Annotated in this window: 42 protein-coding genes; 12 read left to right on the top strand and 30 right to left on the bottom strand. The window is 32.5% G+C overall.

All coding sequences use genetic code 11. The features are described from left to right. Positions 1-41: 41 nt before the first annotated feature. The 6 genes from OF897_RS06060 to OF897_RS06035 all read right to left on the bottom strand — a co-directional run bounded on the left by OF897_RS06060 (position 42) and on the right by OF897_RS06035 (position 7561). Entirely contained in the window at positions 42-473 is a 432-nt protein-coding gene (locus tag OF897_RS06060; RefSeq protein WP_267264794.1) for a hypothetical protein, read from the bottom strand. Positions 474-535: 62 nt separating this feature from the next. Further along, positions 536-2938, bottom strand: coding sequence for an alpha/beta hydrolase family protein (locus tag OF897_RS06055; protein WP_267264793.1), 2403 nt, complete (start codon positions 2936-2938; stop codon positions 536-538). A gap of 207 nt (positions 2939-3145) precedes the next feature. Then, positions 3146-4324, bottom strand: a complete 1179-nt coding sequence (locus OF897_RS06050) for an aminotransferase class V-fold PLP-dependent enzyme (protein WP_267264792.1) — start codon at positions 4322-4324, stop codon at positions 3146-3148. A gap of 171 nt (positions 4325-4495) precedes the next feature. After that, positions 4496-5641 carry a hypothetical protein gene (locus tag OF897_RS06045; RefSeq protein WP_267264791.1) on the bottom strand — a complete coding sequence of 382 codons (1146 nt, stop codon included), beginning with the start codon at positions 5639-5641 and terminating at the stop codon, positions 4496-4498. A gap of 30 nt (positions 5642-5671) precedes the next feature. Then, positions 5672-6565: a TssN family type VI secretion system protein gene (locus OF897_RS06040; protein ID WP_267264790.1), complete on the bottom strand. Its 894-nt coding sequence runs from the start codon at positions 6563-6565 to the stop codon at positions 5672-5674. Positions 6566-6619: 54 nt separating this feature from the next. Further along, positions 6620-7561, bottom strand: a complete 942-nt coding sequence (locus tag OF897_RS06035) for a type VI secretion system baseplate subunit TssG (RefSeq protein ID WP_267264789.1) — start codon at positions 7559-7561, stop codon at positions 6620-6622. A 279-nt stretch (positions 7562-7840) separates the two neighbouring features. Here OF897_RS06035 and OF897_RS06030 point away from each other — a divergent pair, with 279 nt between their 5' ends. The 3 genes from OF897_RS06030 to OF897_RS06020 all read left to right on the top strand — a co-directional run bounded on the left by OF897_RS06030 (position 7841) and on the right by OF897_RS06020 (position 11424). Continuing rightward, complete coding sequence (locus OF897_RS06030) at positions 7841-8632, top strand: S1/P1 nuclease (RefSeq protein WP_267264788.1); 792 nt, start codon at positions 7841-7843, stop codon at positions 8630-8632. Between the two features lie 502 nt (positions 8633-9134). Beyond that, positions 9135-10001, top strand: a complete 867-nt coding sequence (locus OF897_RS06025; protein ID WP_034757900.1) for a sigma-70 family RNA polymerase sigma factor — start codon at positions 9135-9137, stop codon at positions 9999-10001. A 304-nt stretch (positions 10002-10305) separates the two neighbouring features. Further along, the gene (locus tag OF897_RS06020) at positions 10306-11424 is read left to right on the top strand and encodes an FAD-dependent monooxygenase (protein ID WP_267264787.1); all 1119 of its coding nucleotides are present in this window, start codon (positions 10306-10308) and stop codon (positions 11422-11424) included. 31 nt (positions 11425-11455) lie between these two features. On the opposite strand, the gene OF897_RS06015 is transcribed toward OF897_RS06020, so the two are convergent. The 6 genes from OF897_RS06015 to OF897_RS05990 all read right to left on the bottom strand — a co-directional run bounded on the left by OF897_RS06015 (position 11456) and on the right by OF897_RS05990 (position 20969). Further along, positions 11456-11929, bottom strand: a complete 474-nt coding sequence (locus tag OF897_RS06015; RefSeq protein WP_267264786.1) for a DUF3347 domain-containing protein — start codon at positions 11927-11929, stop codon at positions 11456-11458. A gap of 98 nt (positions 11930-12027) precedes the next feature. Then, positions 12028-14253, bottom strand: a complete 2226-nt coding sequence (locus OF897_RS06010) for a TonB-dependent receptor plug domain-containing protein (RefSeq protein ID WP_267264785.1) — start codon at positions 14251-14253, stop codon at positions 12028-12030. A 43-nt stretch (positions 14254-14296) separates the two neighbouring features. Beyond that, entirely contained in the window at positions 14297-15106 is an 810-nt protein-coding gene (kdsA, locus tag OF897_RS06005) for a 3-deoxy-8-phosphooctulonate synthase (RefSeq protein ID WP_267264784.1), read from the bottom strand. A gap of 157 nt (positions 15107-15263) precedes the next feature. Continuing rightward, positions 15264-15788: a DUF1697 domain-containing protein gene (locus OF897_RS06000; RefSeq protein ID WP_267264783.1), complete on the bottom strand. Its 525-nt coding sequence runs from the start codon at positions 15786-15788 to the stop codon at positions 15264-15266. Between the two features lie 115 nt (positions 15789-15903). Next, on the bottom strand, positions 15904-17394 hold the full coding sequence (locus tag OF897_RS05995) for a hypothetical protein (protein ID WP_267264782.1): 1491 nt from the start codon (positions 17392-17394) through the stop codon (positions 15904-15906). An 89-nt stretch (positions 17395-17483) separates the two neighbouring features. Continuing rightward, positions 17484-20969, bottom strand: a complete 3486-nt coding sequence (locus OF897_RS05990; RefSeq protein WP_267264781.1) for a glycosyltransferase family 117 protein — start codon at positions 20967-20969, stop codon at positions 17484-17486. Between the two features lie 222 nt (positions 20970-21191). On the opposite strand from OF897_RS05990, the gene OF897_RS05985 reads away from it, so the two are divergent. From OF897_RS05985 to OF897_RS05975, 3 genes are all read left to right on the top strand, one after another. Further along, positions 21192-22229 carry a PLP-dependent cysteine synthase family protein gene (locus OF897_RS05985; RefSeq protein ID WP_267264780.1) on the top strand — a complete coding sequence of 346 codons (1038 nt, stop codon included), beginning with the start codon at positions 21192-21194 and terminating at the stop codon, positions 22227-22229. 75 nt (positions 22230-22304) lie between these two features. Continuing rightward, positions 22305-23567, top strand: a complete 1263-nt coding sequence (locus tag OF897_RS05980; RefSeq protein WP_267264779.1) for an aminotransferase class I/II-fold pyridoxal phosphate-dependent enzyme — start codon at positions 22305-22307, stop codon at positions 23565-23567. 162 nt (positions 23568-23729) lie between these two features. Then, positions 23730-25916: a B12-binding domain-containing radical SAM protein gene (locus OF897_RS05975; protein ID WP_267264778.1), complete on the top strand. Its 2187-nt coding sequence runs from the start codon at positions 23730-23732 to the stop codon at positions 25914-25916. Between the two features lie 228 nt (positions 25917-26144). On the opposite strand, the gene OF897_RS05970 is transcribed toward OF897_RS05975, so the two are convergent. From OF897_RS05970 to atpD, 3 genes are all read right to left on the bottom strand, one after another. Continuing rightward, positions 26145-26975 carry a hypothetical protein gene (locus tag OF897_RS05970; RefSeq protein WP_267264777.1) on the bottom strand — a complete coding sequence of 277 codons (831 nt, stop codon included), beginning with the start codon at positions 26973-26975 and terminating at the stop codon, positions 26145-26147. Positions 26976-27056: 81 nt separating this feature from the next. Beyond that, a complete protein-coding gene (locus OF897_RS05965; RefSeq protein WP_267264776.1) occupies positions 27057-27341 on the bottom strand; it encodes a FoF1 ATP synthase subunit delta/epsilon in 285 nt (94 codons plus the stop codon). A gap of 47 nt (positions 27342-27388) precedes the next feature. After that, complete coding sequence (gene atpD / locus OF897_RS05960) at positions 27389-28897, bottom strand: F0F1 ATP synthase subunit beta (protein ID WP_123885006.1); 1509 nt, start codon at positions 28895-28897, stop codon at positions 27389-27391. Between the two features lie 197 nt (positions 28898-29094). Here atpD and OF897_RS05955 point away from each other — a divergent pair, with 197 nt between their 5' ends. Beyond that, positions 29095-30015, top strand: coding sequence for a bifunctional riboflavin kinase/FAD synthetase (locus tag OF897_RS05955; protein ID WP_267264775.1), 921 nt, complete (start codon positions 29095-29097; stop codon positions 30013-30015). Here the strand turns inward: OF897_RS05955 and OF897_RS05950 are convergent. The 4 genes from OF897_RS05950 to OF897_RS05935 form a co-directional block, all read right to left on the bottom strand. After that, positions 30012-32627, bottom strand: a complete 2616-nt coding sequence (locus OF897_RS05950) for a carboxypeptidase-like regulatory domain-containing protein (RefSeq protein WP_267264774.1) — start codon at positions 32625-32627, stop codon at positions 30012-30014. The two genes, OF897_RS05955 and OF897_RS05950, sit on opposite strands and share 4 nt — an antisense overlap. 35 nt (positions 32628-32662) lie before the next feature. Next, complete coding sequence (locus tag OF897_RS05945) at positions 32663-33427, bottom strand: GLPGLI family protein (RefSeq protein ID WP_267264773.1); 765 nt, start codon at positions 33425-33427, stop codon at positions 32663-32665. 6 nt (positions 33428-33433) lie between these two features. After that, positions 33434-33805 (bottom strand): hypothetical protein, encoded by a 372-nt coding sequence (locus OF897_RS05940; RefSeq protein ID WP_267264772.1) that lies wholly within the window; start codon positions 33803-33805, stop codon positions 33434-33436. A 254-nt stretch (positions 33806-34059) separates the two neighbouring features. Next, on the bottom strand, positions 34060-34413 hold the full coding sequence (locus OF897_RS05935; RefSeq protein WP_267264771.1) for an MmcQ/YjbR family DNA-binding protein: 354 nt from the start codon (positions 34411-34413) through the stop codon (positions 34060-34062). A gap of 254 nt (positions 34414-34667) precedes the next feature. On the opposite strand from OF897_RS05935, the gene OF897_RS05930 reads away from it, so the two are divergent. After that, the gene (locus tag OF897_RS05930; RefSeq protein ID WP_267264770.1) at positions 34668-35324 is read left to right on the top strand and encodes an NAD(P)H-binding protein; all 657 of its coding nucleotides are present in this window, start codon (positions 34668-34670) and stop codon (positions 35322-35324) included. Positions 35325-35395: 71 nt separating this feature from the next. Here the strand turns inward: OF897_RS05930 and OF897_RS05925 are convergent, their stop codons facing one another. Both OF897_RS05925 and gyrA read right to left on the bottom strand, forming a co-directional pair. Further along, entirely contained in the window at positions 35396-36451 is a 1056-nt protein-coding gene (locus OF897_RS05925; RefSeq protein WP_267264769.1) for a tetratricopeptide repeat protein, read from the bottom strand. A gap of 25 nt (positions 36452-36476) precedes the next feature. Then, entirely contained in the window at positions 36477-39068 is a 2592-nt protein-coding gene (gene gyrA, locus OF897_RS05920; protein WP_267264768.1) for a DNA gyrase subunit A, read from the bottom strand. A 148-nt stretch (positions 39069-39216) separates the two neighbouring features. Between gyrA and OF897_RS05915 the strand changes: the two genes are divergently transcribed. Next, positions 39217-39531, top strand: a complete 315-nt coding sequence (locus tag OF897_RS05915; protein ID WP_267264767.1) for a DUF4286 family protein — start codon at positions 39217-39219, stop codon at positions 39529-39531. 64 nt (positions 39532-39595) lie between these two features. Here OF897_RS05915 and OF897_RS05910 read toward each other — a convergent pair whose 3' ends face one another. The 6 genes from OF897_RS05910 to uvrA all read right to left on the bottom strand — a co-directional run bounded on the left by OF897_RS05910 (position 39596) and on the right by uvrA (position 45258). Then, positions 39596-39874 (bottom strand): hypothetical protein, encoded by a 279-nt coding sequence (locus OF897_RS05910; protein WP_267264766.1) that lies wholly within the window; start codon positions 39872-39874, stop codon positions 39596-39598. A 146-nt stretch (positions 39875-40020) separates the two neighbouring features. Beyond that, positions 40021-40173, bottom strand: a complete 153-nt coding sequence (locus OF897_RS05905) for a hypothetical protein (RefSeq protein WP_267264765.1) — start codon at positions 40171-40173, stop codon at positions 40021-40023. Between the two features lie 63 nt (positions 40174-40236). Further along, on the bottom strand, positions 40237-40731 hold the full coding sequence (locus tag OF897_RS05900) for a GNAT family N-acetyltransferase (protein WP_267264764.1): 495 nt from the start codon (positions 40729-40731) through the stop codon (positions 40237-40239). Position 40732: 1 nt separating this feature from the next. After that, the gene (locus OF897_RS05895) at positions 40733-41245 is read right to left on the bottom strand and encodes a DUF421 domain-containing protein (RefSeq protein WP_267264763.1); all 513 of its coding nucleotides are present in this window, start codon (positions 41243-41245) and stop codon (positions 40733-40735) included. A 99-nt stretch (positions 41246-41344) separates the two neighbouring features. Beyond that, entirely contained in the window at positions 41345-41749 is a 405-nt protein-coding gene (locus OF897_RS05890) for a hypothetical protein (protein WP_267264762.1), read from the bottom strand. 680 nt (positions 41750-42429) lie between these two features. Further along, entirely contained in the window at positions 42430-45258 is a 2829-nt protein-coding gene (uvrA, locus tag OF897_RS05885) for an excinuclease ABC subunit UvrA (RefSeq protein WP_267264761.1), read from the bottom strand. Between the two features lie 197 nt (positions 45259-45455). Here uvrA and OF897_RS05880 point away from each other — a divergent pair, with 197 nt between their 5' ends. From OF897_RS05880 to OF897_RS05870, 3 genes are all read left to right on the top strand, one after another. Then, positions 45456-46025 carry a Crp/Fnr family transcriptional regulator gene (locus OF897_RS05880; RefSeq protein ID WP_267264760.1) on the top strand — a complete coding sequence of 190 codons (570 nt, stop codon included), beginning with the start codon at positions 45456-45458 and terminating at the stop codon, positions 46023-46025. A gap of 418 nt (positions 46026-46443) precedes the next feature. Next, positions 46444-47124 carry a type 1 glutamine amidotransferase domain-containing protein gene (locus tag OF897_RS05875; protein ID WP_267264759.1) on the top strand — a complete coding sequence of 227 codons (681 nt, stop codon included), beginning with the start codon at positions 46444-46446 and terminating at the stop codon, positions 47122-47124. 21 nt (positions 47125-47145) lie between these two features. Next, entirely contained in the window at positions 47146-47445 is a 300-nt protein-coding gene (locus OF897_RS05870) for a putative quinol monooxygenase (RefSeq protein ID WP_267264758.1), read from the top strand. Between the two features lie 85 nt (positions 47446-47530). Here the strand turns inward: OF897_RS05870 and OF897_RS05865 are convergent, their stop codons facing one another. The 3 genes from OF897_RS05865 to OF897_RS05855 are packed head-to-tail and all read right to left on the bottom strand — an operon-like array spanning position 47531 to position 50819. Further along, on the bottom strand, positions 47531-48457 hold the full coding sequence (locus tag OF897_RS05865) for a DUF3829 domain-containing protein (protein WP_267264757.1): 927 nt from the start codon (positions 48455-48457) through the stop codon (positions 47531-47533). A gap of 21 nt (positions 48458-48478) precedes the next feature. Further along, the gene (locus OF897_RS05860) at positions 48479-50356 is read right to left on the bottom strand and encodes a type VI secretion system baseplate subunit TssF (RefSeq protein ID WP_267264756.1); all 1878 of its coding nucleotides are present in this window, start codon (positions 50354-50356) and stop codon (positions 48479-48481) included. A gap of 22 nt (positions 50357-50378) precedes the next feature. Further along, a complete protein-coding gene (locus OF897_RS05855; RefSeq protein ID WP_267264755.1) occupies positions 50379-50819 on the bottom strand; it encodes a GPW/gp25 family protein in 441 nt (146 codons plus the stop codon). Positions 50820-51375 lie beyond the last annotated feature (556 nt).

Raw genomic sequence — 51375 nt, 5'->3', positions numbered from 1 at the left:
TCTCAATTTTATTCCTTAGAAAAATAAAAGTTTAAACAGGTTTATTTATAATTTTTTACATACTCTTCTAATTCGGGATTATTTTTCCACCCACCAGATTCAGTCATAGAAATAATAATCATCTTTTTGAAATCTTCCCATTCAGCTGTCCCTCCTCTCACTACAGCACCTTCCCATGGACTTTTGTCACTAGGAAGTACATATTCGATAATAAACTCATTATAGTATTTAGATTTATAACCAACAATTGAAACATAATAGTCATCGCTTTTATCACTATTAAATAAAAGCAAGTGATCATGTGACGTTAATCCATAAACAATAGTATTTTCAAAACTTAGATTTAAAAAATCAAGTACTTCTAACATTGGTGTTCCAACATCTCCGAACGCATCTTCAGGTTTAGGTATAAATTCTTTATAAAAATCTTCAAGTGTTTGTCTTTTTTGTTCTGAACGTCTTATGATTGGCATGTTATCAATTTTAATACAAATTAAATAAAAAACTCGCTCCAAAGAACGAGTTTTAAGTATAATTATTTTTTCAAACATTTCTCCAAAAACTGATCTTGTTCCCAAAGCAAATGAAGAATATTTTCTTTTGCGGCATAACCGTGAGATTCTTTGGGAAGAAGCACCATTCTCACCGGAGCACCAAGATTTTTCAAAGCCTGGAAATATCTTTCGGTCTGTAAAGTAAATGTTCCCGGATTGTTGTCTGCATCACCATGAACAAGCAACATCGGCGTTTTCATTTTATCTGCATTCATAAAAGGAGACATCGTATTATAAATTTCCGGAACATCCCAATAATTTCTTTGTTCACTTTGGAAACCAAAAGGTGTCAAAGTTCTGTTATACGCTCCACTTCTCGCAATTCCACAAGCATAATCTTTGGAGTGTGTCAAAAGGTTTGCCGTCATAAATGCACCATAAGAATGTCCTCCAACTGCAACTTTTTTTCGGTCGATATATCCTAATTGGTCTACTGCATCAATGGCTGCTTTTCCATTGTCAACCAATTGTGGAATGAAAGTGTCATTTGGTTCTGTTTTTCCTTCACCGATAATCGGGAACGCTGCATCATCCAATACGGCATAACCTTTCGTAGTCCAATATACAAACGAACCGTAATATGGGAACGTAAAATCGTTCGGATTCTGAGTATTCTGTCCTGCTGTGTTTTTGTCTTTATATTCTGTAGGATATGCCCAAATTAACAACGGAAGTTTTTCTTTTTTTGCTTTTCTGTCATAATTTGCAGGTAAATAAAGAGTTCCCGTTAAAGTTACTCCGTCATTTCTTTTGTAGGTAATTACTTCTTTATAAACATCTTTGATACTTTCAAACGGATTGGCAAAATTCGTAACAGGCTCAGATTTATTAGATTTAATATTTTTCTTATAGTAATTTGGATACTGACTTGCCGACTGCTGAATTGTTAACACCTCTCCTTTTTTAGCATCAAGAATATCGATGATTTCTTCTTTTGCTCCTTTAAGATTTGATGTGTAGAGTCTTTTCTTTTTTAAAGATTTCATATCCATTTCATCTATGAAAGGATGTTGTCCTTCTTTTGTAAATCCGGCTCCGATTAGATATGATTTTTCACCTTTCATGTCGATAACATATCTTCCGAACTCATTTTTAGTTGTGTTGAAATTTCCCGGATCATTGTAAACATCCTGATAATTTCTGTCTTCAATTACCTGAGATTTACCATCATTTAAATCAACCAGATAAGATTTTGTATTTCTGGTATCGTACCAACCTTCAGAAACAATTGCGTAGTGATTATTTGTCCAACTTGTTCCTTCATATCTCTGTTTTGTTTTAAAGAAAGATTTTGGCTGTTCATTAAACGGAGCATTCCATGTGAAAATTTCATCTCTGAAATCAACGGTTTTAGACTGATCTCCACCATCCAAAGCTTCAGCAAAAACCAAAGTTGCTGGTTGATCTGCTCTCCACGTCATATCTCTTTTTCCGATTCTAACCGATGAAAAACCTTTCGGCATAATCTCGGTAAGCGGAACTTCATTTACCACCTTTACTTCTACTCCTTTGGCATCATACACTTTTGCAGTCGAAGGAAATCTGCTCAAAGGAACGATGTAAGAAAACGGTTTTTTAATTGTCGTTGCCATTAAGTAATTTCCATCGGGAGAATAACTCAGACCTGCATAAATATCTTTATCCTTGAATTTTTTAAGATTACCATTCAAATCTACATGAAACAATTCTGAGTTGGTAAGCGTTTCAAAATTCTTCTCATCCTGCGGATTTTTAAGCAAATCCTGATACGTTCTGTTTTGCGAAACTTTTCCGTCTGCCGTAGAAACAATCGGACCAGTTGGAAGATCTTTTGAAGAATCGATGAGCTGCCCTCTATTTTCGGGCAAAACTTTAATTAAAAAGCTCTGAGAATCTTTCATCCAAGTATATGGATTTCCCAAATTGGCATTCAGATTATCTTTAGTAATTTTTTTAGCCGTTGCTGTTTCTAAATCAATTACCCAAAGTTCAACACCTTTATCGGTTGTATTGGTGAAAGCTAATTTCTTTTCGTCCGGTGAAAATGATGTATTAGTAATTTTAGGGTTTACAGGTAAATTTTTAACCTGAATTTCCGTTTTATCATTCATCTTACGAACTTTCAAATTGTTGGAATACGTAATTGAACTCGAAATATTCGTCACCGGATTGATTCTTAAGCCTCCCAACTTCATTTCCTGCTGATTGAGATCATCCAAAGTTTTGTAAGTCGGACGGTAAGTAAAAATTACCCAATCTTTTTTCGAATTGGTCAAAACACTTGGTGGTCTGTCATAATCTGCCAATTTAAGAATTTCAGCAGATGGTTTTTGATACGTAATATTTTCCTGAGCTTCATAAAAATTGAGAAACGCAAGGAGACAGATGGTTAACTTGATCTTCATTTTCTTTTTGATTTTTCACGAATTTAATGAAAAGTAATTAATTCGATGCTTTATCTTAACTCTTAATTTTAACGCAAAGAGCGCAAAAATTTTTTAAATATTGTTATTCATATTTTTTCGTTCGCAAAGGCGTTTGACTACGTCGAATCTTCGATTTCACTCAGCAAAGACCAAAAATATATTTTTAAATAATACATGATAAATAATTTATTTTAAACTCTTACTCAGGATTTCAGAAACTCTTTCGATTTCCTCTGAGGTGTTGAAATAATGGGGTGAAAGTCGTACTGCTCCGTCAACTTTTTTATCGGTAAAATCAATCAATGCAGAATGTTTGTAGCTTGCCGAAAAGAAAACATTATTTTCTCTCAAAACGTTTTGAATATTTTCCAAATCATTATCCGGTCCGCAAAAAGTGACGATAGCGCTTAAATTTTGCCCAATATCTAAAACTTTGAAACCACTTTCTGCAAGATTTGTTCTAAGTATTTCAGCTAAATTTCTGTTGTAATTTTCAATTTGACTTAAACCAATATTGTTGGCATATTTTACAGCTTCCATCATTCCTAAAACGGCAGCATAAGAAACTTCCCAATGTTCAAATCTTTTGGCTGTTTTAAATAATTCATAATTATCAAATTCAGACCAATGCGCTCCTCTCATATCCAATAAAACCGGAGCATAATCCTGTTCCAAAACTCGGTCTGAAACATATAAGAATCCGCTTCCTCTTGGTCCTCTCATAAATTTTCTCCCGGTTGCAGTAAGGAAGTCACAGCCTATTTTTTCGACATCAACAACCATTTGTCCGACCGATTGGCAACAATCTGCCAAATACAAAACATCATATTGACGGCAGATTTTTCCGACACTTTCAACATCCTGAATCAAGCCTGAATTGGTCGGAATATGAGTAACAGCAACTAATTTAGGTTGATGAACTTTAATTAAATTTTCCAGTTCTTCTAAATCAAGTCCGTTATCTTCAAGCTTTTTAATCCTGATAATTTTTACATTTAACCTTTTTTGAAGTGAAATAAAGGTAATCTGATTGGAAATATAGTCATCAACTGTGGTAATAATTATATCTCCTTCTTTAAAAATAATGCTTGAAAGTGCCTTTGCAAAGGCTTCTGTAGCACTTGTCATAAAAGCAATATTCGATGGTTTACAATTGATAAGTTTGGCAGTTTCTGTATAAAAATTTTCAAGTAAATCTGCATTTCTATTAGCAACTTCATATCCTCCAAACTGTTCCTCTTGTTGAAGATAATCAATCATAGAATCTACCACAATATTGGGCATTAATGATGAACCTGCATTGTTGAAAAATAATTTTCCGTCTGATAATCCTCTTATTTCCTGTCTTATTTTATCTGTATTCATTTTTTATTTTTTAAACTCAAAAATCTGCTAAATCTGTAAAATCTGCGATAGATAAAATTCAAAATATAGTTCACGCAGATAGCGCAGATTTATTTGAGATTTTAATTGACAATTTTATACAAAAAATCCCGAATTTGAAGTATCGGGATTTATCTATTTTGAAATTTATTTTTAGTCTAAAACACTCCAACCTCTCTTCGGATTGGTATTTGAAGAAACCTCCTGTTCGTTGACAATAATGTTTTCTTTTCTCTGTCCGATGTAATCAAGCTCACTCAGTTTTGAGAAAATATTTTCAAGACTTTTCAGCATCAGACTGATGTGTAAAAGTGGTTCACCCGAATTGTGATGGTCATAATTCGTTTCTGCAACTGTTGAAAGCTGATTCAGTAAAGTATGAGGTGCAATTTCGCTCCATTCTAAACTATAATTCAGCATTTCTTCCAATTCTCCTGGAACTAAAATCTGAGTTGAATTGTACATTCTTAAGGCTAATTTTGCAAAAGTTTCAATTAAAAAAACCGGCGGTTGATACGGAATAATATTTCTGAACTGAAAATACATATCTCCAAAAGTATTCACCAAAACATTACACAACGCTTTTACATTTAACGCTAAAGAAGTGTTTTGATTTTTATGGGAAGCTTTCTGAATGATTTTGAATGCATATTGTTGTAAATTTCCAATCGATTTTGCAAATCCGTTGTAGTAATCAATCAATACAGGATGACTCTGAATCGATGTACAAGGCGGAATAAAGTTGGTATTCACCTGCGCAATATTTCCTTTAAAATCAACTTTCCCGACAACTAAGTAATTTCCTCCAGAATAATTGCTGTTCAACGAACTTACCGGAAGCAATTCGATATGATAGTTAGAATGCGCATTTGGATGTCTCGGCGGAATTTCTTCAGGATCAATATCTCCGAAAGGCACTTTATCAAAAGGATTTACAGATATTAGAATGTAATATTCTCCATCCATTTGATTTTCATCGATATTTAAAGATTTAGCCAAAGTTTTAACGCTGACTCTTCTATCTTTTAGTTCCAATCTGTATCCAGCCAAAGTTACAGCGCTGCAGTTTTTGATAAACAGTTGAACATCGTTGGTCGCTGTATTATGAACATCAAAGATCGTTTTATCTGTAAATTCATTCGATAATGGTAGCAAACCATAGTTATAATTGGTAATCGCAAGAGAATTTGCATCTCTTATTGTATCTATTAAAAAATTATCCTGATCATTAAGATGTCTTTGTGAGACCTTCATTCCATCAACCCAGTTGATAGCAAAATGTTTTATGGGCTGTATCATATTGTAATATTTTTATTGGTGTGATTTGATTTATTTTTTTCCTTCTTCTTCGTGCTGAATTACTCTCTTACAGACAACAACTTCGTTCTCAGAAATTGTATTTGTAGTAATATCTTGATCGAAATCAATGTATTTTCTAAAGCTGAAAAACGATTTTTTCGTGTAAAATATCCAGTAATAAGATTCTTTTTGTTCGTTAGTCAAATGAATAATCGATTTTGGATTTTTATGGTTATAATCGTCTACAACTCTGAAAAACCAGTCTCCAAATGTTACTCCGGTCGGTAGAGTTTTAGCCTTAATTCTAAAACGGTTTGCGTCTTCCAGATTTTTACTCAATTCAACATTTAAAACCATTAAACGGCCAAAATCTGCTCCGTCAAAATCTGGTGGTTTTTGGTCTGGAGAATATCTCCAAGTTTTATAGATATCAACCGGAATACTGATAAACATAATGTAACAATAATAGAAAACGATCGGCACAAAAAATATCAGAACGCTGGTTGCAGACATTACAGGATATCCCGCTCCTTTACTGATCCATCCGAAAATCAAAACGAAAAGATAAGCTCCTACAAGAGCGCATGTCACTGATAAAACCGATTCAAATAAAATACTTGTTGTCTGTGATTTAAAATGTTTTCTGAAGAAATTATGCATTAAATTCACATGGATAATCCCGAAAACGAGATAAATAATCTGTGAAATTAAATACCAATAAGGATTAAATGAATTTCCTGCAAAACCGAAAAAACCAGGCAATGCAAGACACAAACTGCATAAAAGTACATACACAATAATGACTCTTATCTTTACAGCAGGTTGATTTTTTCTGATTACACCCAAAATCACCATCATTATGACAGCAATAAGCGGCACCAAAATATACCTTAAAAATATACCTTTTACTGAAGAAATTTCCATTTATTTCTTTTAATATTTAGTTGATTGATGAAATGTAAATATAATTAAAATATTTTACAGAAACGTAGAATAACCGAGCCTGTTTGCATTTCTTTGATCGTCTTCCAGCACAAAAGAATAGTCTTTTTTTTCTGTAATAAAATTTTCTTCAATATCTACAGAAACAGGAAGGCAATAATCGTACAAAGCTCGCAGAACTTTCCTGAAAGGATTTCCGGGAATGTAATTTTTCATCTCGTCATAGGGAATCGGACCAATATTTACAATCCAATTTCTTTCGCCATCCATGTGTTTTCCGCTTGCAATGTAAGTTACTCCCAATCTCGAATTTCCTAAAAGAATTGAAGAATCATCTTCTTTCATCCTATCGATTTCGTTGGGTGTAAAAGTAATTTCCACAGGAACTTTCAAGAAAGCGGTCATACAACGTTCAAACCATTTTTTATCACCTCTGATATTGTGAAAAAAAGGCAAAATATGAAGAAAAATATAGGCATTCTGCTTATCAAGCATCTTGATGATCGGCCAGAGTTCGCTGAAAATATGAAGAAGAGAATCTGTATCACTTGCTAAATCAAAATCATATTCTTTCAGCAAAGCACTGATTTCTGTAAAGAAAACTTCCAGCTCAAAAGGTCTGAAAAATTTTCTGGCATCATCTTCTACTCTCTTCTGTTTACGGATTTCTTTTACAACACTTTCTACATTTTTTCTTGAAGTATTGAGTGAAGGTGGATGGAAAAGACCTTCCGGAAGATAATCGTAGATTCCTTCACGGTATGTTTTTATATTCAAAACTTCCTCGTCAAAGCCTAAATAATGGCTAGAAATACTTTTTATATCTTTAAGATAAGCTCTGTCATTTATTCCTATTCTTTCAATAAAAATATTGCTTACAGACCTATGATATTTTAGGAGATTTACAGCAACTGCTTCAGCTCTAAAGTCTGTCTGCAGCTTGTTGTAATGCATATCTATCGTGCTATTATCGTACATATTTATATTCTGTGATCATGATTGGTATCGTAAAGATAAAATATCTCTTTATATTGAAAAAGTATTTGTACTAAATTTTTATGCTTGAAGCTAAAATTACATCTAAATCATTGATTTTCTAATGTATTAATCTTTCTTAAATTATAACTAAAATTAAACCCAAAATTTAAATATGAGTTTTACATAAAATTAACAGTGCAACAACCAACAAATAATCATTTTAAACCTAAATTTCCATAAGGCTGACTTATCTTTGCAACTCGAAAATTAATTAAAGAAATGAAAAGTATTTATTCTAAAATTTTGCTTTTAGCATTCATTGCAAGCTCGGTTTATTCGTATGCATGGGGATTAACGGGGCACAGAGTGATTGCAGAAATTGCAGAAAATCATCTTTCCGGAAAGGCAAAGCGAGAAATCAGAAAAATGTTGGGGCAGGAAAGAATGGCATATTGGGCAAACTGGCCGGATTTTATTAAATCTGATACAACAGGAGCTTGGAAACAGGCTTCAGCTTGGCATTATGTAAACATTGATCCAAAAACAGATTTTACAGCTTTCGAAAAAGACCTGAAAGCTCAGGCAGGAGCAAATCTTTATTCGCAGATTAAAGTTTTGTCTAGCCAGATTAAGGATGAAAAAACTTCTGAAAAAGACAGAAAAATTGCTTTGATTTTCCTTATTCATATGATGGGAGATTTAGCACAACCAATGCATACTGGAAGATCTGAAGATTTGGGAGGAAACAAAATCAACGTTACTTATTTTGGAGAAAAAACAAATTTACATTCAGTTTGGGATGGAAAATTGGTTGATTCACAAAAATACAGCTACACAGAATATGCAAAGCTTTTAGATATTAAAACGAAAGACGAAGTAAAGCAAATTCAATCCGGAACATTAGAAAACTGGTTATACGATTCTCATCAGATTGCTAATAAAATCTATGCGCAAACTCCGGATGACTCAAGATTGTCTTACGATTATCAATATAAATTTAATGATGTGATGGAAAGACAGCTTCTTTACGGAGGTTTGAGATTGGCGAAGTTGTTGAACGATTTGTTCTAAAAAAATGAATGGTCAATGGTGAATTTTAAAAGTTAGTTTTTAATTATCACTTAAAATACTAAAGCGGAACTTCGGTTTCGCTTTTTCTGTTTTTAAAATAATATTTTTTCACATACTTTGTCATGCTGAAAGCATCTCAATATATTATTAAAACGGAGAATGAAAAGATTCAATTTAAATTCTTTCAGGATGAAAAACTATTTGGGTATTTTTTCGAATGTTGAATTTATGGCTGAACCATAGCCCCGATAGAAACGACATCCTTTTTGGTTGCGGGCGGAACGAAGAGGAGACTGCTACCAAAAAGATACAGTGGATAGCGGGAAATAGCTTGTAAAAATTAAAATCTTACAAAAAAGATTTCAGAAGGGCTAAGCGGAATAATTTACAACTAATTTTCCTCTTTCAAAAGAACTCAAGAAAAAATATTGTGATGTGTGTAACCTTTTTATTGTTTCAAACGTATAATATAATAGCAACTCTATTTTTGAGAACAGAATAAATGAGACAATTAAAAATAACCAAGCAGGTTACCAACAGGGAAACCGCTTCATTAGACAAGTATTTGCAGGAAATTGGTAAAGTAGAACTGATTACAGCAGACGAAGAAGTAGATTTGGCACAAAAAATCCGTGCAGGCGATAGAGTCGCATTGGAGAAATTAATTAAAGCCAACCTTCGTTTCGTAGTTTCAGTATCTAAACAATACCAAAACCAAGGACTTTCTCTTCCCGATTTGATCAATGAAGGGAATTTAGGATTAATGAAAGCTGCAAAAAGATATGACGAAACCAGAGGTTTCAAATTTATCTCTTATGCAGTTTGGTGGATTCGTCAGTCAATTTTACAGGCTTTGGCAGAACAGTCGAGAATTGTAAGATTGCCATTGAACAAAATTGGTTCAATCAACAAAATCAACAAAGCGTACGCACACCTTGAGCAAGAAAACGAAAGACCACCTTCTCCTGAAGAATTGGCTGAAGTTCTTGACATGAGTGAAGAAGACATCAAAGAATCAATGAAAAACTCCGGAAGACACTTGTCTATGGATGCACCATTGGTTGAAGGTGAAGATTCTAACTTATATGATGTACTTCGTTCTGGAGAATCTCCAAGTCCGGATAAAGATTTGATGCTTGAATCTCTTCAGATTGAAATTGAAAGAGCACTAAATACTTTGACACCAAGAGAGGCTGATTTGGTAAGATTGTATTTCGGATTAAACGGAAAACATCCAATGACTTTGGAAGAAATCGGAGAAACTTTTGACCTTACAAGAGAAAGAGTTCGTCAGATCAAAGAAAAAGCGATCAAAAGACTGAAACACAATACCAGAAGTAAGATTTTGAAGTCTTATTTAGGTAAATAATTTTTAGTTTAAATAATTATTGGCGGAGCTTGAATTTTTCAGGCTCCGTTTTTTTTTGTTACAAATTTGAAAGTTTCTTCAACTAATTTGAAAAATTAAAATCTCACGCAAATTTGTAGGATTTTGCAGATTTTTATTAGAACATTTCATAATTTGCAAGAATTGTCCAATGAACTCTACAACTTAATTTTTTTTCTGCCACTAATGCACTAATTTTTATCGAAAATTATTTAAATTATTCGTACATCCGTGGCTTATGAATTTTAGAATCAGAATTAAAATTATAATAATTAAGAACCAATAAATGAATGAAATCTCAATCATCGGAGCCGGAATTGGCGGTTTAACTTTAGGAAATATTCTGAAGCAACACCATTTAGATTTTACCATTTATGAATCTGCACCAGAAATAAAACCTGTCGGAGCCGGAATTATGATGGCGGTGAATGCAATGCAGATTTTTGAGAAATTAGGTTTAAAAGAAAAAATTGAAAGCAGAGGAAATAAAATTCATGGAATATTTATTACCGATGAAAAGCTGAAAACCATTTCTACAACTGATGTTCTAGCTTTAGAAAAGAAATTCAATTCATGCAATGTGGCGATTCACCGTGCCGAACTTCAAAATATTTTGGCTGAAAATTTAGGTTTTGAAAATATTAAATTAGAACACTCCTTACAGCAAATTCAAAAGAAAGAAAATTATTTTTTGGAATTTGAAAATGGAAATGTGATTGAAAGTGAAATCGTTTTCGGAACAGATGGAATTCATTCTAAAATCAGAAATCAGATTTTTAAAATAGGAAACATTAGAAATGCTGGACAAAAATGTTGGCGTGGATTAACCAATTTTAATCTTCCTGAAAAATATCTTCATCACGCTTTAGAAATCTGGGGAAAAGGAAAACGTTTTGGTTTTGTGAAAATTTCAGATACAAAAGTATATTGGTACGCTTTAGTGAATGAAAATAAATTCGAAGAAAATCTTGATTTACTTAATACATTCATTGATTTTGATCCATTAGTTTTAGAAATTTTAGAATCAACAAAAAAAGAAAACATTATTCTCAACGATATTATCGACCTCACTCCTATTCCAAAATGGTATGCCGAAAATCTTTGTTTAATTGGCGATGCAGCTCATGCAACAACTCCGAATATGGGACAAGGCGCTTGTCAGTCGATTGAAGATGCGTATGTACTTGGAAAGTTTTTAGAAAAGAATAAAAACTTCAATTCAGTTTTTGAGGAATTTCAGAAAATAAGGCGAAAAAAAGTAGATTATATCGTTAAAAACAGCTGGACGATTGGCAAAATATCGCAATGGGAAAAGGGAAATCAACTGAGGAATTTTCTCATGCGTTCGATTCCTGAAAGTATGAATCAGAAAATGATTGAAAAGATTTTAAAACTGGAGCTATAAAAAAAGAAACTCGCTTTGAGTTTCTTCTAATTTATTTTATTTCAGATTTTACAGAGCCACATTTCAGCATCGAACTTCCATAATAAGGATTGATAATCTGTTTTTCATTACTCAGCCAGCTTCCTTCCGCCATCGGACAATATTGTACATAAATGGTTTTTTCAGAGATTTTATTTTCATTGGCAACAGAAATCATCACTTCAGATAATTTATAAAAAGGTTTTCTTTGTGCCTCAATATTTTTCGCCACAGAAATTGTTTTTGCATCAGATTTTAAAGCATTCAACTTTTTCTCATCCAAAGTTTTTGAATTCAGTGAAGAAGCTGTTTTCAAAAATTCTCCGGCTGCAACCGAAGTTTTCTTAAAATCATCAGACGCTAAAGCAGATTTTACAGAAATGTAATTCTGATATAGTTTTGATAATTGAGGGTTAGTTTTCGATTGTGCAGTAACAGATAGAACGGCAAATACTGAAAACAAAAAAGTGACAATATATTTTTTCATTTTTAATTTAGCAAATTATTATTTTTTAAAAATGCCACGAATGCACGAATATTTGATACTCTATCTCAAAATCATTCGTGAATTCGTGGCATTAAATATTATTTTATTTTAAATTCTAATTTTACATTAAAGAATCTTCCCGTCAAACGAACCGGAACCGGATACATTAAACTTGTATTAGCATCCGTAATCCATTGGTTAGCAACGGTATTATTAATATTAAAAGCATTAAAAACCTGAACTCCTAAAGTCAATTCATCAAAATTACTCAAGAAACCATACGTTTGTTTTTTCTCTTTAGCATCTACAAACGCATAAGAAAGACCTAAATCTACTCGCTTATAAGAAGGCAGAGTTTTCTGATATTGGTAAGGATCTGTGAAAACCGGCGCTCCGTTTGGTAATCCCATTGCGTAGGTTAAGGTAAGATTTACACGCATTTGTGGGAATTTAGGCATATAATCCTGATAAAACATGGCAAATCTAAAACGTTGATCTGTCGGTCTTGGAATATTTCCTCTTCCATCAATATTTTCAAAAACTCTTGCATAACTTGCAGAAAGCCAAGAATCTACTCCCGGAACAAATTCACCGAATAATCTTGTATCCACTCCGTAAGCATAACCAGAAGCATTATTTTTACCAGAATAACGGATTCTCACATTATCCATATAATACGGAATCACATTATCCATTTTCTTGTAATACAATTCTGTTGTTAACTTAAACGGTCTGTTATCGTATTCAAACTCTAATTCATTGGCTAAAATTGCCTGAATTGATCGTTGAGATTTAATATTTGGATTAAAATTACCGTTCAAATCTTTAATTTCCTTATAAAAAGGAGCTTGATAATAAACTCCTCCCGAAAGTCGGAACCACATATCGGTATTCCATTCAGGTTTAATGGCAAACTGAGCTCTTGGTGAGAAAATAGTTTCATCGTTAAAACTCCAATGTGCTACTCTTGCTCCACCATTCACCAAAACTTTACTTGATCCCCAGAAAAATTTCTGAGAATATTGTGCGTAAGCAGATAATCTTGTTGGCTGAATATGATTGGCTCCCGAAATACTGTAAAATAAATCTAAATCTGAAGCATCAGGAATTCTCGGATCATCAATTGGATGTGGAATGCTGTAACCCGATGAATCTACCAATTTCCATTCATTGGTCAAATCCTGCAAGTTTTCTTTTTCATATTTAAAACCTAATTCAATATCCGTATTTACATTGGGTGAAAAACGGGTTCTGAATTGTGTTCCATAAGTTCTCACAAATAAATCATTTCTTGCATGCTCTATTTGTCCGCCAACGTCATACGAAGTAATAGGATTTCCTGTAATAGGATCAAAAGTTTGTAAAATATAGCTTGAGGCAATCGAATAATATTCTTTTTCACGGTTTTGATACGCAAAACTATCTAATGTAAATCTCCATTTATCGGAAGCTTTATAGTTTGCAGAAACCGTTCCCATCATATTTTTATATTGGTCATTTTCTTTACCATTATAAAAAACAGAGAGATTAATTGGCTGATTAACCGAACCAAAATCTACACTTCTTTCCTTCGGAATCATATCATAATCATTCTTAGAATAATATCCGATGAATGACAGTGAAAGCTTGGTGTTGACGTGATAATTCAGATAAGACTGAAAATCATAGTAAACAGGGTTAAAATCTGTATCTTCATTTAAAGTATTCAGAACCAAGTTCGTATTTCTATATCTTCCCGAAAATAAAGCAGTGAATTTTTTATTCCCGTTTTCATCTTCTTTTCCTGAAGCGAAACCCGTCGTCAATCTACCTCCAATTAAACTCGCTTCTCCTGAAAGTTCAAACTTTTTTGGTTCACGATAATAAATATTTAAAGCCGAAGACATTTTATCACCATATCTCGGCTCAAAACCTCCTGCTGAAAAATTTACTGTAGAAACCATATCGGGATTGATGATACTTAAACCTTCCTGTTGAGAATTTCTAATCAAGAAAGGTCTATAAATTTCAATATCATTAATGTAAATAAGGTTTTCGTCATAGTTTCCACCACGAACCATATATTGCGAAGAAAGCTCGGTATTTGAATTCACCGACGGAAGCGTTTTCAGAATTCCTTCAACACCGCCAGAAATACTTGCGACATTTTTGGCATCTTTAGCTGAAATTCTTACTGCGGTCACATCGTTGGTTCTCCCGGTCACTTTTTTCTGGAAAACAACTTCCTCAATATTGGTAACTCTTGCTGTAGTATCTCTCTTTTTTGTTTGTGAGAATACTAAAACCGGTACTATAAGGCTTAGTGGTAAAACTAGTTTTTTCAAAAGGAATTATTTAGAATTTCTAAAATTAAGTATTTTTTAACAATTATAGTATAGATTCTCTTACTCTTGTGAGTTTTTGTAATAAATCTTCCAATAAATCCAGTCTTAACATATTCGCGCCGTCTGAAAGTGCTGTTTCAGGAGTTGGATGCGTTTCAATGAAAAGTCCGTCTGCGCCTACTACAATTCCCGCTTTTGCAATTGTTTCAATTAAATCTGGTCTTCCTCCTGTAACTCCCGAACTTTGATTGGGTTGCTGCAAAGAATGCGTTACATCCAAAATTACAGGTGCATAATTTCTCATTGTAGGAATTCCTCTGTAATCAACGATTAAATCTGAATATCCGAAAGAATTTCCTCTTTCAATAATCGCAACTTTTTCGTTGTTTGAATCTGTAATTTTCTGAACTGCAAATTTCATTGATTCCGGAGAAAGGAATTGTCCTTTTTTCAACGTTACACATTTTCCTGTTTCTGCTGCTGCAACCAAAAGATCTGTCTGACGAACCAAAAAAGCAGGAATCTGTAAAACATCCACATATTGTGCAGCTAAAGCAGCGTGTTCATTTTCGTGAATATCTGTTGTTGTCGGAATATTGAAAGTCTCCCCCACTTTTTTAAGGATTTCCAAAGATTTTTCTTCACCTATGGTTGTGAAAGAATCTACTCTACTTCTATTGGCTTTTTTAAAACTTCCTTTAAAAATATACGGAATATTGTATTTATTAGTCAGCTCAATTACTTTTTCGGCAATTCTTAAAGCCATATCTTCGCCTTCAATAATACAAGGTCCGGCAATTAAAAAAAAGTTTTTAGAGTCTTTGTGCTGTATGTTATTTAAATGTTGAATCATTTTTTGTTTAAATTAAAAGTTCAGTAAAAATACTGAGAAAGTTTTATAATTGGAAATTATTTGGAGACTTAAAAAACAAACGATTCTTGGAATTAAAAATTGTTTAATTATTTAAAAATATAAGATTGCTTCGTTCCTCGCAATGACGATGAAAATACTAGAATTTCTTAAGAATCTTCTCAAAAGTATTGATATTTCTGCTGGTAAACTGATCTTTCAGACTTTTTTTACCTAGAATTTTTCCAAAACTTGAATCTAGTGTATTTCCTTTCGTGATCTGCCAATAAAATATATTGTTAACAATTTCGCCTTTCTCGTTTTCAGTTTTTGAAGCACTTTCAAATTCTTTCATCAGAACATTTTCTACATTTTCGTTTCCAACAAATGCATACGTATGAAAGGCTTCATTTTTTTCAAATGGATTTTTAGTCCAAAACAATTCTGTTTCTTCTGAATTTTTAACAAAAAGAAAAGCTTGATAGTTAAAGTAATCAGACATTGCTTTTGCAAGAATTTCTTTTAAATCTTCTGCATTTTTATCGGAACTAAAAATAATATTTCCAGAAGCTAAAACCGAGCTTATATTTTCCATTCCGGCATCTTTGAAAACCTGACAGACTTCTACCATTTTCATATTGGTTCCTTTTACATTGACACCACGTAGAAAAGCACCGTATTTCATTAATTTAGGTTGAGATTAAGGTTAATATTGAGTTTGAGAGTTATAGTGTTTTTAGAGATGAAGAATTTTCGTAATTGTAAAACTTTAAGCTCCCAAAACCCATCTTTAAATCACATTATTTTTTAATTTTTTCGTATAAATTATAGTCTGTTCCTGAAGGTTTCAGTTTATAAATTTTTTCTAAAATTGGATATTCACTTTTTAGATAATTATTTATTCTAAATTCATTCAGAAGTCTGTAATTCTCTTTATAATATTCCGCATCTTTTCCTTCAAATAGATTATTGTACGAAAGTAAATATTTTGGTTTTCTGTTTTTAACGGTGTTTAGCCAATAATTGGGTTTGTCTTTTATAATTTCCGTTTGAATTTGCTTGTCAACCAAACCTACTTCATCAATTGTTTTTAAACCTGAAAAATACGGAACATAACCAGCCGGTTCCAGCAAAATCCATTGTTTCTTATCTTTTTCGTAGGTATTTAGAAATAATCCGATTGATCTTCTGTAATTCCATTCGCCGTTTCCTGTTGCGATTGAATGTACTGTTTGAAAAGCCAACATTGGTAAAATATAGATTAAAATTAACAAAGTCAACCAAAGATTTCTTTTCACTTTCTGCTCTAATACAAAAACCAAAATTGGAACGAAAAGTAAGATCTGCGGAACCCAATAATACCAATCGAAAAGGCTTTTTTGAGAAAGGAAAATAATCTGTTTTGACCATGCAAATAGAAAAATGATCCATAAAAAGTAATTTCTTTTATTTCGTTGCCTGATTAAATAAATAAAACAAAGAAATTCAAAAAGAATAATAACAATTGTAACTGGATTAAAGTTTCCAGGTAATTTTAGCATTCCCCAAAAGTTACCATAGTTTAATCTGAAATATTCGAAGTTTTGATGTAAAGTATAAACCTTATCGTAAGCCAATTTTTTAGCAACAATCGTATTATTTACCAATTCACCAAAGTAAAAGCAATTGAACGAAACACAAACTGCAACCCCAAAAATTCCGCCTAAAATATAACTCCATCTTATTTTTTTATTCCAGAAAATGTCAACTAAAAATACAATTCCAAGGAAAATTACGGTATCAATTCTGGTAACCAGAATCAAAGTCGGAAGTAAAAGGAATGCCCATTTTTTCTCTTTTTTAAAGCCATAATAAAGTAAAGCCATTTCAAGGAAAAACAGAATTCCGTATTCCATTCCAAGAATTGAAATCTTTATTGATGGCGGCAAAATTCCAAATAAAAAGATAAAAATTGCTTTATGCCAATTATTTTTAAACAAAACATGAGACAGAAATAAGCTTCCGATTGTGAAAAGTGCCGTGTTAAAGATAAGCAACGGCTCAATAAAATTTTCTTTCCCGAAAATCATATTGAAAATATAGGAAACGAAAACATACAAATGTGTTGTTGATGCCGATATTTTTGTATCTCCATTGAAACCAATCACTCCATAATCCATAAGATTTTGAGCAACCCGCCAAGTGATGAAAGCATCCTCCTGAATGTGATGCGTTAACAAAAAATAAAGCTTTGCAATAATTGCAAAAAATAAAGCGTAGATTGGGAGATTCTTGTTTTGAGATTCAGCCATTGCGTTTTTTTAGTTGCACAAATATAATTCTAAATTTCAGGAATATCAACACAAAAAAACGGAACCGAAGTTCCGTTTTAAGTATCTATTTATTGAGTTGCTTTGATAATTGCAGTGGTAATCTGATCTTCTTTTTCTTTAGAGTAAGTAGAATCAAATGGTTCCATCACATCAAATAAATATTGATAGAAAGGTGTGATTCGCTGTACGTTTTCAGATTCTTTCATTGCTTTTTCTTTGCCCATTTGCTGAAGATCTTTAATGAAAACATTAAATTTCTTGTCAATAGGTTCGATAGATTTTACAAGATAATTGTAAGCCTTTTCGTTCTGCCCCAATTTCTTGTAAGCATCCGTAACTGAAGTCACAACTAACGAATATTCCATTGGTTTTGAACTTAAATCTCTTCCAACAAATCTCTGCTCACTTTTGCTTAATGACAAATAATAATCGTAGTCGCTAAAAATTCCTTTTTTAAGAACTTCCGCTAATTTTAGACCTTTTTCTTCCTGTCCTGCAATAATATATCCGTAAACCATTGAGCTTAAAGAACGAGGATCATTGTATTTCTCAGCAGGAATTTCTCTTGCTGCAATATCTAATATTTCCAAAGCTTTTGCTTTTTGTCCTGATAATGCTAAAGCTGCTGCTGCTCTACTTGCTGAACTTCTGTAGCTCATAATATTTGAAGTTGCAGTCTCGTCAAAATGTACATTCAAGTCTTTGAAATTACCCCATCTGAAGTTTTTCACAACATTATATAATGAGTTTGCGTCTACTCTTCCCATTTCTCCGTCTGCACTTCTCGGCGTACGAATCGGAACCAATCTGTAACTGAACCCGTCAAACTGAAGATATTCTTCCAGATAGAAAATATTTTCTTTATCATAAACACCCCCAGAAGAGAAATTGATTGGTCTTTTCCAGTCGAAGTTTGCCAAAATATCAAACATCATCAAGTTGTTTTTATATAAAGTTCCAGCTTTATAATCAACCGTAATGTAATCAACCGCATTTGGAAGATCTGAAGCATTGATAATTCCAGCTTTTACAGCATTTGCTTTGTTCACAGGAATTACAAATTTATTTACCGGAAGGAAATTATATTTGTCATAACGTTCTTCTCCAAAAATCATTTTTAAAACTTCATCTTTTTCTGGAGATTTAATTTTAATAAAATCCATTGCCTCTTTCAAAGTCATCGAATCTTTCACCAAATATTTCTGGAATGGCGCGATTGCACTTTCCGGAGCTCCGGCTTGTTGAAGATTAGCAATAATATTTTTCCAGTCGTTGTTTTTCATCAAATAGATTTGGTCGTTTACACCATCTCTGTAATCTTCGTGAGAAAGCTGACTTGGAATTGCATTCGCATTATATGTTTTTCTTTTTACCTGATCGATGTTCCAAGGCGTTGAAAGCAAAGTAAAGTTCACCACTTTCACATCATCTCGGAATCTTTCAGTTTCCTGCATTGCCCAAACCGGATACGTATCGTTATCTCCGTAAACAAATAAAATATCTTCTTTTGGTAATGATTTTAATACTGAATATGAATAATCGTAAGCTGTATATCTATTGCTTCTGTCGTGAACATTATAATTCTGGAAACCCATCATAAAAGGAACTCCCAACAAAATTACTCCGAAACCTATATTTACAGCGTTTGACTTTACTTTAGACTGTAAATACCATAGAATTGCTCCTGCTCCCAAACCAATCCAAATGGCAAATGCGTAGAATGAACCTACCATTGCGTAATCTCTTTCTCTAGGTTCGAAAGGTTTTACTCCGGTGTAGAAAATAATTCCGACACTTGTTAATATGAATAAAGATAAAATAGCGTAAAATCTTCCGAAGTCTCTGCTAAACTGGAAATAACATCCCAAAATCCCTAAAAGTAAAGGTAAAAAGAAGAATGCAACTGTACTTTCATTTTTGAATTTTGCAGGCATTGCATCCTGATTTCCCCAAAGTGCATTGTCGATTGGAGCGATTCCTGAGATCCAGTTTCCTTTTGTGTTTTCGCTGTTTCCTTCAAGGTCATTTTGTCTTCCAACATAGTTCCACATCAAATATCTAAGGAAATAATATCCATTTTGGAAATTGATAAAATATTCCATATTCTGAGCCAAAGAAGGCTTCTGAACAGTAATTAAATTATAAGGTCTTACTTTTAAATAATCTGCAGCTGTAATAGATCCGTCTTCATATTTAGCTCTCAATTCCTTAAAGATTTCTTCTGCTTCAGGACTATCTGCAATATCTTCATTAGCATAATTAAATTTAAAATCCGGTGCTCCGTACATAGAAATGTAATTTGCCATTACATCTTTATCATCATTGAACATTCTCGGCATTAAACTTACATGAGATTTGTCGAAAACATAATTAAAACGCTCACTAGTTTTTCTGTAAGTACCCGCTTTTTCATCTTTTTCGTAAACTTCTCCTGTTTTAGTTGTTTTAAAACTTCCGTCTTCGTTCTTCTGAATTCCGTTTGCATCTAAGAAAGCAGTGTAGTTTTGACCATAAATTGTTGGCCAGTCTCCATATTGCTCTCTGTTGTAATAATCAAGCATGCCAATTGCAGTATCAGGATCATTAAGGTTCATCGGTGGATTTGCATTAGCTCTGATCGGAATTACCATCCAACAAGAGAAACCAATAATCATATAAACTACCGATAAAGCTACAGTCTGAAAAATATTTTTCTTCGCCTGTCTCGCATATTTAATCATAAAATAGCAAAGCGCTACCATAATTATAAAACCAGCAATCGTTCCTGAGTGGAAAGGAAGTCCTAAACCATTCACGAAGAATATTTCTAATTTTCCGAATAACGACATGATTACCGGGAAAATGATTTTAAAAACTAGAATTAAAATTCCTAAAGTAATTAAGTTTGCCCAAAGGAAATTCAACCAAGTGAATTTGTAGTTTCTTGCGTAATAAACTAAACATACTGCAGGAATTGCAAGCATTCCCATCATGTGAACTCCTACAGAAAGTCCTAATATAAAGAAGATTAAAATAATCCATCTTTCATTGTCCTTTTCTAGATATTCGTTTTCCCATTTAGTAATTAACCAAACCAAAAGCGCAATAAACATAGACGCCATCGAGTAAACTTCACCTTCCACTGCAGAAAACCAAAATGTATCTGAAAATGTGAAACACAAAGCTCCAATTACACCGGCAAAAAGAATTGAAATTTCCTGATGTCTTGTAATTTCTTCGAAGTCTTTGTTTAAAAGTCTTCTTACAAAATGAGTAATCGTCCAGAACAAAAACAGGATTGTAAATGCACTGAATAATGCAGACATTGCATTGATAACGATTGAATAATTTTCACCCTTACCTAAAGCAAAAATGGCAGCTACTGCTCCCACAATTTGAAATAATGCCGCTCCCGGAGCGTGAGTTACTTCTAATTTTACTGCTGAAGAAATGTATTCACCACAATCCCAAAAACTAAAGTTGGGTTCTATGGTCGATAAGTACGTGAAAAATGCAATGACGAAAGTCACCCATCCGAGAACGGTGTTCCATTGCCTAAAAGTCCAGTTTTTCATAGTATAAAATCAATTATGCGAAAATAAGGTTTTTAGATTAGTTTATATTGATTTTAACAAAATTTAAAAAAATCGGCGCAGTTTTTGCCTGCTTCGGATAGCTGAAAGCAAAAATAAATCACGTATTTATATAATTAGCGAACTTAAAATGAACTAAAAGTTTAAAAATAATTTATTTTTTTGTATTTTTGCGGTCAGATTTTTATTGAAAAATAACAAATAATGAGTAATGTTTACGATAATATTCTTGGCTTGATTGGGAGTACTCCTTTGGTAAGATTAAATACCGTCACAAAAGAAATACCTGCAACCATTTATGCCAAGTTAGAATCATATAATCCTGGACATTCCACTAAAGATAGAATCGCACTTCATATTATAGAAAACGCTGAGAAAAAAGGTTTATTAAAGGAAGATTCTGTAGTTGTAGAGACCACTTCCGGAAATACAGGTTTTTCACTTGCTATGGTTTGTATCATTAAAGGATATAAATGTATTTTAGCGGTGAGCGACAAAACAAAACCTGAGAAAATAGCTTATCTGAAAGCTCTTGGTGCTACAGTTTATGTATGTCCTGCGAATGTACCTGCGAATGACCCGAGATCATATTATGAAGTAGCAAAGAGAATTGCCGCTGAAACTCCAAATTCTGTGTATATCAATCAGTATTTTAACGAGCTGAATGTTGATGCACATTATCAAACTACAGGTCCTGAACTTTGGGAACAGACTCAAGGTAAGATTACACACCTTTTTGCTTGTACAGGAACTGGTGGGACTTTATCAGGTTCTGCAAAATTTTTAAAAGAAAAAAATCCAAACATCAAAATCATCGGTGTTGATGCAGATGGATCTATTTTGAAAAGTTTTCACGAAACAGGAGAAATTCATAAAGAAGATGTACATCCTTACCAGATTGAAGGTATGGGAAAAAATTTAATTCCTTCTGCACTTCTTTTTGATAAAGTTGATGAATTTGTAAGAGTAAATGATGAAATGTCTGCATACAGAACTCGCGAAATTGCATTAAAAGAAGCAATTATGGGAGGCTATACAACCGGAGCTGTTACACAGGGATTAATGCAATATGCAAATTCTCATCAATTTACAGAAAATGATTTGGTCGTTTTAATTTTCCCTGATCACGGATCAAGATATATTACTAAAGTTTACAGTGATAAATGGATGGCTGAGCAAGGTTTCGTCAACAATTGTTTCCACAATTACGAAGAAGTCTTTAAAACAGAAATCATCAAATAAAAATTTTATAAAGATACAAATGAAGCCTTTTTGTAAATCACAAAAGGCTTTTTTACATAAAACTTACTAATTACAATGGTAGATATTTTTGAAAGAATTAAACAAAATCCAGGACCTCTAGGTCAGTTTGCAGATTACGCAGAAGGATATTTTGTATTCCCAAAATTGGAAGGTCCGATTGGTCCGAGAATGAAATTTCAAGGTAAAGATGTAATTTTCTGGAGTGCCAATGACTATTTAGGTCTTTGTAACCATCCTGAAGTTTTGGAAGCTGATGCAAAAGCTGCAGCAGAATTCGGAATGTTTTATCCGATGGGAGCAAGAGCAATGTCTGGAGAAACACAACAGCATCAACAACTGGAAAAAGAATTGGCAGAATTTACTCAAAAAGATGCTGCTTATCTTTTAAATTTCGGTTACCAAGGAATGGTTTCTTGTATCGATGCATTGGTGACAAGACATGACGTTATCGTTTATGATGCAGATTCTCACGCTTGTATCGTTGACGGAGTTCGTCTTCACATGGGAAAAAGTTTTACTTTCAAACATAATGACATTGAGAGTTTAGAAAAAAACTTAGCAAGAGCAACAAAAGTTGCTGAAGAAAATGGCGGAGGAATCTTAGTGATTACTGAAGGTGTTTTCGGAATGAGAGGAATGCAGGGGAAGCTAAAAGAAATCTGTGATTTAAAATCCAAATTTAATTTCAGACTTTTGGTTGATGATGCACACGGTTTCGGAACTTTAGGTAAAACAGGAGCCGGAGCTGGTGAAGAGCAAGGATGTCAGGATCAAATTGATGTTTACTTCTCAACTTTTGCTAAATCAATGGCTGGTTTCGGAGCATTTCTTTCAGGAGATGAAACGATTATCAGATTTTTAAAATATAATCTTCGTTCTCAGATTTTTGCTAAATCTTTAACAATGCCAATGGTAATTGGAGGTTTGAAAAGATTGGAATTATTAAGAACACGCCCAGAAATTAAAGATAAATTGTGGGAAAACGTAACTAAACTTCAGAACGGATTGAAAGAAAGAGGTTTCAACCTTGGAAACACAAATACTTGTGTAACACCAGTTTTCATTCAGGGAACAACAATTGAAGCAACGCTTTTAGCTAAAGATTTAAGAGAAAATTACGGAGTATTTACATCAGTGGTAGTATATCCTGTAATTCCAAAAGGAATGATTTTGTTGAGATTAATTCCTACAGCTTCACATACAGATTCAGAAATTAACGAAACTTTAGCTGCTTTCGAAGGCATCAAAGAAAAATTAGAATCTGGTCAATATGCAGAAATGGAAAAACAAATGAACATCGAATACAAACAAATGTAATCTGATTTTTATTTAATATATAGAACCGTTAGAATTTTTCTGACGGTTTTTTATTGTATTTTTTTGCCAAGAATACACGAATATCTTTTTCATGCATTAAATAAATTCGTGCATTCGTGGCAAAAACTAAAAGATTTGCAATAAATTTGCAAAAAATTACTTTTGAAAGATCTTCTTCTCATCACTCCTCCTTTCACGCAACTCAACACTCCCTATCCGGCGACAGCTTATATTAAAGGTTTTTTAAATACCAAAAATTTTTCAAGCTATCAAATGGATTTGGGAATTGAAGTAATTTTAGAATTATTTTCAAAAGAAGGAATTCAGAAGATTTTTGATACAGAAATTGATTTAAAAAGCACATCAGAAAACTCACAGAGAATTTTTGCGTTAAGAGAAGAATATTTAAAAACAATAGATCAGGTTATTTTATTTCTTCAGAATAAAAATCCTACATTGGCGAGACAGATTTGTTCGATGAATTTTTTGCCGGAAGCTTCCCGTTTCAATCACCTCGATGACATGGATTTTGCTTTCGGAAATATGGGACTTCAAGATAAGGCTAAACATCTGGCTACTTTATATTTAGAAGATTTATCTGATTATATAGTTGAAAACGTTGATTCTGATTTTGGCTTCAGTAGATATGCTGAAAGATTGGGAAAAAGTGCAAATTCTTTTGATGAATTATATTCAAAACTACAGAGTGAACAAACTTTTATTGATGATTTTACTTTAAAAATTCTTCACAAAAAATTAGAGTTAGTTCAACCTAAATTGGTATGCTTTTCAATTCCTTTTCCTGGAAATTTATATTCAGCTTTTCGGTCAGCAAAATTTATCAAAGAAAATTACCCTCACATTAAAATTGCAATGGGTGGTGGTTTCCCGAATACTGAATTAAGAGAAATTAAAGATAAAAGAGTTTTTGAATTTTTTGATTTCATTACATTAGATGACGGTGAAGTTCCTTTAGAATTAATAATTAATAATGAAAAATTAACTCCTGACAAAAAGTACAAACGTACATTTCTTATTGAAAATCAGCAAGTTATTTATAAAAATGATTCTATTAAACATGATTATAAGCAATCGGAAATCGGAACTCCGGATTATACTGATTTACAATTAGATAAATATATTTCCGTCATTGAAATTGCCAATCCGATGCACAGTTTGTGGAGTGACGGAAGATGGAACAAACTGACAATGGCACATGGTTGCTATTGGGGAAAATGTACTTTTTGCGATATTTCTTTAGATTACATAAAAATTTACGAACCCATTTCTGCAAAAATTTTGGTTGACAGAATGGAAGAATTAATTAAAACAACTGGCGAGACCGGATTTCATTTTGTAGATGAAGCTGCTCCTCCTGCGCTAATGAGAGAAGTTGCTTTAGAAATTTTGCGAAGAAATCTTATAGTAACCTGGTGGACAAATATTCGTTTTGAAAAAAGCTTCACTCAGGATTTATGTTTTCTTTTAAAACTTTCGGGCTGCGTTGCCGTTTCGGGCGGACTTGAAGTTGCAAGCGACCGATTGCTAAAATTAATTGATAAGGGAGTTTCTGTAGATCAAGTTGCAAGAGTAACAAGAAATTTTACTGAAGCGGGAATTATGGTTCATGCCTATTTGATGTATGGTTACCCAACTCAGACGATTCAGGAAACGGTAGATTCTTTGGAAATGGTTCGTCAACTTTTTGAAATGGGAATTTTACAAAGTGGATTTTGGCATCAATTCGCAATGACGGCACATTCTCCGGTCGGACAAAATCCTGAAGAGTTTGGAGTCATTCAAATAAAACAAGAAATAAAGTTTGCCAACAATGATATCGACTTCAAAGATAAAACCGGAATCGATCATAGTAAATTTAGTTTTGGTTTAAAAAAATCTCTGTTCAACTTCATGCACGGAATTAATTTTGAAATTCCTTTGCAAGATTGGTTCGATTTTAAAATACCGAAAACAACTATTCATCCCGATTATATTCATGACAGTCTTTTGGATGAAAACCAATTTAGTTTTAAAGGCAATTCCAAAATAATATTTTTAGCTAAAAACGTAATCGCTGAGAATTACATAAAAACAAAAAAACAAAACTCATGGGCGTACACGAAAATTACGTTCCATTTAAGAACGAATATTGTAAAGGTTGAATTGGAGCAGGAAAAGGCAGGTTGGTTGATAAAAATTATTACAGAAAATACTTTTGAAAATCCGAAACGTATTACACTTCAGCAACTTAAGGTTAATTTTGAAGAAAAATTTGAAGATTTTGAATTATTTTGGTTTTCGAAACCAATTCAGCAATTAAAAGAGAATGGAATTGTTTTGAGTTTGTAAAATTTAAAGCTTTATTTTTAAAATACTGATTTCCAAGTATTTTAAAAAGTTTAATTGTAATCCAAATATTATAAAAATATAGATCGGATTTGTCATTCCGCAGGAATTTAAGAAATAACATTTTAAAATTTAAGTTTAGATTAATACGGAATGACAAATTGTACAAAAAATCCTAAAATAATTTTCAGGATTTTTGATTTTTTAAGTTTTGGCTAAAGTCGATGAAATTTATTTTTTGTCTTTTTCAATACCATCTTTGACAACTTCTCCGACTTCTACTTTTTCTTTAATTTTAATAAAATTCGGATCCAGAATTGCCATTCTTTCTGCAAGAGCTTTGTACGTTGGAAATTTTAAAATCGAAGCACGTCCCGACATTTCTCTGTATAAGGTAAAAACTTTTCCTCCAGCTGTGGTAATTCTTTTTGTTGTCGTGCTATATTTTCCAACTAACTTACTTTTAGCATCATACATTTCAATATCAACAAAAGTTTTGTCAGAAATTGTATCTTCAGAACCAAAACTTACCGGTAAGTTTGTAAAATATCCAACGGGAACACCATTACTTAAAATTTCACCCACATTATTAATGGTAATATTGAGTTTATCAATTTTTGTTCGGATTGTGTAAGCTTCTTTTGTCTTAGCATCAAGTTTTCTTTTCGGCATATTTTTGAAAACTTCATCCAAATTTTTAATATTGATTCCTCTTTCATCAATAATTTTCAAAGCTTTGATGCACGTATAAACTGCTGATTTCTCATCACCCGAAAATGCTGAAGGAGAAATATAATCCATATCTAGCGTTTTTTCACGATTGTAGACACGATTTAGTTTTACATAACTATCACGTACTGAGTCTACAATACTTTTATCGACAAATTGCATCGTGAAAATCGGTGTTTCCTTCAAATCCATAAAAGTATATTCTCCGGATTTGCTTGAGATTTTCGCAACGTGAATTCCATCTAAGCTTACAATGCCTCTTTTAGTTTTAATAAGTTGAGCATTTAGAATAAGGCTCAAAACTGTAAAGAACATGATTAAATTTCTTTTCATAAAATCAAATTTTTACAAAGCATAAAAAAAGTGTAACCAAAGTTACACTTTCTTGAAAATATATTTAGCTTCTCAATTTAATTATTCGCAAAGGATGATTCCTTTATCATTATTAAATTCTACAACACCGCTTTTGATTGTGTAAGAAAAAACTTCAGTTTGATTTTCATTTTCCTTAGTAAAATTTTTAGCATAAGCTTCGTCGATAGACTTTGCAAATAGCTTTACTTTACCACCTGATAATGAAGAAACAATTCCTGCGTGGTTTTTCATTAAATGGAATTCACCATTTTTTCCCGGCAGCAATACTGAGTCTACTTCTCCTTCAAAAACTACGTATTCTGGTGTTAAAATTTTTATATTCATTTTTTTAGGCTTTAGGCTTTAAGCTTTAGGCATAAAGCATTCAAAAATTATGCGTTATCAGCTAACATTTTTTGTCCAGCTTCGATCGCTTCTTCGATAGTTCCTTTCAGGTTGAAAGCAGCTTCCGGTAAGTGATCTAATTCACCATCCATAATCATTGTAAATCCTTTGATTGTGTCTTTGATATCTACTAATGATCCCGGAATACCTGTAAACTGTTCTGCAACGTGGAAAGGCTGAGACAAGAATCTCTGAACTTTTCTAGCTCTATAAACCACTGATTTATCTTCTTCAGAAAGTTCTTCCATACCAAGAATTGCGATAATATCTTGCAATGCTTTGTATCTCTGAAGAATTTCTTTTACTCTTTGAGCACAGTTATAATGTTCTTCACCAATAATTTCCGGAGCCAAGATTCTTGACGTAGAAGCCAATGGATCTACCGCAGGATAAATACCTAATGAAGCAATTTTTCTATCTAGTACTGTAGTTGCATCTAAGTGAGCAAAAGTTGTAGCAGGAGCCGGGTCAGTTAAATCATCCGCAGGTACGTAAACTGCCTGTACTGAAGTAATTGAACCATTTTTAGTAGAAGTAATTCTTTCCTGCATCGCACCCATTTCAGAAGCCAAAGTTGGTTGGTAACCTACCGCTGAAGGCATACGACCCAAAAGTGCAGAAACCTCAGAACCAGCTTGTGTAAAACGGAAAATGTTATCAACAAAGAAAAGTACGTCTCTACCTTGTCCTGTTTCACCACCGTCTCTGTAATATTCAGCTAAAGTAAGACCAGAAAGCGCTACTCTTGCTCTTGCTCCAGGTGGCTCGTTCATTTGTCCGAAAACGAATGCCGCTTTAGAATCTTTCATTACTTCTAAATCTACTTTAGAAAGATCCCAACCTCCGTTTTCCATAGAGTGCATGAATTCATCACCATATTTAATAATACCTGATTCTAGCATCTCTCTCAAAAGGTCATTTCCTTCCCTCGTTCTTTCACCTACTCCGGCAAAAACAGAAAGACCACCGTGTCCTTTTGCAATATTGTTAATCAACTCCTGAATCAATACCGTTTTACCTACACCTGCACCACCGAACAAACCAATTTTACCTCCTTTTGAGTAAGGCTCAACTAAGTCGATTACTTTAATACCTGTGAATAAAACTTCTGCAGAAGTTGAAAGTTGATCAAATTTTGGAGCTGGTCTGTGAATTGGAAGACCACCTTCCTTAGAAATATTTTGAAGTCCATCGATAGCATCACCAACAACGTTGAAAAGTCTTCCGTTTACTGCATCACCGATTGGCATGATAATAGGATTTCCGTATCCGATTACATCCTGACCTCTTTTAAGACCATCAGTTGCATCCATTGCGATACATCTTACTGTATCCTGACCGATATGCTGCTCTACTTCTAATACTACTTTTTCACCGTTTTCTTTTGTAATCTCCAAAGCATCATAGATACTTGGAATAGCTTCTACATTATTGAAAACTACGTCGATTACAGGACCAATAATTTGAGAAATTTTTCCTTTAATTTGGTTTGCCATTGCTAAATTTTTTCTTGGTGCAAATATAATGATTCTTCACAAACCTGCAATTGCTAAAAAAAAGATTTTTATCATGCTTTTTTACCAATTTTCCAATCTATAAAATGCAATGTTTTTGTTGTTATAAATATATTGATAAACTGTTATAATGATACATTGTTACATTATGTTTATATTTGCAGTCAAAATTTTTTCATTTGAAAGTTTTCAGAAATTTCAGCGATTATCCCTCCCAAAAGCCTTTAGCCTTATCTTTAGGAATGTTTGACGGAGTTCATCTTGGTCATAAATGCATTATTGATGAGCTTAAAAAAGTGGGTTCTGATAATAATCTGGAAACTGCAGTTCTTACTTTCTGGCCACATCCAAGATTTGTTTTTAATCCTAATGAAGATTTAAAGCTTCTGAATACATTGGATGAAAAAACTTTATTGATAGAAAAATATGGCATCAATAATTTATTTCTTAAAGAATTTGATGAAGAATTTCGAAATCTTACCGGAGAAGAATTTGTAAGGCAGATTTTAGTTAAAAAATTAAATGTAAAATATTTAATTATCGGCTACGATCATTCTTTCGGAAAAAATAAAAGCGGAAATTTCGAATTGCTTCAAAAACTTTCAAAAGAATTAGATTTTGAAGTCGAACAAATGGAAGCCATAAACATTCACGAAAATAATATCAGTTCAACAAAAATCAGAAATGCTTTGCTGAATGGAAATATTTTAGAAGCTAATGAAATGTTGGGTTACTCCTACTCTGTTTCAGGAACTGTTGTTCATGGGAAAAAATTGGGTAGAACGATTGGTTACCCAACTGCCAATATCGAAAATGAAAGCATAAAATTGCTTCCTAAAAAAGGAGCTTATATTGTTGAAGTTTTCATCAAAGATCAACAATATAAAGGAATGTTGAGCGTTGGAACCAATCCAACTGTAAATGGGGAAAAACTAACCGTTGAAGTTTATATTCTTGATTTTGAAGGAGATATTTATGACGAAAATATTACTGTAAAGTTCAGAGATTTCCTGCATGAGGAAATAAAATTTGAAGGTCTTGAAAAATTGATTGAAAGATTGGATGAAGATAAAAGATTGACAGAAGCCTTTAAGTTTTAAAAATTCTTATTAATTCCAAAAACAATATGGCGCGGAATTAACCTTTGAGTGTACAAACTCTCACTAATATTAGATATCGAATATCGTTGAATACTATTCGAATTTAAAAGATTATTTCCCTGAACAAAAACACTCATATTATATTTTTTCGAAGTATAATTTGCTTTAATATCCCAAAACTGAGTCGTTTTCTGATCTGTGTTTCCAAATTTATAGTATTCTAAAAATGATTCTATTCTTAATTGTGGATTTATGGTAAAATATAAATTAGCAAAACCTTTTTGATCCATGTAATCGTTAGAATTCACATCAGAAGAAATAGCATTGAATGCCCACTCATAACCAAATTCATAATTGATAAATTTCGTCCAGCCAGACTTCATTTCAAAACCGGCTTTCCAATTGGTAAATTTTGTTTTTATTAATTGTTGATTATTCACACTGTTTTCATAATCTGATAACATATAAGAACCTAAAATACTCAATCTAGATTTTAAAAATTTCAAATATTTTCTCAATTCTAAATTTGAAGATAAGTTGCTGTTATTCTTCACTAAAATGGTTTGATTAAACGTATAATTAGGATTAACAATCATATTATTTGACAGATAATCTTCGCTTCTGAAAAAATTGATATTAAAATTCAGATACTGAGACATTTGTTCACCAACATTATAACTAAATCCAAAGTTATAATCTGGCAGAGCAGCAAATGATGTATTATTTTGTCTTAAATTTCTATTACCTTGGTAAATGTAATTGGTGTAAACATCATTGATAGAAATGGTTGAAAATTTTCTTCCAGCATTCAAATTAAAATTTCCGGTTTTTCTGTTTTGATATCCGATACTCGCAGAAGGAGAAATATAAAACCCATCTTGTTTATTTTGATTTAAATCAGAATGTATTATTTGATTTAAAACAGTAAAACCATAATTCCATTTTTTAGTTTTTTTACCATATTTTATTTGTCCGAAGACGGTATTCTGCAGATAATCTGTATTATTAATAAAACCTGATTGATTAAAGCTTACAACTTCATTAGCAGAATTAAAAACTTTAAGATTTGAGTTTAGATAATCTTTTCTGAATTCATTTCCTAGTTGTAGCTCCAAATTATTTTCTTCAGCGTATTTTTTAAGATAAGAAAATTTTAAACCTCCAAAGTTCATTTTAGAATCAATGGTCTGATTTACTTTTTGGGCTTCAGGATTATTCAGAATATTAGAAAATACGTCATTTTCATCAGTAAAGTCGTATGGTCTGTTTTGGAAAATATATCTTACTACCGCAACCAAAGCTTTAGAAGAATCTATTTTCTTGGTGTAAGTCAGCCTATTCTCATTAGCAAAAAGCTTGTTCTTACCAATTTGATTATTTAGCTGTTCATTAAATAGAAAAATATTGTTATTATTTTCATTTAAATATGAAAATTTATTATAAAATTGCAGGTTTGAATTATTTTTAAAATCTTTTGAAAGTTCTAGTTTCCCAACAATATTCTTGTTATTTTGCTTCCAGATTTTGTCCTCAGTATTAATAAAATCTAAACCGTTAAAATTAAATTTATAATAAGAATTGATGTAGTTTCCATTTTCTATTTCGTTGAAAATCGTTACAAACTTTAATTTCCAATCGGTTTTAAAGTTGTAAATATAATTGAGTGAAACTAGTTTATCATTATTAAAATTGGTGCGCATATCATCAAACAGAAAGTTTTTCTGATGCAAATTTACCGTTGAAAGGGTATTGATATTAGTTCCCACATTTTCTACATCATTTTCAGAGCTTGGATTAATAAGATATTCTACACCTTTCATTTCGTTTAAACCCAAATTATTGGCATTCAACAGAATATATACTTTTTTTCTTTTTGTAAAGTTCATCAGGTTAAGCTTTCCTTGGTGCATATCTTCCTTATAACTTGTAGAAGCCAACAAAATGTTTCCAAACCATTTACCTTTTGCATCTTCTTTTAAAGTAAGATTAAGGGCAATACTTTCTGAATCTTCAATATTTTTGAGGAGTTTATTTTTAGAATAATTTTTAAGAACCTGAACTTTATCTAAAGGTTTTGAGGGCATATTTTGAGTAAGTGTCTGATAGCCTCTTTCAAAAAGATCATCATTTTCTATCATCACCCTTTCAACTTCTTTGTTACCAAATTTTATTTTCCCGTCACTTTGTATTGTAATTCCAGGAAGCTTCTTCAGTAACTCCTCTACATTCTGCTCTGTGCCATTAGAAAAGCTTTGAGCATTATATTCAATGGTGTCTTTTTTAATTTTGACAGGAGTTTTACGAGTAATTACAACTTCCTTAATTTCTCTTACTTTATCGGTTTCTAATTCTACAGTTTTCAGATCTATGATTGTACCTTTTCGGATAAAAGAAACAGGAATACTTTTATTTACATATCCCATTGCAAAAACCTTTAATGTAAAATTACCAAACTTATCGGTATTTAATAAAAAACTTCCGTCTTTATTGCTAAAGACGAAAGTTATAATATTATCCTGTGAGTCAGTAAGAACCACATTAGCCCTTGAGATATTTTGCTTATTTTCTGATAGTATTAATCCTTTGATCTCCGTTTGCGAAGAGACTTTCATAAATAATATTAAGAATAGTAAACATATATATTTCATTAAGGTTTTTTAGAGTCATTTTCCCATTCGAAAGATCTTTCGATATCACAATCTCTTATACCAAATTCTTCTTTTAGCACTAACCCTTTTGGTCTGTTCGCAGCAAGACGACTATCAATATCCTTAAACATAGCATTTTCCTTACCTATATAAAATTTATAATCAACAAATTTATTTTTGTTATTTTCAAAAAAGTTTAAAATTATATCAGGAATTTCTACTTTAGAATTAAGGATAATTTTACTTGCTGCAAACTTGAATTGTTTTTCAGAATCTTCTGCTTCTAAAATTAAACCTGGCAAGTCTTTAAATTTCCATGGTCCTGCATTGACCTGAATTTCATAAGTAAAATATACCGTCCACTCTCTTCCTCTAAATTTAGTTTTTGCCTTATAACATTTGTATCCTAAAATTTCCTTAGTCTCGTCTAAAATAGTCCATTTATATATCAACTTATCTTCAATCAGACACTGTAATTCAGGTACTTTCCATTTATATTCAAATATAGACTTATCTGTAGATTTTATAAATGTTGTAATTTTTGCATTTTTATCTTCTAACGTTCCTCGTAAAGCATTTTTTGAGCTAAAATCATAATTGCTGTTTGTCATGTAAACAGATTCTTTAGAAGGTGTTATCAGAAGAAATTCGTTTAAAAATGTTTTTTCATCACTATCTGTAAAAACAGCAAACTCTACAATAGTATTTTGAGAGAAATAAACTTGTAGATACAAAAATAATAAGAGACAATAAATTCTTCGCATACAAATTTAATATACACTATTCTGCAATTTCTCTATGAAACTATGACAATTTCCAGATAGCAGATGCTCTGTTTTCCTATAAATAGCTAATCCGCCTTCAATACCATTGCAAGCGCCTCCTGAAGCCTCATAAGATTCTTTGCGCGTTCCAATAACATAACCACAATTATCTTTAATTTGTGTGTGAATAGCTATTGTACAAGAAAATAAAACACCATTCACATAGTTATAGGTTATAACTTGTTTTTTATCCCCGTTTTCCTTCGTTATAACTTTTGTTTCCATTTTATGTTCAGAAACAATAGGTATTAAATTATTTGCTAAAGCAATTCCTGAAATGCCAACCGTGAAAAACAGTCCTAAAATAATTTTTTTCATTGTAATAAATTTTTAAAGTTAAAATTAAAATTTGTGTTTAAACTTTATTGCGCAATTATGTTTGAACGCTTCAAAGAAAAATAAAAAAATTCATAAACACAACATTAATTATCACTTTTTTTAGATAAATTTATTATGTTAAATAGCTTGTTTATTGGAGTTTACAAATATTTTCAATTCACTACGTTAAAATAATTTATATTTTTTCACAGAAAATGTTTATGATGAAAATTTATTAATAGATAGTAAATATCTTAAGAATTTTCAATTTCCTCCTTTGCTTTCTTCGTCAAAGATTTAAAAACCAAATCATAAGATTGGTCAATCATTTTTAAAATTAAATCTCTTCTTAAACCATCTAAAGAAACAGAATTCCAATGGGTTTTATTCATATGAAAGGCGCCTGTAATTTGTGGGTGTTGTTCTCTAAGCTCTAAACTCCATTCCGGATCATTCTTTACTGCAATTGTTAATGGTTGTTTTTCTAAAGACATAAGTAAAAACATTTTTGTTCCTACTTTCACCACCAATGTTTCCTGATCAAAAGGAAAAGTTTCTGTCACACCTTTTTTTGAAAGGCAATAATCTAAAATTTCGTTGGCATCCATTTAGTATGAGTAATTGGTAATTGGTAATAAGAAATAATTGATAAGTGATAAATTATAATTGATCTAAGATTTATTTAGAATATCTTTTATCTTTTATCTTTTATCTTTTATCTTTTATCTTTTATCTTTTATCTTTTATCTTTTATCTTTTATCTTTTATCTTTTATCTTTTATCTTTTATCTTTTATCTTAAATAATTCTCTCAAATTTAGTAAATTTAAGAAAGAAAATACCATCATACAAACCACATTATTATGAAAGCTCTCGTAATCGGCGCTACAGGTGCTACAGGAAAAGATTTAGTAAATCAATTGCTCAATGATGAAGATTTTGAAGAAGTGAATATTTTCGTGAGAAAGAATATTGACATTCAAAATGATAAATTAAAAATACATGTTGTAAATTTTGAAAAACCAAATGAATGGAAAGATTCTGTAAAAGGTGATGTTGCATTTTCCTGTCTTGGAACAACTTTAAAAGATGCAGGAAGTAAGGAAGCTCAACGAAAGGTTGATTTCGATTATCAGTATGAATTTGCAAAAGCTGCCAAAGAAAATAATGTGGATGACTATATTTTGGTTTCTGCTTACGGAGCAAATCCTAAATCGAAAATATTTTATTCTAAAATGAAAGGTGAACTGGAAGAAACCGTAAAAAAGTTACATTTCAATAAAATCACCATCTTTAAACCGGGAATGCTTGAAAGAAAAGATTCGGAAAGAACCGGAGAAGTTTTAGGAAGCAGAATAATAAAATTTGCGAATACACTCGGACTTTTCGAAAGTCAAAAACCTTTACCTACAGATGTTTTAGCAAAAGCAATGATTAATTCTTCAAAAATTAAGAGTAATGGATATTCCAGCATAAAATTGGGGAATATTTTTTGTTTTGCTGAGAAAACCAATGATTAAAATCTCTAACTAAAAAATCCGCTTCTAAAATAGAAACGGATTTTTTTATGTAAATAAAAAACTTATTTTAATTATTTTGCTGGTGCAGCAGCTTGAAGAGCAGCTTCTTTAGCTTTCATTTCAGCAACTTTAGGCTGATTTTTAAGCATTGCATAAACATCTTTTAGGATTTGTACTGCATCAATATTATTTGGTTCTACCTGATACCATTTTTCTGCATAAGGTAAAGCCTTAGCAAATCTTTCTTTACGAGCTTCAATTAATTCTGTCGCTTTATCTGGATTTGATTTTCTAAGTCCGTTGATTTCTTCTACAGCTTTAGCATCATCGCCAATTGTAGTATAAACTAAATTCTGGTGAGCATTAGACATTTTAGGATTCAACTCCAAAGCTTTTGTAAATGAAGCAATTGCATCATTCACTGTCGCTGGATTTTTTGACTGCAAGACACCTAAATTATACCAATTCGTAGCATCAGTCGGGTTTTTAGCTAATTGATCTTTAAGATTAGTCATAAACTGATCAGTTTTACCAGATGCATATAATGCAGTTCCCTGATATTCTTTAAGTTTAGCATTGTTTGGATATTTAGCTAATCCTTTTTCAATAATAGCCAAAGCTTCATCATTTTTCTTAGCATTTAAAAGCAAAGTTGACAAAGTTTCATATAAATCTGGTTCTACACTTTTAGATTGCTCAGCTTTAAAATCTGAATAATCTTTAGAAGAAGTTTTCTTTAGGAGATCCCAAGTAGCTTTATCATAACCTGAAACCTGACCAGTTTTGTTATCTTTAGCTGTATAAGTGGTTTGAACACCTGTATACCCTGAATTAACAAGTTCTGTATAAATTTTTATAGACTCATCAAGATTATTTGCTAATGCATAACTCAAACCTGAATAATACATATAGGTCTTATCTTCTTGCCCATTGTCTTTTAACAGATTATAAAGTTCTAAAAACTTTGGAGCTGCAACTGTATAATTTTTTGCATTGTATGCATCCATAGCTGTTTTATTAACAGCCTGAATTTCAGTATTCAGAGCAGCTGGATCTTTTTTCTCCTTCTTTTGTGCTAAAGCAAAAGTTGAAGCTATAATTGCTATACCTAAAATTAGCTTTTTCATAGGTGAAATTTATTTTAAATTTATATTATTCTTCTGAATCAGAATTTTCAGTTTCATCAACCGGATTTTCGTTTTCTGAATTATCCTCCGTTTGTGGCGAAGCGTTTTCTTCTGTTGAAATGTTTTCATCAGATTCTTCTCCTTCAAGAATTTCTTCCTCTACATCTTTATCCATTTCAACTTTTGCGATGGCTGCAATCTCGTCATTCTTTTTAAGATTGATCATACGCACACCTTGAGTATTTCTACCCATCACTCGCATTTCGTCCATATTCATTCTGATAGCAACACCAGATTTATTGATAATCATCAATCCATCTTCATCAGTTACATTCTGAATTGCAATTAGATTACCTGTTTTTTCAGTGATATTTAAAGTGATAACACCTTTTCCACCTCTGTTGGTAATTCTATAGTCTTCAACTGCAGTTCTCTTACCATATCCTTTTTCAGAAACTACAAGAACGGTATCATTTTCCAAATCGTTGACAACAATCATACCAATAACCTCATCGTTCTCTTCCATCGTAATACCACGAACTCCGATAGACCCTCTACCAACTTCTCTTACCTTTTCTTCAGGGAAACGAATACATTTACCATTTTTAGTAGCAATCATAATCTGAGATTCACCATTCGTAAGATAAGCACTTAACAATTGGTCGTTTTCTCTGATTTCAATTGCGTTAATACCATTTACTCTTGGTCTTGAATATGCTTCCAATGAAGTTTTTTTGATCGTACCGTTTTTGGTAATCATCACAACGCTCATTTGGTTGATGTAATCTACATCTTTCAAATCATTGGTTCTGATATATGCTTTAATCTTATCATCCGGTTCGATGTTGATTAAGTTTTGTACTGCTCTTCCTTTTGCAGTTTTTGAACCTTCAGGAATTTCAAATACTCTTAACCAATAACATTTACCTTTCTCAGTAAAGAACAACATATATTGGTGATTTGTCGCAGAAACAATATACTCCAAGAAATCGGAATCTCTTGTCGTTGCTGCTTTATTTCCTACACCACCTCTACTTTGAATTTTGTATTCTGAAAGCAACGTTCTCTTCACATAACCTGCATGAGAAATCGTAAGAACTACAGATTCATTTGGAATAATATCTTCGATAGACATTTCACCTCCTGAATAATCGATTTCCGTTCTTCTTTCGTCGCCGTATTTTTCTTTTATTTCAATTAATTCATCCTTAATGATTTGGAATCTTCTTGGTTCATTTGCCAAAATATCTTCTAAATCTTTAATTTCTTTCATAATAGCATCGTACTCATCACGAATCTTATCAAGCTCCATTCCCGTAAGACGAGCCAAACGAAGATCTAGAATTGCCTGAGCCTGAATTTCTGAAAGTTCAAATTCGTTAATTAAGCCTTCCTTTGCAGCTTGAGGATTTGAACTGTGACGAATAATCGAAATTGCTTTATCTAAAGAATCCTGAGTTCCGATCACCTTCATGAAACCTTCAAGAATATGAGCTCTTTCTTTCGCTTTTTTAAGTTCGTATTCAGTTCTTCTTACGATTACAACATGTCTGTGCTCAACAAAATGATGAATAATATCCTTTAGATTTAACTGTTCCGGTCTTCCGTGTACCAAAGCGATATTGTTTACGCTGAAAGAAGTTTGTAGTGAAGTATATTTATACAACATATTCAAAACAACATTCGGAATTGCATCATTTTTCAATTCATAAACGATACGCATTCCGTTTCTGTCCGACTCATCTCTGATTTCGTAGATTCCAAGAATTTTCTCGTCTTTTACCAACTCAGCTGTTCTAGCAATCATTTCAGCTTTGTTAACCTGGTAAGGAATTTCAGTTACGATAATTGCATTTCTGTTGTGAACTTCTTCAAAACCTACTTTAGCTCTAAGAACTACTCTGCCTCTTCCTGTGTGGAAAGCATCTCTTACACCGTCATAACCATATATAATACCACCTGTTGGAAAATCCGGAGCAATAATGTGCTGCATCAGTTCGTCGATGGTAATTTCTTTGTTATCAATATATGCAGTAATTGCGTCTACCGCTTCAGAAAGATTGTGTGGCGCCATGTTTGTTGCCATACCTACTGCGATACCAGAAGTACCGTTTACCAAAAGATTTGGAATTTTTGTAGGCATTACAGTTGGTTCCGTCAAGCTGTCATCGAAGTTATTCTGGAAATCAACAGTATCTTTATCAAGGTCTGATAAAATTTCATCTGAAACTTTTTTAAGTCTTGCCTCGGTGTAACGCATTGCTGCAGGTGGGTCACCATCCATTGAACCAAAGTTACCCTGTCCGTCAACTTGTGGATAACGCAAACTCCAAGGTTGCGCCATTCTTACCATAGCATCGTACACTGAAGAATCTCCATGTGGGTGATATTTACCTAAAACATCCCCAACAATTCTTGCTGACTTCAAATATTTTCTGTTTGAGAAAACCCCTAAACCATACATACCATACAACACTCTTCGGTGTACAGGTTTAAGGCCATCTCTCACGTCCGGTAATGCTCTCGAAACAATTACCGACATCGAGTAATCGATGTAAGATGATTTCATTTCATCAACAATGTTGATAGGAATTAATCTTTCTCCTTCTTTTTGCATATATAAGTTTTATTGTAATGATAATCAGACCGTTAAAAATAAGCCTGAAAACTATTTATTTTGTATTATTAATAACGGGCTAAGTTACAAAATTTTTGCCGATTTTTGCCTGAGAATTGAAGCAAAATATCTTAAAAAATATTAAAATATGAGTGTATTAAGTATAACTTTTCACTGTGTAAATAACAGTCTTGAAGAATGGGAAAAATATGTAGATGAAACTTTAGTTTTAATGACCGAAAACCTTCTGGATGTTGATAAATATATCTTATCGGAAGTTCACAGTGATTTTATAGACGAAGGAAAAAATTACAACTTGTTGTTGATTTTTGATGATGAAGAAAAACGAACAGATTTTATGGAAAGTGAATTATTAAATATCACCGATAGAATTGAAACAAAATTCGGGCAAAACGTTATGGTTTTCAATACTTCTTTAAATCCAAAGAAAAAGAAAATTTAATTAAAGTTAAATCTCCATCAAAATAACAAAAAAACTGTCTAAAATTATTAGACAGTTTTTTATTTTATAAGTTTACGATAACCACTGGTCTACTTTGATAAACACGTGGATGTCTTTTGTGAGAATAGTGTTTGTAAGGTCTCGCTGGTCTGTAATAATGTTTTTTGTGATAATGTTTTGGCCCATTTCTATAATAGACCACTTTTTTATACTTTGGCTTATAGTGACCACGATAATGCTTCTTGTGTGGACCGTGATGACGTTTTTGTAAGGGTTCTGCCTGAAAAAATGTAACCGCAAAAACTATAAACAACAATCCAATTACTTTAGTGAGTACTTTCATAAAAATCAATTTCAAATTATCAAAAGGAAATTATCAATACTAATGCCAATAATCATTTATCATTGATTTTTTAATACTATTTAAGATAATTTAATTACTTTTCAGAATAATTGAAACTATTAATTTAAAAATAATAGAATTAATTTTTATCTATTTCTGTTTCGCGGATGACTTTCTTTTAATTTCTCAACTTTCTTATCGTGACCAGGCGGCATTGGTCTTTGACTCGGATGCGGAAGGCATGATGAAAACATTCCCGCTAAAATGACGGCTGCGATTGTATTCTTAATCAATTTCATAATAATAAATTTTAAAGTGATGAAATAGATGATACAATCAAAATGCCAAGTCTGTTTTAGAATTTAAAATACGTTTTCACTTCTTCTCTCCATAAAAATAAGATCTTTCCATTGACCGTGAAGTTGAGCAACCTTCTCTCTCTTCCCAATAATTTTGAAACCATTTTTCTGATGAAATCTAATAGATGCTTCGTTTTCTGAAAAAATATTGGATTGTAAAGTCCAAAATCCGTGGTTTTCACTGTCTACAATCAGCTTTTTCAAGAGCATTGTACCTAAACCTTTCCCAATGTAATTATCATCCAAATAAATACTTACCTCAGCAATACCTTTGAAGTAATCTTTTTTACTTATTGTTTTTAAAGCACACCAACCGACCACTTCACTAACTTCATTTTCTAAAACCCATCTGCAATCGTTGTAATAAGTGGTATTCCATGCTTCAGCACTCGGTAATTCTGTTTCAAGCGTTGCCATTCCGCTGTCGATTCCCTGTTTAAGAATTTCCAAAACCCTTATATCGTCGTGAGGAAGCATTTCTCTTATTTCGTAGTTCATTTTAATGGTATTTTCTTTTATTTTTTCTTTTAATTCTGGAATAATGCGTCTGCTTATCTGTTTTATCCTGAGAAACCACACTGATGTTTCCATCGACTTCCAAAATAGCGAGTTTTACATTTTCCATTGTTTCTACACCATGTTCTCGGATCGCTTCATTCAGCTCATCAGAACTAATTTTGACTTTTCTCAGCGCAACAGAATCTTCCACACCATCTTTCACTAAAATCACAGGATCTGCCTCCATCAGACTAGCAAAACTTTTATTAGAAAACATCAATCTTTTCACAATAAAATTTGCGATGAAAAGTACTAAAGCTGCAATAATTCCGCCTTCCAAAGAAGTGTTTTGTCCAACCATTGCGTTTTGTACTGCATTAGAAATAAGAAGAAGTAATACAACATCTCCTGCATTAAGCTGTGAAAGCTGATTCTTCCCAAATAACCGAATCGCAATCATCATAAAAAGATAAACGCAGACAGAGCGGAGAACGACATCTAAAATAGGATTCACGGTTTGTAATATTTAGATCAAATGTAACCAATTACTACAAATAAAAAAACTGCTCTTTCAAGCAGTTTAAAGGAAATTATATAGTTTGTTTTTACTGAATTATCTGTTGTTGATGTCTACTCTCACAGGCATTACAAAAGATGAAGCCAACATATTCTCGTTAAGTTTGTTTGCATCAATTTTATACATAAGATGAGATAATACATTTTCTATTTCTTTACTTACATTTTTGCAGTCTCCTTTTGAACGAACGTTTACGATTTTACCGTTTTCAGCAATATCAAATTTCACTTCAGAGTTTACAACTCCTTGTTTATAATCTGGATTGGTAAAATCAAAATTAGCCATTAAAAGATTTCTGATCTCATTAAAAGCATCATTTTTATTTAACTGAACTTCCTGAATTGTATTACCAGAAGTAGTTTGAGCTTTTACATTTCCTGCGATTGCAGTTAATCCTAATGCGAAAAGAGAAGCAATGAATATTTGGATTTTATTTTTCATAACCATTTGATTTTAAATTAAATATTAAACTTGTTTTGAATTCTAAATCAAAGATATAAAAAATTATTCATACAAATTTCACATTGAGTTAATATTGAGTTAACATTGAAATATAATATACTAATAATCAATTAATTAAATTTTAAAAATAATTGAATTGTTAACATTGAAATTGATTTTCATAGTAAAAAAGGTCAACTTTTTGAAAAGCTGACCTACATTTATACTGTAACTATTATATCAATTTAGTAATATGTTTTAGCTATTATTAATTTCCAAAAAACATAGACTAGAATTAAAATTAAACCTAAAACAATGAAATAAATATATGATGAAAAAGAAATTCCGTTAAAGATTAATGGCAAAATAAAAAAAACATAATTACACAAAACAATCAAATTCAGTTTCAAATTTTTCTTTTGAGTTTTACTTTTAAGAAAAATAAAAAATAGATAACTGATTATTGCAATAAACAAGTAATAGAATTCTAACTTTATAAAATCAAGAAAAAATTCTTTATTATCAGTTGTTGAAATATATGTAAAATCTTCATATCTACTTCCTGAATACCATCCTAAAAAATATTCCAGCTGAAATGACAAAAAAGAAACTATTCCTGATAAGATTGTCATCAGTAAAAAATTCAATATAACAATTGAGTACCCCTTCATTATTATTTGCTACATCTCCTTCTTCAAATACTTCCCTGTCAAAGATTTCTTCGATTTAATAATTTCCTCAGGAGTTCCTTTGGCAATAATCTCACCACCATGCTTTCCACCTTCGGGACCAACATCGATGATATGATCGGCTAATTTTATAACATCCATATTATGTTCAATGATGATGAAAGAATTCCCTAATTCCACCAATTGATTAATAGCGTCCATCAGGATTTTTACGTCTTCAAAATGAAGTCCAGTTGTCGGTTCGTCAAGAATGTATAACGTATTTCCAGTTTGTCTTTTAGATAATTCGGTTGCCAACTTAATACGTTGAGCTTCTCCTCCACTTAAAGTTGTCGATTGCTGTCCTAAAGTAATATATCCCAAACCAACATCCTGTAAAGTTTTCACTTTCGCAAAAATCTTAGGAATCGGCTGGAAAAATTCTACCGCCTCATCAATCGTCATATCCAAAATATCAGAAATGGACTTTCCTTTGTAGCGAACTTCCAGCGTTTCTCTGTTGAAACGTTTTCCGTTGCAGGTTTCACAATGCACGTAAACATCGGGCAAAAAGTTCATTTCAATAACTTTCAAACCACCTCCCTGACAAGTTTCGCATCTTCCACCTTTTACGTTGAAAGAAAATCTTCCAGGTTTGTAACCACGGATTTTAGATTCAGGGAGCTCAGAAAATAAGTTTCTGATGTCTGTAAACATGGCTGTGTATGTTGCAGGATTCGAACGCGGCGTTCTTCCAATCGGCGTTTGATCTACGTCTACAATTTTATCGATATGCTCAAGCCCTTCAATTTTTTTGTACGGCAACGGTTCCTGAACGGCTCTGTAAAAATGTTTGTTCAGAATCGGATATAAAGTTCCGTTAATTAATGAAGATTTTCCGCTTCCCGAAATTCCTGTTACAACAACCAATTTCCCTAAAGGAATATCTAACGTTACATTTTTAAGATTGTTTCCTGTTGCCCCTTTTAGAATAATATTTTTTCCGTTTCCTTCTCTTCTTACTTCAGGAATGGCAATTTTTCTTTTTCCGTTGATGTAATCTGCAGTGATGGTGTCTGCTTTCAATAAATCTGCAGGTTTTCCCTGCCAAAGAATTTCTCCGCCAAATTTTCCGGCTCTCGGACCAATATCCAAAACCTCATCAGCTTCCATAATCATATCTTTGTCGTGTTCAACGACCAAGACTGAATTTCCTATGTCACGTAGATTTTTCAATGAATTAATCAATCTTTCGTTATCTCTTTGGTGCAATCCGATACTTGGTTCATCCAAAATATAAAGAACATTAACCAACTGAGAACCGATTTGTGTTGCCAAACGAATCCTTTGTGATTCACCTCCGGAAAGTGTTTTCGAGCTTCTGCTTAAACTTAAATAATCCAAACCGACATCCAATAAAAACTGAAGTCTGGTTTCGATTTCCTTTAAAATTTCGTGAGCAATGATTGATTTCTTTTCAGAAAATTTACCTCTTACGTCGTGCAGCCATTCTTTTAAGTCTGATAAGCTTAATCCGTTAACCTCAGCAATATTTTTTCCGTCAATTTTAAAACTCAAACTTGATGGTTGAAGACGTGCTCCTTTGCATTCGGGACACATTTCTTCCGTTGTAAAATGCCTTTCCAGCAAAATCGCTTCGTATGATTCTCTTTCCTCAATCATTTCTTCCATGAAAGGAATTAATCCGTCAAAACTTATCTTGATTTTTTTTGCAATTCCTGCATATTTCAAATCTTTGTTGAATTCTTTATGACAGCCATTGTACATATAATCCAAGGCTTCTTCAGGAATATCCTTCATCGGAGTCGCTAAACCCAAACCGAAAATTTCCAAAATATTTTTAATTTGTGTAAGTACCCATTTATTAGATTTTAAATCTTCCAAAGGCAACAAACCACCTTGATTAATTGACAATTTCGGATTTTCAACAAAATAATCAGTGTTAATTTTCTTCACCATTCCCAAACCTTTACAGCTTGGGCAGCTTCCTTTCGGTGAATTGAATGAAAAAGTATTTGGTTCCGGTAAGGCCAATGAATGACCTGTTTCAGCATCCATTAAATTCTTTGAGAAATATTCAATTTCTGTACTTCCCAGTTTTTGAATTCCGATTAAACCTTCTCCCATTTCCATTGCAGTTCGCAACGATTTTTCCATTCTAGCCTCGGAAGCAGATTCGCCGATAATCCAACGGTCGATTACAATATCGATGTCGTGGGTTTTGTAACGGTCAAGTTTTAAATCATATTCAATATCCTGCAATTCGCCATCAATTCTTGCCTGTCCGTATCCTTTTTTCGCCATTTGCACGAAAAGTTCGTGATAATGTCCTTTTCTGGAACGCACAACCGGCGCCATCAACATGATTTTTTCGCCTGTATAATTTTCTTTGATGGTTTCAAGGATTTGATCTTCGGTATAACTTACCAATTTCTTTCCTGTCGTTTGAGAATACGCATCAGAAACTCTTGCATACAAAAGACGTAAATAATCGTAAAGCTCAGTAACGGTTCCAACGGTTGAACGAGGGTTTTTATTCGTTGTTTTCTGTTCGATAGCAATTACAGGAGAAAGTCCTTCAATTTTGTCAACATCGGGACGTTCCATACCTCCTAAAAACTGACGTGCATAAGCAGAAAACGTTTCGATATAACGACGCTGTCCTTCAGCAAAGATCGTATCAAAAGCCAATGAAGATTTACCGCTTCCCGAAAGTCCGGTAATTACCACCAATTCGTTACGCGGAATCTTGACATCAATGTTTTTAAGATTGTGTTCTCTGGCTCCGTAAACTTCTATATATTCTTTTGATTCACTCATAATTTGGGGTGACTTTACATGAAAATCACGATGTGCAAAATTACGGAATTTTATGGACTTTTTGATGTTAAAAAATGTTAGGAATTTTAGATTTAAATAAACAAAAAAGACTTGGTTTTTAATATTTTCTACGATTAAAATTCATTTTTAAAGTTTTTCCTCTTTTTACTTAAATTTACACTGATTTAAATATAACCATGAACAGACTACGGGAACACATTGAGGAAATTATTTCTGTGACAGACGAAGAATTCGAATATATAAAAACATTTTTTACGATTAAAAATGTTCGCAAAAATCAGTTTTTGGTTCATGAAGGTGATGAAGTAAAATTTGAATTTCTTACTCTTGATGGAATTTATAAAGTTTTTTATATCGACGAAAACGGAAAAGAACATATTCTTCAGTTTGCAAAAAAGAATTGGTGGATGACCGATTATATCGGATTTTTTAAACAAAAAAATGCAACCATGTTTGTAGAATGTTTACAGGATGGAGCTGTTGCGTGTCTCACTTTAGAAGGCAGAGAAAAGTTAGCTTCAGAATTTCATAAAATGGAATATTTTTTCAGAACAAAGCTTACCAATGGCTATATCGCCTTACAACAGAGAATTATTCTTTTGCTTTCAAGCACACCTCAACAACGTTATGAAGAGTTTTCAAAATTATATCCGGATTTGATTTCTCAGATTCCTAAAAAATACGTTGCAGAATATTTGGGAGTAAGCAGAGAGACATTGAGCAGACTTTATTCGAATACAAAATAGTTTTTATAACTCTTTGCATCTTAATCTTTGTCTTTCAAAAATAAGTGAAACGCCTTTGTTTATCTTTATCTAAGTATTATTTTATAATTCTTAGTCTTTCTTTGCGATAAAAAAACGCAAGGAAAGACAAGGGTTTACAATAAATTCTTTTTTAAGATAAACAATGGCATTTCATTTAGCAAAGAAATACAATTACTTTAATTTTCAATTCGTTAATTACTTTTTCAAAATGTACAATCAATATTTATAGATTTTAATTGATTTAAGTATTCAAAGATTAAGTGTGATTTCGATCACACTTTTTTTGTGACTTTCCTCCTTCGATTGAGGCTTTGAACCGACCTACATTTGCTATAGAAATTTAAACGATTTCAAAAAGATCAAACAAAATATTTATTTAACTAAAAAATTGAAAGTCATGAAACCAAAAGTTTTAATTATTGTTTCTAATGCAAACACAATCGGATCTAACAACAGAAGAACAGGAACTTTCTTACCTGAAGTAGCACATCCTTATGCAGAATTCGAAAAAGCAGATTTTCAAATTGATTTCGCAAGTTTAACGGGTGAATCACCATTTTTGGATGCTTTAAATTTAGCCGATGATCCAGAAAATTTAAAATTCCTGACAGGAAAAGGCTGGGAAAATATGCACAGCGCTCCAAAACTTTCAGAAGTTGATGTTAATAATTATGACGCAGTTTTTATTCCAGGAGGATTAGCTCCGATGGTTGATATGCCTGAAAATACTGAACTTAAAAAAGTAATTGCTGAAGTTTACGAAAGAAATGGTGTTGTAGGAGCAGTTTGTCATGGTCCCGTTTCTTTACTCAATGTAAAATTGAGCGACGGAACTTATCTGGTGAATGGTAAAAACATCGCATCTTTTACTACCGAAGAAGAAGACAGTTATGCAAGAGCTGATGTTCCTTTTGATTTGCAAACAGCTCTAACAGAACAAGGAGCAATTTTTCATGCAGCGGAACCGTGGTCTGCAAATAGTATCACTGATGGAAATCTGGTAACCGGACAAAATCCAGCTTCTGCAAAAGGTGTAGGAGAAAAAATGGTTGCTCTTTTAGAATCTAAAAATTCATAATTTAATTTTAAAACTAAAAAGATGAACGAACAAGCAATTTACGTTTATGCCAAATGGCAGGTAAAAGAAGGAAAATTGGATGCAGTATTGCAAATTATGAAAGAAGCTGCCCAAAAGAGTTCTGAAGAAAAAGGGAATTTATTTTATAAAATTCATCAAAGTAAAACTGATGAGAATACATTGATTTTATTTGAAGGATATGAAAATGAATCTGCCGTAGAAATTCACCGCAATTCTGAACATTATCAAAATTTAGTGGTAAAGCAGATTATTCCTTTGCTGGAAAACAGGGAGGTGATTCTAATGAATCAGATTATTTAATTTAAAAATTCCGAAAAACTTAGATGAACTAAAGTTTTTCGGAATTATTTTTTTATTAATGAGAATATTAATTTCTCTTTAATAGTTATTTTACAAACGAATTATAAGAATTCAGAACAGATTCATAAGCAGAATCCATTTCCTGAATATTACTATCCGGAATTTTCCCTGTAGACTTAGAATCTCTGATCAGTTTTCTGTATTTATCCAAGAAGTCTGATGCTTTTTTGTTTAAGGTTTCAAGCTCTGTTTTTTTGTAAGCGTATTGCTGCTCTTTTACATTAAAAACTTTACTCGAATTAATGCTTACGATTTCCTCAAATTCATCATATTTTTTCTGAGCTTCAGCTTCATTGAAATTTCCCGCATACTGTTTGTCTAAAAGATCCATCACAGAATCCATAGAACTCATCAGAGATTTAGAAGAAACAATAAATTCTTTCATCGGGTGATCCTTCAGAATGACTTCTTCTGCAGCATCTGTTGCCGGTTTTATCTTCGTTAAAATATTTTCTCCTGCCGTGAAAAATGCCTGTGCTTCTGCTTCAATATCTTTTTGTAACGCTTCAGCTTTAGCGCCTTTATCATCTTTGTAATCTTCGGATGTGATGTAAGATTTCAGTTCTTCATATTTTTTTTCAATACTTTCTCTTTTTGCTTTATAAGTATTAAAATCGGCTTCAATAACCGTTTTATCTTTTTCAAAACCGGAAGGAACGTCTTTTATTTTACTCAAAGAATAATCCATTGAATTGATAACCATCGGCATACTGTAAACTGTTTCGCCATGAGATTTTTTCACCGCAGATTCTGCATATTTCACGATATTCTCAATATGTCTGGATGAACTTTTATAAGAATCTAAAAAATCATTATTAAAATCAATAATTGCCTGCGACTCATTTTCTCCGGCTTTAAGAACGGCATTTCCTATTTTATCCATTCCCTTTTTACAGCTTACACTTGCTGCGCTCAGCGATAAAGCCAGTGCAAACATCATTACTTTTTTCATATTTTATAATTTGGTATTTAATTAATTTTCAAAAAAATCGGTGTCTTCATTACTTACTTTCACTAGGTATTCAATTCCGTCGATTGCTTTGGAGACGATTTGATTTCGCAGAATATTTGCCATGTTTTCCCAATACATTCTTCCGTAAAAAGAATAATTATTCGGAACAATTTCTACTTCTACAGTTCGTATGAAGCCCTCTTTCGGTTTGTTGCTAATCATCGTTCCACGTTTTACACGAACGTCTTTCATCTCGTCTTTTAAAACCATTCGGCAATAATTCTTTACATCTTCCAGAGAAATAATTTTATCTCTTGTCGTTAAAGCATATTTGTAAGCCTGAATACTGTCTGAACCCTTCTGCTCTTCTGCTCCTCCAATAGTTTCTGTCAACAAAATCATCGATTGTGATTTTAATTGGTTTGAAAGTTCGGTTCCGGGACGCATATGATTGGCAAAAGTGCAATGGGTAATCCAAAACGACGCATAAGTGTGGTCTGTTTTCTCAACAGGTTCCATAATGACATAATTAAGTTCCTGTCTGATGCTTCTTTTGGCATTGTTTACTTTTTGTACCATCGATTTCATCTTATCAGACATTTCGCCCAAAATTCCTTTTACATTGTCTCGGTTTAGTAAAGAAAATGCTGCTATTTCATCTCTTGTCAATTCCAGAACATTGGAAATCATATCAACGGCATTTCGGTTGTTGAAACGTTCCATTCCGCCTTTTCTTACGGTGTACAAACCTTTTTTAAGATTATCTGAAGGCGTAAAAGGAATTTCGGTATATTTTCTTCCATCTCCGTCCTGAACCTCATCTACATAAAGGAAATGTTCTGCATCTTCGGTAATCAAAGGAATATTGTTTCCCATGATATCTAAACTGTATTCCGTTTTTTTCCAACCTCGGTTGTAAACAGGAAAAGCATTGAGAACAAAAGTGAAATTATCTAAAATCTCGGACGAAAACTGCGGTGGAAACTCAAAAGTAAGCCACAGATATTCTTTCCCGTTGAGGTATTTTTCAATCTCTTCTCTTCCGTTCAGGAAATCTAAATTCTGCGGAAGGTTTTTGGTGAATAAATCTCTTGAAAGCCCACTAACTTCAATGAATCTATGATGATAAATACTTTTAATATCATCAATAATCTTTGATTTAATTGACTGTTCATGAAATATTTGTTCGTACCCTTCAGTTTCAGGATTTTTCACATAAGAAATTCCCTCTTTGATAAACATTGGATTTCCGTTGCTTGAAACCGTACTGTAAGGCAATAATTTGTAAACAAAATCCAAATGTTCAAATGCCGGATTTGAGCAGTAAATAGTTAACGTTTTAGGAAACTTTTCGTTGGTGTATTTTGAAACATCAATTCCGATTGTCACTTTTCTGTAATCTTCCGGTCTTCCCTGAAATCTAGAAATTGGGATTTTATTTAATCTTTCATCCAAACTGTAGCACGTGTTCCCTACGAACATAATGGCAGTCTGTGCTTTGTTTGTACGCACACTTCCAACCGGTGTAAAAGGAATATTTAGCTGTTTGTCTGATTCCGATTTTATGGTGGAATTCATGTGTTTTTTGAAGAAAAACTCGGTATGCTCCAGCAAAATTTCTGATGATTCATCTGGCGCAGTATACGCCAAAGCGTGAGCCGGAACCGGGTGTGTATAAATTGACGGTGTTAATAGTTTAGCAAGTTTCTCTAAAATTCTTGCATTAACCGTCTGAATTTCGTTATTCGCTTTAAAAACCTCTGTACTGAATGCATCAATGAGTAATTTTACAAAAGGATCTAATGACTGTGGACTTTTTAATCCCCAAACTTTTGTAGCATTCTGAAGCATTCTCGCTTTTACAGATTCTTTGGAATAAATATTCTGGTCTAAATTCATAAGATATTTTTACAGATAGATATTAATCGATGGACATCGGGCTCAGGAAAAGCTCGGTAGAAAAACTGAAACGCTCTCCTGTAGCTTCCATTTTTGCGTTGATTCCGATTTTTACTTTTTTCTTGATTTCCGTGTGCTCTTTGGTATCATAGTTATGCTCTACAAACTGTATGTGAGCGTCGATTTGGGGCTGTATGATTCGGGTTTCATATTCTAAAATCTGTCTTTTGAGACTTTTGATAAATACATTTTCCCAAACTGCTGATGTAACGCCGTTATCGAATTCAAGATTCCAGACATCGTTTCCGTAGTTATCATCATATCTGTTTTCTCCTTTTTTTGTCGTGATTAAAAGCATAATATTGTGAGCAATGCTTTCTCCCATGTCGCAGGTATCAATACTTCCACCTTCGGACATAAGAGTAGACGGTACAAAAGGCATTCTGTAATTGGGTGTGTCCATAAGTGATATTTCGTTATTTTTCTTTGGTGTTGTATAAAACGAATACCAAATTAATCATTTTTGATAAATAATACCTTATGGAAACTTAAATTTATTCCTAAAGAATTGAAATCTTCTGCTTATTTGTGGGGTTCTTGGAGACAAAAGCTTTGTATTTCTTCTAGCCTTATATAATGAAATTTGTAGACATCGTAAAAAACCATGTCAAGGTTTAAAATCTTGACATGGTTGACTTATGTGTTGAGGTTATACATTAGTTTTTAATTCTACTACACTTCATTTTTGTTTTACTACCGTAAGTTTTTGTGATAGTACAGTCGATCTTCATTGTACTCTTCTGGTTCTTTTATCTGATTATGTGGGTTGTTATTGTACTTATGTTAGTTTTTATTCCAGTGAGGAAGAGTTTTATTTTAGTACAGTTGGTTTTTATTCTACTACTCAAGGTTTTCGCTTTAGTGTAGTAGATTTAAACTGCCATTTCCCACATTTACAATCAAATGCAGTATTTTTTAGCCCCGATTGAACGGCCTGTTTGAGCTCTTTTTGTGGTTTT

Source organism: Chryseobacterium formosum, assembly GCF_026460885.1.
In the GTDB taxonomy this organism is placed as follows: Bacteria; Bacteroidota; Bacteroidia; order Flavobacteriales; family Weeksellaceae; genus Chryseobacterium; species Chryseobacterium formosus.
Note: the sequence above shows the minus strand (reverse complement) of the source record. Positions and strands in the feature narration are given on the sequence as shown.

Excerpts from the sequence above, each read along its gene's own strand:
- OF897_RS06060 (WP_267264794.1), bottom strand. The coding sequence starts at position 473 with ATGCCAATCATAAGACGTTCAGAACAAAAAAGACAAACACTTGAAGAT.
- OF897_RS06055 (WP_267264793.1), bottom strand. The coding sequence starts at position 2,938 with ATGAAGATCAAGTTAACCATCTGTCTCCTTGCGTTTCTCAATTTTTAT.
- OF897_RS06050 (WP_267264792.1), bottom strand. The coding sequence starts at position 4,324 with ATGAATACAGATAAAATAAGACAGGAAATAAGAGGATTATCAGACGGA.
- OF897_RS06045 (WP_267264791.1), bottom strand. The coding sequence starts at position 5,641 with ATGATACAGCCCATAAAACATTTTGCTATCAACTGGGTTGATGGAATG.
- OF897_RS06040 (WP_267264790.1), bottom strand. The coding sequence starts at position 6,565 with ATGGAAATTTCTTCAGTAAAAGGTATATTTTTAAGGTATATTTTGGTG.
- OF897_RS06035 (WP_267264789.1), bottom strand. The coding sequence starts at position 7,561 with ATGTACGATAATAGCACGATAGATATGCATTACAACAAGCTGCAGACA.
- OF897_RS06030 (WP_267264788.1), top strand. The coding sequence starts at position 7,841 with ATGAAAAGTATTTATTCTAAAATTTTGCTTTTAGCATTCATTGCAAGC.
- OF897_RS06025 (WP_034757900.1), top strand. The coding sequence starts at position 9,135 with ATGAGACAATTAAAAATAACCAAGCAGGTTACCAACAGGGAAACCGCT.
- OF897_RS06020 (WP_267264787.1), top strand. The coding sequence starts at position 10,306 with ATGAATGAAATCTCAATCATCGGAGCCGGAATTGGCGGTTTAACTTTA.
- OF897_RS06015 (WP_267264786.1), bottom strand. The coding sequence starts at position 11,929 with ATGAAAAAATATATTGTCACTTTTTTGTTTTCAGTATTTGCCGTTCTA.
- kdsA (WP_267264784.1), bottom strand. The coding sequence starts at position 15,106 with ATGATTCAACATTTAAATAACATACAGCACAAAGACTCTAAAAACTTT.
- OF897_RS06000 (WP_267264783.1), bottom strand. The coding sequence starts at position 15,788 with ATGAAATACGGTGCTTTTCTACGTGGTGTCAATGTAAAAGGAACCAAT.
- OF897_RS05995 (WP_267264782.1), bottom strand. The coding sequence starts at position 17,394 with ATGGCTGAATCTCAAAACAAGAATCTCCCAATCTACGCTTTATTTTTT.
- OF897_RS05990 (WP_267264781.1), bottom strand. The coding sequence starts at position 20,969 with ATGAAAAACTGGACTTTTAGGCAATGGAACACCGTTCTCGGATGGGTG.
- OF897_RS05985 (WP_267264780.1), top strand. The coding sequence starts at position 21,192 with ATGAGTAATGTTTACGATAATATTCTTGGCTTGATTGGGAGTACTCCT.
- OF897_RS05980 (WP_267264779.1), top strand. The coding sequence starts at position 22,305 with ATGGTAGATATTTTTGAAAGAATTAAACAAAATCCAGGACCTCTAGGT.
- OF897_RS05970 (WP_267264777.1), bottom strand. The coding sequence starts at position 26,975 with ATGAAAAGAAATTTAATCATGTTCTTTACAGTTTTGAGCCTTATTCTA.
- OF897_RS05965 (WP_267264776.1), bottom strand. The coding sequence starts at position 27,341 with ATGAATATAAAAATTTTAACACCAGAATACGTAGTTTTTGAAGGAGAA.
- atpD (WP_123885006.1), bottom strand. The coding sequence starts at position 28,897 with ATGGCAAACCAAATTAAAGGAAAAATTTCTCAAATTATTGGTCCTGTA.
- OF897_RS05950 (WP_267264774.1), bottom strand. The coding sequence starts at position 32,627 with ATGAAAGTCTCTTCGCAAACGGAGATCAAAGGATTAATACTATCAGAA.
- OF897_RS05945 (WP_267264773.1), bottom strand. The coding sequence starts at position 33,427 with ATGCGAAGAATTTATTGTCTCTTATTATTTTTGTATCTACAAGTTTAT.
- OF897_RS05940 (WP_267264772.1), bottom strand. The coding sequence starts at position 33,805 with ATGAAAAAAATTATTTTAGGACTGTTTTTCACGGTTGGCATTTCAGGA.
- OF897_RS05935 (WP_267264771.1), bottom strand. The coding sequence starts at position 34,413 with ATGGATGCCAACGAAATTTTAGATTATTGCCTTTCAAAAAAAGGTGTG.
- OF897_RS05930 (WP_267264770.1), top strand. The coding sequence starts at position 34,668 with ATGAAAGCTCTCGTAATCGGCGCTACAGGTGCTACAGGAAAAGATTTA.
- OF897_RS05925 (WP_267264769.1), bottom strand. The coding sequence starts at position 36,451 with ATGAAAAAGCTAATTTTAGGTATAGCAATTATAGCTTCAACTTTTGCT.
- gyrA (WP_267264768.1), bottom strand. The coding sequence starts at position 39,068 with ATGCAAAAAGAAGGAGAAAGATTAATTCCTATCAACATTGTTGATGAA.
- OF897_RS05915 (WP_267264767.1), top strand. The coding sequence starts at position 39,217 with ATGAGTGTATTAAGTATAACTTTTCACTGTGTAAATAACAGTCTTGAA.
- OF897_RS05910 (WP_267264766.1), bottom strand. The coding sequence starts at position 39,874 with ATGAAAGTACTCACTAAAGTAATTGGATTGTTGTTTATAGTTTTTGCG.
- OF897_RS05905 (WP_267264765.1), bottom strand. The coding sequence starts at position 40,173 with ATGAAATTGATTAAGAATACAATCGCAGCCGTCATTTTAGCGGGAATG.
- OF897_RS05900 (WP_267264764.1), bottom strand. The coding sequence starts at position 40,731 with ATGAACTACGAAATAAGAGAAATGCTTCCTCACGACGATATAAGGGTT.
- OF897_RS05890 (WP_267264762.1), bottom strand. The coding sequence starts at position 41,749 with ATGAAAAATAAAATCCAAATATTCATTGCTTCTCTTTTCGCATTAGGA.
- uvrA (WP_267264761.1), bottom strand. The coding sequence starts at position 45,258 with ATGAGTGAATCAAAAGAATATATAGAAGTTTACGGAGCCAGAGAACAC.
- OF897_RS05880 (WP_267264760.1), top strand. The coding sequence starts at position 45,456 with ATGAACAGACTACGGGAACACATTGAGGAAATTATTTCTGTGACAGAC.
- OF897_RS05875 (WP_267264759.1), top strand. The coding sequence starts at position 46,444 with ATGAAACCAAAAGTTTTAATTATTGTTTCTAATGCAAACACAATCGGA.
- OF897_RS05870 (WP_267264758.1), top strand. The coding sequence starts at position 47,146 with ATGAACGAACAAGCAATTTACGTTTATGCCAAATGGCAGGTAAAAGAA.
- OF897_RS05865 (WP_267264757.1), bottom strand. The coding sequence starts at position 48,457 with ATGAAAAAAGTAATGATGTTTGCACTGGCTTTATCGCTGAGCGCAGCA.
- OF897_RS05860 (WP_267264756.1), bottom strand. The coding sequence starts at position 50,356 with ATGAATTTAGACCAGAATATTTATTCCAAAGAATCTGTAAAAGCGAGA.
- OF897_RS05855 (WP_267264755.1), bottom strand. The coding sequence starts at position 50,819 with ATGGACACACCCAATTACAGAATGCCTTTTGTACCGTCTACTCTTATG.